Below are 57,671 nucleotides of genomic sequence, written 5' to 3' on the forward strand. Positions count from 1 at the left end.
GCCAAGCCCGCTTTACGTGGAGCTCACGTGGTGTGACGCAGGTCACGGCATGAGTCGGCCATGGCAGGCAACCGCGCGAGTCGGCGGCACGCGTCGGCCGGCGGGGGTGCGCGTCCGGGTTGACGGTCCGTCAGGGTGACCTGAAGGGCGGCGCTCGCGAGTCGTTCGTACGTCCGGAAGTTCGTGAATGGATGCACATGTCCACATCGCACCTCGCGAACCCCCCTTCCGGGTGAGCACGGGATGTCGCCGGGCCCTTTACCACCCCGCGCCGTCCATCTCCAATTTGCCTGAGCGCCCGCTCGGTTGATACTGCGGCAGGGCTTTGACCAGCGGTAACCGAGTCAGATGTCACGTCTCGTGATCACTCGGCCGCTTCGCGTACGAAGATCACCCCTCATCCGGCTTCATGATCCTTCGTCAGGTGGTGGAGATCACAAAGACGTTGTCGCACCCCGTGTCGCAGATCACAGGATCGCAGGCATAGGATGCGGGGCAGTCGGGCTTGTGAACTGCCTCACATGTGCACGATCTTGGTGAGGTGGCGAGCCGGTCGCCCGATGCGGTCCAACGGTCAAGGACGACTGGAAGGAGCGAGGAGCGTGAATGCCTACGCGCCCATCCTCGTGCTCGGCGCCCTCGGGGCAGGGTTTGCGATCTTTTCCGTGGTCATGGCCACGCTTATCGGCCCAAAGCGGTACAACCGAGCAAAGCTCGAAGCGTACGAGTGCGGTATCGAACCCACCCCCACTCCAGCCGGAGGCGGCCGTTTCCCGATCAAGTACTACCTGACGGCGATGCTTTTCATCGTCTTCGACATCGAGATCGTCTTCCTCTATCCCTGGGCGGTCACCTTCGACGCCCTGGGGATCTTCGGGCTCGTCGAGATGCTGCTCTTCGTGCTCACCGTCTTCGTCGCCTACGCGTATGTATGGCGCCGCGGCGGCCTGGAATGGGACTGAGGGGCTGAGGGGCACCATGGGACTCGAAGAGAAACTGCCAAGCGGCTTTGTGCTGACCACGGTGGAAGAGGCCGCCGGCTGGGTACGGAAGTCCTCCGTCTTCCCCGCCACCTTCGGCCTCGCCTGCTGCGCCATCGAGATGATGACGACCGGAGCCGGGCGCTACGACCTGGCCCGGTTCGGTATGGAGGTCTTCCGCGGCTCGCCGCGGCAGGCGGATCTGATGATCGTCGCGGGACGGGTCAGCCAGAAGATGGCGCCCGTCCTGCGGCAGGTCTACGACCAGATGCCCAACCCCAAGTGGGTCATCTCCATGGGGGTTTGCGCATCATCGGGCGGAATGTTCAACAACTACGCCATTGTGCAGGGTGTTGATCATATTGTGCCGGTTGATATCTATTTGCCGGGATGCCCGCCGCGTCCCGAGATGCTGATCGACGCCATCCTCAAACTCCACCAGAAGATCCAGGGCACCAAGCTCGGGGTCAACGCGGAGGAGGCCGCCCGCGAGGCGGAGGAGGCGGCCCTCAAGGCACTCCCCCTCATCGAGATGAAGGGGCTGCTGCGATGAGCGACGAGCTGAACACCAACAGCGGCCAGGTGCCCGCCCCGCGCGACGACTCCGGCGAGGTCATCGGCGTACGCAAGGGGATGTTCGGCGCCGACAACGGCGGCGACACCTCCGGCTACGGCGGCCTCGTCCGTACCGTGACCCTCCCGGGGGCCACGGCCCGCCCGTACGGCGGCTGGTTCGACGAAGTGGCCGACGAGCTCGAAGGGGCCCTGGAGGAACAGGACCTGCTTCCCGCCAACGCCATCGAGAAGACGGTCGTCGACCGGAACGAACTCACCTTCCACATCGCCCGGGAACACCTCGTACAGGTCGCCCGGACCCTGCGCGACGACCCGGCCCTGCGCTTCGAGCTCTGTACGGGCGTCAGCGGCGTCCACTTCCTCGGGGACAAGGGCCGCGAGCTGCACGCCGTCTACCACCTGCGCTCGCTCACCCACGGCCGGCTGATCCGCCTGGAGGTGTCGGCCCCGGACAGCGATCCGCACGTCCCGTCCCTCGTCGCGGTCTACCCGACCAACGACTGGCACGAGCGCGAGACGTACGACTTCTTCGGGCTCGTATTCGACGGGCATCCGGCCCTGACCCGGATCATGATGCCGGACGACTGGCAGGGCTTCCCGCAGCGCAAGGACTACCCCCTCGGCGGCATCCCCGTCGAGTACAAGGGCGCCCAGATCCCGGCTCCGGACCAGCGGAGGTCGTACTCCTGATGACCACTCCCCATGCAACCCCCCGTGCCACGACCGAGGGGACTGTATATACGGTCACCGGCGGCGACTGGGACGAGGTCGTCGAGTCGGCGGCCAAGGCCGACGACGAGCGCATCATCGTCAACATGGGACCCCAGCACCCGTCCACGCACGGCGTGCTGAGGCTCATCCTGGAGATCGACGGCGAGACCGTCACCGAGGCCCGCTGCGGCATCGGCTACCTCCACACCGGCATCGAGAAGAACCTCGAATTCCGGAACTGGACGCAGGGCACCACCTTCGTCACGCGCATGGACTACCTGACGCCGTTCTTCAACGAGGCGGCGTACTGCCTCGGCGTCGAGAAGCTGCTCGGCATCGAGGACCAGATCCCCGACCGGGCCACCGTCCTGCGCGTCCTGCTGATGGAGCTCAACCGGATCTCCTCCCACCTGGTGTGCATCGCCACCGGCGGTATGGAGCTCGGCGCCACCACGATCATGATCTACGGCTTCCGCGATCGTGAACTCGTTCTCGATCTCTTCGAGCTGATCACCGGCCTCCGGATGAACCACGCGTTCATCCGGCCCGGCGGACTCGCCCAGGACCTGCCCCCGGGCGCGGTCGACCAGCTGCGCGAGTTCGTGAAGACCATGAAGAAGAACCTGCCGGAGTACGACAAGCTCGCCACCGGCAACCCCATCTTCAAGGCCCGTATGCAGGACGTCGGCTATCTCGACCTGAGCGGCTGCGTGGCGCTCGGCGCCACCGGACCCGTCCTGCGCTCCGCCGGACTCCCGCACGACCTGCGCAAGACCGACCCGTACTGCGGCTACGAGAACTACGAGTTCGACGTGCCCACCGCGGACACCTGCGACTCCTACGGCCGCTTCCTCATCCGGCTGGAAGAGATGCGCCAGTCGCTGCGGATCGTCGAGCAGTGCCTGGACCGGCTCGCGCCGGGCCCGGTCATGGTCGCCGACAAGAAGATCGCCTGGCCCGCGCAGCTCGCGCTCGGGCCCGACGGGCTCGGCAACTCGCTCGACCACATCAAGAAGATCATGGGCACCTCCATGGAGGCCCTGATCCACCACTTCAAGCTGGTGACCGAGGGCTTCCGGGTCCCGGCCGGACAGACGTACACCGCGATCGAGTCGCCCAAGGGCGAGCTCGGCGTGCATGTCGTCTCGGACGGCGGAACCCGCCCCTACCGGGTCCACTTCCGTGACCCGTCCTTCACCAACCTCCAGGCCATGGCGGCGATGTGCGAGGGCGGCCAGGTCGCCGACGTCATCGTCGCCGTCGCGTCCATCGACCCCGTGATGGGAGGCGTCGACCGGTGACCGGAACCAATCAAGAGGTCAGTCTGGGGATGCCGCAGCTCCCCGCCCCCGGCTACCCGGCCGAGGTGCGCGCCCGGCTCGAGGCGGACGCGAAGGAGGTGATCGCCCGCTACCCCGGCAGCCGCTCCGCGCTGCTGCCGCTGCTCCACCTCGTGCAGTCCGAGGAGGGGTACGTCTCCCGTACGGGCATGGCCTTCTGCGCCGAACTGCTCGACCTCACCACCGCCGAGGTGAACGCGGTCGCGACCTTCTACACGATGTACAGGCGCCGCCCGAGCGGCGACTACCAGGTCGGTGTCTGCACCAACACCCTGTGCGCGGTCATGGGCGGCGACGCCATCTTCGACCGGCTCAAGGACCACCTGGGCGTCGGCAACGACGAGACGACCGAGGACGGCAAGGTCACGCTCGAACACATCGAGTGCAACGCGGCCTGCGACTTCGCTCCCGTCGTGATGGTGAACTGGGAGTTCTTCGACAACCAGACACCCGAGAGCGCGACCCGGCTCGTCGACGACCTCATCGCGGGCCGGACCGTCGAGCCCACCCGCGGCGCCCCCCTGTGCACGTACAAGGACACGGCCCGCATCCTGGCCGGATTCCCCGACGAGCGCCCCGGCGCCGTCGAGGCCACCGGCGGGGCGGGCCCCGCCTCGCTGATCGGGCTGAAGCTCGCCAAGGGCGAGGCCCCGCACGCGCGCGTGGTGGGCCCCCGCGGTGAAGTCCCGCGGGACGAACCGCACAAGGGCGCCGAGCACCTCAGCTCCCACGACGCACCGCAGCAGACCTCGGCATCCGACCCGGACCACCCGGCCGGTCCCGTCGCCGAGGAGGGGGAGTGATGACGTTGGCAGCCGAAATCGACAAGAACGGGACCAGTCCCGAGAAGCTTCTGGCGCCGGTCCTGTCCGCCTTCTGGGACCAGCCGGATTCCTGGACCCTGGACACCTACCGGCGGCACGACGGGTACGAGGGTCTGCGCAAGGCCCTCGCCATGTCACCGGACGACCTGATCGCGTACGTCAAGGACTCCGGTCTGCGCGGACGCGGCGGCGCCGGCTTCCCCACCGGGATGAAGTGGCAGTTCATCCCGCAGGGCGACGGCAAGCCGCACTACCTGGTCGTCAACGCCGACGAGTCGGAGCCCGGGACCTGCAAGGACATCCCGCTCCTCTTCGCCAACCCGCACAGCCTCATCGAGGGCATGGTGATCGCCTGCTACGCGATCCGCTCCTCGCACGCCTTCATCTATCTGCGCGGTGAAGTCGTCCCCGTACTGCGGCGGTTGCACGAGGCCGTCCGTGAGGCGTACGCGGCCGGATACCTCGGGAAGAACATCCTGGGCTCCGGGCTCGACCTGGAACTCACCGTGCACGCGGGCGCCGGCGCGTACATCTGTGGTGAGGAAACCGCACTGCTCGACTCGCTCGAAGGGCGTCGGGGCCAGCCCCGGCTGCGGCCCCCCTTCCCCGCGGTCGCCGGTCTCTACGCCTGCCCCACTGTGGTGAACAACGTCGAGTCCATCGCCTCGGTTCCCGCGATCCTCAACCGCGGCAAGGACTGGTTCAAGTCGATGGGCACCGAGAAGTCCCCGGGCTTCACGCTGTACTCGCTCAGCGGGCACGTCACCAGCCCCGGCCAGTACGAGGCACCGCTCGGCATCACCCTGCGCCAGCTGCTCGACATGAGCGGCGGCATGCGGGCCGGGCACCGCCTGAAGTTCTGGACCCCCGGCGGCTCGTCCACCCCGATGTTCACCGACGAGCACCTCGACGTCCCGCTCGACTACGAGGGCGTCGGCGCCGCCGGTTCCATGCTCGGGACCAAGGCGCTCCAGTGCTTCGACGAGACCACCTGTGTGGTCAGGGCCGTCACCCGCTGGACCGAGTTCTACGCCCACGAGTCCTGCGGCAAGTGCACACCGTGCCGCGAAGGCACCTACTGGCTGGTCCAGTTGCTCCGCGACATCGAAGCGGGCAAGGGACAGATGTCCGATCTGGACAAGCTCAACGACATCGCCGACAACATCAACGGCAAGTCCTTCTGCGCCCTCGGTGACGGCGCCGCCTCGCCGATCTTCTCCTCGCTGAAGTACTTCCGCGCGGAGTACGAGCAGCACATCACGGGCAAGGGCTGCCCCTTCGATCCCGCCAAGTCGACCGTCTGGGCCGACGACAAGAACGCTCACCGGGGGGTGAACGCATGACAGTCACCACGAGTGCGCCCTCCGGGGGCGGCGAGGCGGCGGTTCCGCCCGAGGACCTTGTCACGCTGACCATCGACGGCATCGAGATCAGTGTGCCCAAGGGCACCCTCGTCATCCGGGCCGCCGAGCTCCTCGGCATCGAGATCCCGCGCTTCTGCGACCACCCGCTCCTCGACCCCGCGGGCGCCTGCCGCCAGTGCATCGTCGAGGTCGAGGGCCAGCGCAAGCCGATGGCGTCCTGCACGATCACGTGCACCGACGGCATGGTCGTGAAGTCGCAGCTCACCTCGCCCGTCGCGGACAAGGCCCAGAAGGGTGTGATGGAGCTGCTGCTCATCAACCACCCGCTGGACTGCCCCGTCTGCGACAAGGGCGGCGAGTGCCCGCTGCAGAACCAGGCGATGTCGCACGGCGGCAGCGACTCCCGGTTCGACGGGAAGAAGCGCACGTTCGAGAAGCCCGTCCCGATCTCCACCCAGGTGCTGCTGGACCGCGAGCGGTGCGTGCTCTGCGCACGCTGCACCCGGTTCTCCAACCAGGTGGCGGGCGACCCGATGATCGAGCTGCTCGAGCGCGGCGCGCTCCAGCAGGTCGGTACGGGAGAGGGCGACCCCTTCGAGTCGTACTTCTCCGGCAACACCATCCAGATCTGCCCGGTCGGGGCGCTGACCTCGGCGGCGTACCGATTCCGCTCCCGGCCCTTCGACCTCGTGTCGACGCCCTCGGTGTGCGAGCACTGCGCGGGCGGCTGCGCGACCCGCACCGACCACCGGCGCGGCAAGGTCATGCGGCGCCTGGCCTCCAACGACCCCGAGGTCAACGAGGAGTGGCTCTGCGACAAGGGCCGCTTCGGCTTCCGGTACGCCCAGCAGCGCGACCGGCTCACCACGCCGCTCGTACGCAACGCGGACGGCGTCCTGGAACCGGCGAGCTGGCCCGAGGCACTGGAGACGGCGGCCCGTGGGTTCGCCGCCGCCCGGGGCCGTACCGGAGTCCTCACCGGCGGCAGGCTGACCGTCGAGGACGCGTACGCGTACAGCAAGTTCGCGCGGATCGCCCTCGACACGAACGACATCGACTTCCGGGCCCGTGTCCACAGCAGCGAGGAGGCCGACTTCCTGGCCGCCCGTGTGGCCGGGCGCGGCCGTGACCTTGACGGCAGCGGTGTCACGTACACCTCGCTGGAGAAGGCCCCGGCCGTCCTGCTCGTCGGGTTCGAGTCCGAGGAGGAGGCGCCCGGCGTCTTCCTGCGGCTGCGCAAGGCCAACCGGAAGCACGGCCAGCGGACCTTCGCCCTCGCCACGCATGCCACGCGGGGTCTCACGAAGGCGGGCGGCACGCTGCTTCCCGCCGCCCCCGGCACCGAAACCGAGTGGCTGGACGCGCTCGCGGGCGGCGTCGGACTCGACGGCGACGGAGCCGTCGCGGCCGAGGCGCTGCGCGGCACCGGCTCGGTGATCGTCGTCGGCGAGCGGCTGGCCGGAGTGCCGGGCGCGCTGAGCGCCGTCGTACGGACCGCGGCAGCCACCGGCGCCACGCTCGTGTGGATTCCGAGGCGGGCCGGCGAGCGGGGCGCGGTGGAGGCGGGCGCACTGCCTTCGCTGCTGCCCGGCGGCCGGCCGGCGACCGACCCTCGGGCCAGGGACGAGGTGGCGTCCGTCTGGGGTGTCGCCGAACTCCCCTCCCGCTACGGCCGCGACACCGGCCAGATCGTCGAGGCCGCGGCCACCGGCGAACTGGGCGCGCTGCTCGTCGCCGGTGTCGGGACCGTGGACCTGCCCGACCCTGCCCGCGCCCTGGAGGCGCTGGACCAGGTCGGCTTCCTGGTCTCGCTGGAGCTGCGGCCCAGCGAGGTCACCGAGCGGGCCGATGTGGTCTTCCCGGTCGCGGCGGTCGCCGAGAAGCCCGGCACCTTCCTCAACTGGGAGGGCAGGGCCCGGATGTTCGAAGCGGCGCTGAAGCCCGAGCAGATGACGCGGACGCTCGCCCCGAGCGACGCGCGGGTGCTGCACATGCTGGCCGACGCGCTCGATGTACGTCTGTCGCTGCCGGATCTGAAGTCGGCCCGGCGCGAGCTCGACCGGCTCGGCGGCTGGGCGGGGTCCCGCACCGAGGACCCGAGGGAGTCGGTTCAGCCGTTGCCCCGGCCCGGCGACGGCGAGGCGATCCTCGCGGGTCACCGGATGCTGCTCGACCTGGGCCGGCTCCAGGAGGGCGACGAGGCGCTGGCCGGGACCCGGCACGCGGCCGTCGCCCGGCTGTCGGCGGCCACCGCGGCGGAGACCGGGGTCAAGGACGGCGACCTGCTGGCCGTCACCGGACCCGCCGGCACCGTCGAACTCCCGCTGGCCGTCAGCGTCATGCCGGACCGGGTGGTCTGGGTGCCGCTGAACTCCGTCGGGCGGGGCGTCCCCGCCGACACGGGTGCGCGGCCCGGCGGACCGGTCCGGATCGGCCCCGCCGCCGGAGCTCCCGCAGACTCACCGGAGGTGCGAGCGTGACTGGCCTCGCTGAACTCGCCGCGGCACCGCACGGTGCGGTGCTCGCCGCCGAGGATCTCTCGATGTTCGGCACCGACCCGTGGTGGCTGGTCGTCATCAAGGCGGTCTTCTGCTTCGCGTTCCTGATGGTGACCGTGCTGTTCTCCATCGTGTGGGAGCGCAAGGTCGTCGCCTGGATGCAGCTGCGCATCGGGCCGAACCGGCACGGGCCCTGGGGCATGCTCCAGTCCCTCGCCGACGGCATCAAGCTGATGCTGAAGGAAGACCTCATCGTCAAGCGGGCGGACAAGGTCGTCTACGTCCTGGCGCCGATCATCGCCGCCATCCCCGCGTTCATGGCGATCGCCGTGATCCCGTTCGGCCCGCCCGGCAACGAGGTCTCGATCTTCGGGCACCGTACGGCGATGCAGCTGACCGACCTGCCGATCGCGATGCTGTACATCCTCGCGGTCGCCTCGGTCGGTATCTACGGCATCGTGCTGGCGGGCTGGTCCTCCGGATCGACGTACCCGCTGCTCGGCGGTCTGCGCTCCTGCGCGCAGATGATCTCGTACGAGATCGCGATGGGCGCCGCGTTCGCCTCGGTCTTCCTCTACTCCGGGTCGATGTCGACCTCGAAGATCGTGGAGGCGCAGGAGGACCGCTGGTTCATCATCCTGCTGCCGGTCTCCTTCATCATCTACATCGTCACGATGGTCGGTGAGACCAACCGCGCCCCGTTCGACATGCCGGAGTCCGAGGGCGACCTCGTCGGCGGCTTCAACACCGAGTACTCGTCGATCAAGTTCGCGATGTTCATGCTGGCCGAGTACGTCAACATGGTCACCGTCTCCGCGGTCTCCGTGACCCTGTTCCTGGGCGGCTGGCGGGCTCCGTACCCGGTCAGCACCTTCTGGGAGGGCGCGAACCACGGCTGGTGGCCGATGCTCTGGTTCGTCATCAAGGTGCAGCTGCTGCTGTTCTTCTTCATCTGGCTGCGCGGCACGCTGCCCCGCGTGCGCTACGACCAGCTGATGAAGCTCGGCTGGAAGGTCCTGATCCCGGTCTCGGTGGTCTGGCTGATGCTGGTCGCCACCGTCCGTGCGATGCGCAACGAGGGCTACGACTTCTCGAACATCGTGCTGTACGTCGCCGGGGCCGTGATCGCGATCCTGCTGATCTCCTTCGTCGTCGACATCTTCCGCGACCGCAAGGCCAAGGAGGTGGACGCGGCGGCCGGACCGGAGCCCGCGTTCGACCCGATGGCGGGCGGATTCCCGGTGCCGCCACTGCCCGGACAGACCCTGCCGCCGGTGCCCCGGCGCAGATCGCGACGTGAGCGCGAGCTCGTTGTCAGTGGTGGGTCGGATACTCACAGTGACGAGAATTCGAGTGACGGAAAGGAGGCTGACGGTGTCTGAGTCATCAGAGCCCTCAGGGGAGAAGTTCCAGAATCCTGTGGCCGGCTTCGGCGTGACCTTCAAGGCCATGTTCAAGAAGCGGCTGACGGAGCAGTATCCGGAGACGCAGAAGGTGACGGCGCCGCGCTTCCACGGCCGGCATCAGCTCAACCGTCATCCGGACGGCCTGGAGAAGTGCATCGGCTGCGAGCTGTGCGCCTGGGCGTGTCCGGCCGACGCGATCTATGTGGAGGGCGCGGACAACACCGAGGAGGAGCGCTACTCCCCGGGTGAGCGCTACGGCCGCGTCTACCAGATCAACTACGCGCGCTGCATCCTCTGCGGACTGTGCATCGAAGCGTGCCCCACACGGGCGCTGACGATGACGAACGAGTTCGAGCTCGCCAACACCACCCGCGAGAGCCTCATCTACACCAAGGACGAGCTGCTCGCCGGGCTGGAGGAAGGCATGGTCGACAGTCCGCACGTGATCTTCCCCGGCATGGACGAACAGGACTACTACCGGGGCCTGGTGACCGGAGCCGCGCCGGGTACGGAGCGGCAGACGGCGGTCTCCAAGGGCGAGGGCGAGAAGGCCGCCGCAGACGAGAAGGCCGCCGCGGACGAGGAGGTGGACGCATGACCGGCCTGGCCGCTGCGGCCTCCGCCACCTCGACCGGCGAGGCCGTCCAGTTCTGGATTCTCGGCACGGTCGCCGTGATCGGCGCGCTCGCCACCGTCCTGATGAAGAAGGCCGTGCACAGCGCGCTGTCACTCGCCGGGACCATGATCATCCTGGCGGTCTTCTACCTCGCCAACGGGGCGTACTTCCTCGGTGTCGTCCAGATCGTCGTCTACACCGGCGCGATCATGATGCTGTTCCTCTTCGTGGTCATGCTCGTCGGTGTCACGGCGGCGGACTCGCTGAAGGAGACGCTCAAGGGCCAGCGCTGGCTGGCCGCGGGCTGCGGACTCGGCTTCGGCATCCTGCTGTGCGCGGGCATCGGCAACGCCTCGCTGAACAACTTCAACGGGCTCGGCGCCGCCAACGCCGCGCACGGCGGAAACGTCGAGGGGCTGGCCAACCTCATCTTCACCAAGTACGTCTTCGCCTTCGAGATCACCGGCGCCCTGCTGATCACGGCGACCGTCGGCGCGATGGTGCTCACGCACCGCGAGCGCACCGAACGGGCCAAGACACAGCGGGAGATGTCCGAGGACCGGGTGCGCAGCAGCCACCTTCCGCCGCTGCCCGCGCCGGGTGTCTACGCCCGGCACAACGGGGTGGACATCGCGGGTCTGCTACCGGACGGCACCACGTCCGAACTCACCGTCATGCAGACGCTGCGCAAGCGCGGCCAGATGCGGGACGTGTCGAACGAGGCACTCGCCGACCTCAAGGCGCTGGAGCAGCGCTCGGGGGCGCGGCTGGGCCGTGACAACGACGAAGAGGAGGTCGCCAAGTGAACCCGGTCAACTACCTCTACCTCGCGGCCCTTTTGTTCACCATCGGCGCCTCCGGGGTGCTGATCAGGCGGAACGCGATCGTGGTGTTCATGTGCGTGGAGCTGATGCTCAACGCCTGCAACCTCGCGCTCGTCACGTTCTCCCGGATGCACGGCAACCTCGACGGCCAGATCATCGCCTTCTTCACGATGGTCGTCGCCGCCGCGGAGGTCGTCGTCGGGCTCGCGATCATCGTGTCGCTGTTCCGCTCCCGCCACTCGGCCTCGGTCGACGACGCCAGCCTGATGAAGCTGTAAGGGGTCGGAATCGTGGAGAACCTGATTGCGCTGCTGGTCGCGGCGCCCCTGCTCGGAGCGGCGGTGCTGCTGTGCGGCGGCCGTCGGCTCGACCGGGCCGGCCACTGGATCGGCACCCTGTTCGCCGCCGCCTCGTTCGTCCTCGGTGTCGTGCTCTTCAGCGCCATGCTGGGGTACGAGACCGAGGCGCGGACGATGCGTCAGTATCTGTACAGCTGGATTCCGGTCGAGGGCTTCCAGGCGGACATCGCCTTCCAGCTCGACCAGCTGTCGATGACGTTCGTTCTGCTGATCACCGGTGTGGGCACGCTGATCCACATCTACTCGATCGGCTACATGGAGCACGACGAACGCCGTCGCCGCTTCTTCGGCTATCTGAACCTCTTCCTCGCGGCGATGCTCCTGCTGGTCGTCGCCGACAACTACCTGTTGCTGTACGTCGGGTGGGAGGGCGTCGGTCTGGCGTCGTACCTGCTCATCGGCTTCTGGCAGCACAAGCCCAGCGCGGCCACCGCCGCCAAGAAGGCGTTCCTGGTCAACCGCGTCGGCGACATGGGTCTGTCGATCGCGATCATGCTGATGTTCACGACCTTCGGAACCTTCGCCTTCGGCCCCGTGCTCTCGGCGACCGGGGAGACGAGCGAGGGCAAGCTGACGGCGATCGGCCTGATGCTGCTCCTCGCGGCCTGCGGCAAGTCGGCCCAGGTGCCGCTGCAGTCCTGGCTCGGTGACGCGATGGAGGGCCCGACCCCGGTCTCTGCCCTCATCCACGCCGCCACCATGGTCACCGCGGGTGTCTATCTGATCGTCAGGTCCGGCGCGATCTTCAACGCCGCCCCCGACGCCCAGCTGGCCGTCGTGGTCGTCGGCGCCGTCACGCTCCTGTTCGGTGCGATCGTCGGTTGCGCCAAGGACGACATCAAGAAGGCCCTCGCCGGGTCGACGATGTCGCAGATCGGCTACATGATCCTCGCCGCGGGCCTCGGCCCCATCGGCTATGTCTTCGCGATCATGCACCTGGTGACGCACGGCTTCTTCAAGGCCGGGCTCTTCCTCGGCGCCGGTTCGGTCATGCACGGCATGAACGACGAGGTCGACATGCGGAAGTACGGCGGCCTGCGGAAGTTCATGCCGGTCACCTTCGTCACCTTCGGCCTCGGCTACCTCGCGATCATCGGCTTCCCGGGCCTGTCCGGCTTCTTCTCCAAGGACATGATCATCGAGGCGGCCTTCGCGAAGGGCGGCACCCAGGGCTGGATCCTCGGCTCCGTCACCCTGCTGGGCGCCGCGATCACCGCGTTCTACATGACGCGCGTGATGCTGCTGACGTTCTTCGGCGAGAAGCGCTGGCAGCCGGACGCGGAGGGCCACGAGCCGCACCCGCACGAGTCCCCGAAGTCGATGACGATCCCGATGATCGTGCTGGCCTTCGGGTCGGTGTTCGCGGGAGGCTTCTTCTCCATCGGCGACCGGTTCATGCACTGGCTGGAGCCCGTCACCGGACACGACCACGGGCACGCACCGGTCAGCGCGGCCACCGTCACCGGCGCCACCATGGTGGTGCTCCTCATCGGTGTCGCCATCGCCTGGGCGATGTACGGGCGCAGGCCGGTCCCGGTCGTCGCCCCGCGCGGCTCGCTGCTCACCCGGGCCGCCCGCCGCGATCTCCTCCAGGACGACTTCAACCACGTGGTCCTGGTCCGTGGCGGTGAGCACCTCACCCGCTCGCTGGTCTACGTCGACCACAGTCTGGTCGACGGCGTCGTCAACGGTACGGCCGCTTCGGTCGGCGGGCTCTCCGGCCGGCTGCGCAAGCTGCAGAACGGCTATGCCCGTACCTACGCGGTCTCGATGTTCGGCGGTACGGCGGTTCTCATCGCCGTGACCCTGCTGATGAGGGCGGTCTGATCACATGTCCTTTCCCCTCCTGACAGCGACGGCGGCGCTTCCGGCGATCGGAGCGATCGTCACCGCCGCCGTCCCGGCCGCGCAGCGCACCGCCGCCAAATGGCTGGCCCTGCTGTTCTCGCTCGGCACCCTCGTCCTGGCGGGCATCGTGTTCGCCCGCTTCGAGCCCGGCGGCGACCGCTACCAGCTGACCGAGTCCCACGCCTGGATCGCGGACTTCGGTGTGCGGTACGAGCTGGGTGTAGATGGCATCGGGGTGGCGCTCCTCGCGCTCACCGCGCTGCTGATCCCGTTCGTGATCCTGGCGGGCTGGCACGACGCCGACCCCCTGGAGACCAAGTCCTCGCGGTGGCGCCCCACTCAGGGCTTCTTCGCCCTGATCCTCATGGTCGAAGCGATGGTGATCCTCTCCTTCGAGGCCACCGACGTCTTCCTCTTCTACATCCTGTTCGAAGCCATGCTCATCCCGATGTACTTCCTCATCGGCGGCTTCGGCGACCGTGCGCACTCCGGCAGCGACGAGAACGCCGCGGCACAGCGTTCGTACGCGGCGGTCAAGTTCCTCCTGTACAACCTGGCCGGCGGACTCATCATGCTGGCCGCGGTCATCGGTCTCTACGTGGTCGCGGGGAGCTTCTCGCTCTCCGAGATCGCCGAGGCCCGGGCCAACGGCTCGCTGGAGATGGCGACCAGCACGGAGCGGTGGCTGTTCCTCGGGTTCTTCTTCGCCTTCGCGGTGAAGGCCCCGCTGTGGCCGCTGCACACCTGGCTGCCCAACGCCATGGGTGAGGCGACCGCGCCGGTCGCCGTGCTGATCACCGCGATCGTCGACAAGGTCGGCACCTTCGCGATGCTCCGCTTCTGCCTCCAGCTGTTCCCGGAGGCCAGCAAGTGGGCGACCCCGGTGATCATCGTGCTCGCGCTGATCTCCATCGTGTACGGGGCGCTGCTCGCGGTCGGCCAGCGGGACATCAAGAGGCTGATCGCGTACGCCTCGATCTCGCACTTCGGCTTCATCGTTCTCGGCATCTTCGCGATGACGAGCCAGGGCCAGTCCGGCGCCACGCTCTACATGGTCAACCACGGGATCTCGACGGCCGCGCTGATGCTGGTCGCCGGATTCCTGATCACGCGGCGCGGCTCCCGGCTCATCGCCGACTACGGCGGGGTGCAGAAGGTGGCGCCGGTTCTGGCCGGGACCTTCCTGATCGGTGGTCTGGCCACGCTCTCGCTGCCCGGCCTGGCGCCGTTCGTCAGTGAGTTCCTGGTCCTGGTCGGCACGTTCAGCGCGTATCCGGCGGCGGGCATCATCGCCACCTCCGGCATCGTGCTGGCCGCGCTCTACGTCCTCGTCCTCTACCAGCGGACGATGACCGGGCCGGTCAAGGCCGAGGTCCGGGGCATGCCCGACCTCAAGGTCCGGGAGCTTGCGGTCGCCCTTCCGCTGATCGCGGTGCTGATCTTCCTCGGGGTCTTCCCGAAGCCGCTGACCGAGGTCGTCAACCCCGCGGTCGAGCACACCATGCAGGACGTACAGAAGCAGGACCCCCAGCCCGAGGTGGAGGCCGCCAAGTGAGCGCAACAGCTGTCCACAGCCTGTGGACAACGGTGGGCGGGGTGACATCGGCCGCTCCGGACGAGAAGTTCACGGCGCCGACCATCGAGTACGCCCAACTGGCACCCGTCCTGATCGTCGTCGGCGCCGCCGTCCTCGGCATCCTCGTGGAGGCCTTCGTCCCGCGCAGGGGCCGGTACTACACGCAGGTCTTCCTGACCGTCGTCGCGCTCGCCGCCGCCTTCGCCGCCGTCATCGGCCTGGCGGCCGGCGGGTACGGCACGACGAAGGCGCACATCGCGGCCATGGGCGCCATCGCGGTGGACGGCCCCGCGCTGTTCCTGCAAGGCACCATTCTTCTCGTCTCCATGGTCGCCGTGTTCACCTTCGCGGAACGGCGCCTGGACCCGGCGACGCACGGAAACCGTGTCGACTCCTTCGCCGCGCAGCCCGGCTCCGTGCCGGGCAGCGACGGCGAGAAGGCCGCGGTGCGGGCCGGATTCACCATGACCGAGGTCTTCCCGCTGGTGCTCTTCGCCGTCGCGGGCATGCTGGTCTTCCCGGCGGCCAACGACCTGCTGACACTCTTCATCGCGCTGGAAGTCTTCTCGCTCCCGCTCTACCTCCTGTGCGCCGTCGCCCGCCGCAAGCGGCTGATGTCGCAGGAGGCCGCGGTGAAGTACTTCCTGCTCGGCGCCTTCTCCTCGGCGTTCCTGCTCTTCGGGATCGCTCTGCTCTACGGGTACGCGGGCTCCGTCTCGTACGCCACCATCGCCAACGTGGTGGACGGCTCCGTCACGGCCGTCGACCCGGCGCTCGCCGACACCATGGGCAACGACGCACTGCTGCTCATCGGCGGCGCGATGATCCTGACCGGCCTGCTCTTCAAGGTCGGCGCGGTCCCGTTCCACATGTGGACGCCGGACGTGTACCAGGGCGCCCCGACCCCGGTCACGGGATTCATGGCCGCGGCCACGAAGGTCGCCGCGTTCGGAGCGCTGCTGCGCCTGCTGTACGTGGTGCTGCCGGGCCTCGCCTGGGACTGGCGCCCGGTCATGTGGGCGGTCGCCATCGTCACGATGCTGGGCGGCGCGATCGTCGCGATCACCCAGACCGACATCAAGCGCCTGCTCGCCTACTCCTCCATCGCGCACGCGGGCTTCATCCTCGCGGGTGTCATCGCCACCACCCCGCAGGGCATCTCCTCGGTCCTCTTCTACCTGGTCGCGTACTCCTTCGTGACGGTCGGCGCCTTCGCCGTCGTCACCCTGGTCCGCGACGCGGGCGGCGAGGCGACGCACCTGTCGAAGTGGGCCGGGCTCGGCCGGCGCTCGCCGCTGGTCGCCGCGGTCTTCGCGGTGTTCCTGCTGGCCTTCGCGGGCATTCCGCTCACCTCGGGCTTCTCGGGGAAGTTCGCCGTGTTCAAGGCGGCGGCGGAGGGCGGCGCGGGCGGCCTGGTCGTGGTCGGTGTGATCTCCTCGGCCATCGCCGCGTTCTTCTACATCCGGGTCATCGTCCTGATGTTCTTCAGCGAGCCGAAGGCGGACGGCCCCACGGTCGCCGTCCCGTCCCCGCTGACGATGACGACGATCGCGGTCGGAGTGGCCGTGACGCTGGTGCTGGGCCTGGCCCCGCAGTACTTCCTCGACCTGGCGAGCCAGGCCGGAGTGTTCGTGCGGTAGCCGGAGAAGCACACACTGTCCTCCACGCCGGACGGGCTCGGACTTCGAGCCCGTCCGGCGTTGTCGTAGGCGCCGCCTATCGTGGTGGGGGACGGGACGAAAGCCGGACAGGGCGGACCACGGGGGACAGAGCAGATGAGCGGGACGGGCGTGACCATGAGTGTGGACGGGAGCGAAGCGCGGCAGACGCTTCACCGGGTGTTCGGGTACGAGGCGTTCCGCGGCGAGCAGGGCGCCGTCATCGACCATGTGGTGGCGGGCGGCGACGCGGTCGTGCTCATGCCGACCGGTGGCGGCAAGTCCCTCTGCTACCAGATCCCGGCGCTGGTCAGGCCCGGCACCGGCATCGTGATCTCCCCGCTGATCGCCCTCATGCAGGACCAGGTGGACGCCCTGCGGGCGCTGGGCGTGCGCGCCGGGTTCGTCAACTCCACGCAGGACTTCGACGAGCGCCGCTCCATGGAGTCCCAGTTCCTCGCGGGCGAGCTGGACCTGCTGTATCTGGCCCCCGAGCGGCTGCGCCTCGACTCCACCCTCGCCCTGCTCGCCCGTGGCGAGATCTCCGTCTTCGCCATCGACGAGGCGCACTGCGTGGCGCAGTGGGGCCACGATTTCCGCCCCGACTACCTTGCCCTCTCCGTGCTGGGCGAGCGCTGGCCCGACGTACCCCGCATCGCGCTGACGGCGACCGCGACGGACGCCACGCACAAGGAGATCACCCAGCGTCTGGGGATGCCGGACGCCAAGCACTTCGTCGCGAGCTTCGACCGGCCCAACATCCAGTACCGCATCGTGGGCAAGTCCGACCCGAAGAAGCAGCTGCTGACCTTCCTCAAGGAGGAGCACGCCGGGGACGCGGGCATCGTCTACTGCCTCTCGCGCAACTCCACCGAGAAGACAGCGGAGTACCTCTGCCGCAACGGCATCGAGGCCGTGCCGTACCACGCGGGTCTGGACGCCGGGACGCGCGCGCTCCACCAGTCGCGCTTCCTGCGCGAGGAGGGCCTCGTCGTCGTCGCGACCATCGCCTTCGGCATGGGCATCGACAAGCCCGACGTCCGCTTCGTCGCCCACCTCGACCTGCCCAAGTCCGTCGAGGGGTACTACCAGGAGACCGGCCGCGCCGGCCGTGACGGCGGCCCGTCCACGGCCTGGATGGCGTACGGCCTCCAGGACGTCGTCCAGCAGCGCAAGATGATCCAGGGCGGCGAGGGTGACGAGGCGTTCCGGCGCCGCGCCGCCTCCCACCTCGATTCGATGCTGGCCCTGTGCGAGACGGTCCAGTGCCGCCGGGCCCAGCTCCTGACGTACTTCGGCCAGGAGCCCGGAGCGGCGACCTGCGGGAACTGCGACACGTGCCTCGCCCCGCCCGAGACCTGGGACGGCACGGTCGTCGCACAGAAGCTGCTGTCCACGGTGGTGCGGCTGAAGCGGGAGCGCGGCCAGAAGTTCGGCGCGGGCCAGATCATCGACATCCTGCTCGGCCGGAAGACCGCGAAGATCATCCAGTTCGATCACGACCAGCTCTCGGTCTTCGGCATCGGCGAGGAGCTGGCCGAGGCCGAATGGCGGGGAGTGGTGCGTCAGCTGCTCGCGCAGGGCCTCCTCGCGGTCGAGGGCGAGTACGGCACGCTCGTGCTGACCGACGACAGTGCCTCCGTGCTCGGACGTGAGCGGGAGGTGATGCTCCGCAAGGAGCCGAAGAAGCCCACGTCCCGTTCCTCGTCCTCCTCGAAGGGCGAGCGCAAGGGGAAGGCCGCCGTCGCCGACCTCCCGGAGGCAGCAGTCCCCGTCTTCGAGGCGCTGCGCGCGTGGCGCGGTGCGCAGGCGAAGGAGCTGGGGCTCCCGGCGTACGTCATCTTCCACGACGCCACGCTGCGGGAGATCGCCGCTCTGCGCCCCGGCTCGGCGGCCGAGCTGGGCGGGATCAGCGGCCTGGGCGAGAAGAAGCTCGCCACGTACGGCGAAGGGGTGCTGGAAGTGCTCGCGACGTTCGGAGAGGCGGAGGCGGGCGCGGAGACGGGGGCTGTGGACGCGGGAGCCGTGGGCGCGGGCGCGAAGGAAGCGCCGCGACCTGCCGTACCGGCGACCAGGGAAGCCCCAGGCCGCCCCGTCCACGCCGCCGCAGCAGCCTCCGCGGCCCCGGACCCCGAGTTCGGCTGGGACGAGGAACCGCCCGAGTACGAGTGAGTCAGGCGCCGTTGAGCACCGCCCCCCTGGCCGCGTAGGAGCGTACGTCCGCGTCCGGGTCGGTGAGCACTCCTGCCAGGGCTTCCCGGGCGGCGTCGTGCGCCGTGTGGTGGAGCAGCGCCAGCACCGCCGCCTTGCGTACGTCGGCGTTCGGGTCGCCCAGGGCTCCGGTCAGCGGGGCGATCGCGGAATCCGGGTCCGCCGGGGAGAGCGCCGTCGCCGCCCCCGCGCGGACCTGCCACGCCGGATCGGAGAGGGCCGCGACCGCCGTCGCCGCGTACGCGGGCGGGCACCCCGTCGCCGCGAGCGCGGCCAGGGCGGCGGCGCGGACCAGCGCGTCCCCGTCCTCCAGCAGCGGGGCGAGCGGCTCCGGGGCGGGGGAGTGCGTGGCGGCCAGCCCCTTCGCGAGGGCCACCCGGACCTCGCGTGACGGGTCGGCAGCGGCCCCTGCCAGGAAGCCCACCGCGTCGACCGAGACGAGCGCCCGTACCGAGTGGATGCGGACGTCGATGACCGGGTCGTCGAGCGTGCGGGCGTACAACTTGGCGTCCCCCAGCCGCAGTGCCCGCAGGGTGTCCAGCGCGGTGGCCCGTACGACGGGGTCGTACGAACCCAGAGCGGTCACCAGCGGTTCGCGCAGGGCGGGTTCGGCAGGCAGCACCTCGACCAGTTCCCGCAGGGAGGCGGCAGCCGCCGCCCGCACCGACGGCGCGGGGTCGGCGAGCGTCGCGGCCAGGGCCGGGCCCGCGCCCTCCGGCGTCGACTCGGTGAGGGCGGCCACGGCGGCGCGGCGGACGGCCGGGTCCGCGTCGGCCAGATACGGGGCAAGGGCGGAAAGGCCCGGCTGGTCGTCGGCGAGGGCGAGGAGTTCGAGGATGCGGGGGGACGGTCCTGACGGCTCCGGGACAGCGCCGGCGGGGCCGGGTTCGGAAGCCGTCGCGGTACGGGGGCCGGACGACGGGACGGTGTCGCGTCGCCCCGCCGTGGCGACGTGCTCGGGCTCGACCTCGCCGATCTCGCGCGAGGGCCCGCCCACGGGGGTGAACCCGTCGACCGGGACGAGATACGGGGCGACCGGCCGGGCCGTGAACTCCATCGCGCCCGAAGGCGACTTGCGCAGGTCCAGGTGGTGGAACCAGTCCGTGTCGTCGCGCTCGGGATGGTCCGTACGCTCGTGGTAGAGGCCCCAGCGTGACTCCGTGCGGGCCAGCGAGGAGCGGGCCGCCATCTCCGCGCAGTCCCGGATGAAGCTCACTTCGGCGCACCGCATCAGTTCGTGCGGGGTCTTGGCACCCATCTCCGCGATGTCGGTGCGCATCCGCTCGAACGACTCCAGCGCCAGCGAGAGCCGGGCCCCCGACTTGGGCGGGGCCACGTAGTCGTTCACGAAACGGCGCAGCTTGTACTCGACCTGGGGCTGAGGCGGCCCCTCCGGGTTGCTCAGGGGCCGGTAGATCAGCTCGTGGGCCTCTCGCAGCTGACCGGCGGGCAGCTCGCCCTCGTACGCCGTGAACTGCGAGGCGTCGGCGCCCGCGAGGTCGCCGAAGACGAACGCCCCGATCATGTAGTTGTGCGGGACGCAGGCCAGGTCCCCGGCCGCGTACAGGCGCGGCACCGTCGTACGGGCGTGGTCGTCGACCCGGACGCCGGAGGCCGAATGGCCGCCGCACAGGCCGATCTCGGAGATGTGCATCTCGATGTCGTGGGTGCGGTAGTCATGACCCCGGTTCGCGTGGAACGTGCCCCGCGTCGGCCGTTCCGTGGAGTGCAGGATGCCTTCCAGGGCGCTGACGGACTCCTCGGGAAGGTGGCTCAGCTTCAGATACACGGGGCCCCGGTCCGAGGCGACCTCCGCCGCGAACTCCGCCATCATCTGGCCCGACCAGTAGTCGGAGTCCACGAACCGTTCGCCGTGCCGGTTCACCTGGTAGCCGCCGAACGGATTGGCGACGTAGGCGCAGGCAGGGCCGTTGTAGTCCTTGATCAGCGGGTTGATCTGGAAGCACTCGATGCCGGTCAGTTCGGCGCCCGCGTGGTACGCCATGGCGTACCCGTCACCGGCGTTGGTGGGGTTCTCGTACGTTCCGTAGAGGTAGCCGGAGGCAGGCAGGCCAAGGCGCCCGCACGGTCCGGTGGCGAGGACGACGGCACCGGCGCGGACCGTGACGAACGCTCCGGTACGGGTGTTGAAGGCCGCGGCGCCGATCGCGCGGCCGTCGTCGCCGGTGAGGATGCGGACCGGCATCACCCGGTTCTCGATCCGGATACGTTCCCGCATCTCACGGCGCCTCAGCTGCCGGTAGAGAACCTTCTTGACGTCCTTGCCCTCGGGCATCGGCAGCACGTACGAGCCGGAGCGGTGCACCTGGCGCACGGCGTACTCACCGTGCTCGTCCTTCTCGAACTTCACCCCGTACGACTCCAGACGCTGCACCATCGCGAAGCCCCGCACCGCGGTCCTGCGGACCGTGGACTGGTCGACGATGCCGTCGTTGGCACGGGTGATCTCGGCGACGTAGTCGTCGGGTTCCGCCCTGCCGGGGATGACGGCGTTGTTGACTCCGTCCATGCCCATGGCGAGGGCGCCCGAGTGACGGACGTGCGCCTTCTCCAGCAGCAGGACGGATGCGCCGTGCTCGGCGGCGGTGAGGGCCGCCATGGTGCCGGCCGTGCCGCCCCCGACGACCAGTACGTCGCAGGAGAGTTCCTCGGCGTCGGCGAGGGCGGGGATCTGCACGGTCATGCCTTTCAGTGGGCGGGAGTGAGTGATTCGAGGACCTCGCGGCGCAGCGCGACGGTCTCCGGGTCGGCATGCGCGGCGCGTGAGCGTGGACGCGGCACGTCCAGGACGCGCCCGCCGGGCAGCAGCGCCACCCGGTCGCCCAGGAACAGGGCCTCGTCCACGTCGTGCGTGACGAAGACGACCGTGGCGCCCGTGCCGTCCAGGACGTCGACGAGCAGGTGCTGCATCCCGGCCCTCGTCCGGGCGTCCAGCGCGCCGAAGGGTTCGTCCATCAGGACGGCGCGCGGCTCGGCCGCCAGCGCCCTGGCCAGCTGGACGCGCTGGCGCTGGCCGCCCGATACGCGGTGCGGGAGCTTCGCCCCGTGGCCGTCCAGGCCGACGCGGGCCAGCCAGGCGTCGGCACGCTGTCCGCGTTCGGCGCGCGGGACGCCCCGGATGGCGAGGGGCAGTTCGACATTGGCCCGCAGCGTGCGCCACGGCAGCAGCGCGTCGTCCTGGAAGACGAGGGCGCGTTCGAAGTGGGGTGCGGTGACCGGCTCGCCGTCCTGGGTGACCTCGCCGCCGAGCGCGGGCAGCAGTCCGGCGAGAGTGCGCAGGAGAGTGGACTTGCCGCAGCCGGACGGTCCGACGACGGCGAGGATCTCGCCGGGGACGACATCGAGGCCGATGCCGTCCAGCACCGGGGCCCCGGCCCTGCCGAGCACGGCACCGCGCAGGGTGAGCCGTACGCCTCGGGACGTGGTGGTGGTCATGGGTGCACCCGCTCCTTCGTCAGGGGGGCCGGCTCCGCGGCCGGGAACACGGGCCCGCGGTGCCGTACGCGGGACGGCGGCCGGTTCTCCGTACGCGGCAGCCACCGGGTGAGCCGGCGGCCCAGCAGCTCCACCGCCGTCGAGGTGATCCAGCCGAGCAGGCCGATCGTGGCCATGCCGACGAACACGCCCGGGTAGTCGACGACCGTGTAGTCCTGCCAGGTGCGGTACCCCACTCCGTACTCGCCGGAGATCATCTCGGCGGAGATCACACAGATCCACGAGACTCCGATGCCGACGGAGAGCCCGCCCAGGATGCCGGGGAGCGCGCCGGGCAGGACGACGGAGCCGAGGATCCGCCACCGGCCGCCGCCCATGGTCAGGACCGCCTCTTCCCACACCGGGGTGAGCGCACGCACCGCGTGCCGGGTGGAGACCATGATGGGGAAGAACGCCGCGGTGCAGGTGATGAAGACGATTCCCTGTTCGTTGCTGGGGAAGAGCAGGATCGCCACCGGCACCAGCGCGATGGCCGGTACGGGGCGCACGACTTCGAGGACCGGGCCGAGCAGATCGGCGGCCGTCCGCGAACGGGCGATGGCTGTGCCGGCCGTGATGCCGAGGACAGTGGCCAGGGCGAAGCCGGTGACGATCCGGCTCAGGCTGTCGGTGAGGTCCTGCCAGTACGCGTCGGTGCCGAGCCGGTCGCCGAAGGCACGGGCCACATCGGTCACGGTCGGGAACTGTTCGAAGCGCAGCCACAGATTGATGTCGAAGGCGGTCAGCAGCTGCCAGGTGCCCAGCGCGGTCACCAGGGACATGGCCCGCAGCACGATCGACCACCGGCCGCTCATGAGGCGCGGGCCCGTTCGAGCGCGGTGGCGTACGGGACGGTCCGGGCGCCGGGGTGGGCGGCGATGTCCGCACGGGCGGCGGACTCGGTGACGTACGGCCGCAGTCCGGCGCCCTGGCCGGCGGGGTCCGACACCCAGACCGCCCGGTCCGCGAACCACAGGGTTCCGGTCCTCGCGTCGGGGACGTACGCGGCGCGGACCCGGTCCCGGTGCGCGGCGACGTGGCGCAGGACCTCGGTGGGTGTGGCGAACGCCGACGTGGTGTCCTCGCCCTTCAGCCAGACCTCGCCGCCCCGGGCGGCGGGCGGACCGGCCGCCCGGGCCTTCGCGTAGCCGGAGCCGTGCACCCGCTTGACGTACTGCTCGTCGACGAAGGCGTCCACGTCGACATCGCCGACCAGCTTCGCCGAGCGCAGCACCGGGACGTCCTTCTTGAGCGCCGCCACCAGCGCGGGTTTCACCGTCGTGTCGAACGTCGCGATGCCCTGGGCGCCGTTGTAGAGGTGGACCACCTCGGCTGGCAGCCCGGTGGACTTCGCCACCGACTCCGAGGCCGCGAGCGGGTTCCGGTTCAGATAGTCGGTGGCCCTGCCCTGGGCGCGCAGGAAGTCCTCCAGTACGGCGGGCCGCTTCTTCGCGAAGTCCTCGCGGACGGTGACTCCGTGGAAGGTCGGAAGGTTCAGCTCCGCTCCGTCGTAGACCGCCTTCGCCCGGCCCTGGAACGCCAGCAGTCCGGGCCACGCCACGAACTGCGACAGAGCGTCCGCGCTGCCCGCCTGAAGTGCGGACGCGCCCACCGCGGGCTGCTGGTTGAGCTTGCGGATGTCCTTCTCCGGGTCGATCCCGGCCTGTTGGAGCGCGCGTACGAGCGTTCCGTCGGCGGCCGATCCGACACTGGTGGAGACCTTCTTGCCGCGCAGGTCGTCCAGCGAGTCGAGGGGCGAGCCGGCGGCGGTCACGACGGTGTTGAGGCCGCCGCGCAGGTTGTAGCCGGTGACCGAGACGAGCTTGGTGGGGCGGTCGAGCTGCTCGCCGCGGGCCGCGTTGATCAGCAGCGGGAAGTCGCCCATCGAACCTATGTCGATCTTCCCGGCCGTCATCTGGGCGGTGATCGGTGCGCCGGTCGCGTAGTCCTGCCACTTCACCTCGTACGTGACGCCGTCCCGCTTCCCGCGGGCGCGCAGCTCGTCCTCGAAGTAGCCGAGGGAGCGCAGCAGGGTGCCCGCCGTGACGGTGTTGATGGTCCTGGACTGATAGCCGACGGTCACCGTGACCGTGTTGCCGTCACCGGCGCTCGCCTCGCCCCCGCAGCCCGCTGTGAGCGGGACGAGCAGCGCGGCGGTGAGCAGGGCGCCGGCGCGGATTGCCGTACGTCGCATGGGAGAAGGGGCCTTTCACCGGAGGAGGTAGGGCATGTTGACCGTGACCGCGTCGGTGGGACACCGGGCCGCGCACGGGCCGCAGTACCAGCACTCGTCGACATGCATGTACGCCTTGCCGCTCTCCGGGTTGATGGCCAGGGAGTCGAGCGGGCACATGTCGACGCAGAGGGTGCAGCCGTCGATGCACTTCGACTCGTCGATGGTCACGGGCACGTCGGCCCGCTGGGGCGCCAGAGGCATGGTGGTCTCCAGGAAAGTGGGGAGGGAGGAAGCAGGGGGTCAGGCGGACCTGTGCAGCAGACCGCTCATGCTGATGCGGTCGCCGCGGAACCGGATGAACTCCAGGTCCACGGGCCGCCCGTCACAGAGATGGGTCAGGCGTTCCAGCAGCAGGACGGCGGAGCCGTGCGGGGTCTCCAGGACGGCGGCGGAGTGCGCGTCGGCGTTGACGGCCTCCAGGGTGATCTCGGCGGTGCCGAGCTGTTGGCCGGTCAGGGACTCCAGCAGCCGGAAGACATCGGTGTTCTCCAGGTCGCAGCCGATCAGGCCGGACCCGATGTCCATCGGGATGTAGGTGAGGTCGAGGGACAGCGGCAGGCCGTTCAGCAGCCGGCGCCGTTCGATGTAGAGCACATCGGTGTGCTCCGCGATCCCGAGCCGCCGGGCGACGGTTCCGGGGGCGGGCACGGGCCCGACGGTACGGACTTCATTGGTGACCCGGCCGTGTTCGTGCAGGGTCTCGGCCAGACCCTGGAGCCGGTCCAGGCCGTGCGGGTACTTCTCGGAGACGACGACTGTGCCGACGCCGGGCTGCCGCTCCACCAGGCCCTCGGCGCGCAGCAGGTCCAGGGCCTGGCGGACGGTGTTGCGGGAGACGCCGTAGTCGGTGCCGATGCTGTCCTCGTACGGCAGTACGCCACCAGGAAAGCCGCCGGTGCGCACTTGGTGGCGCAGCAGGTCGGCGAGCAGCCGGGCACGGTCCGCGCGCAGTCGGCGCCGACGGGCGGCGGCGAGGGGCACGGTGTGCTCACGGATGCGTTCGGCTGACATGCGCTGGACCATACCGACGGGGTCCGCGCGGTGGTGTTGCCGCAGTGTTGCGCCACTTGGGCGCTCCGGTGGTACGGCTGTGAGCTGCGGTTTCCCTTGGGCGCGACGAAGATCTGCCACCCGGGCGACCACCCCTCGGACACCGGGGTGGCCTTACGGGCCTACAGCGGGACGGACGGTGCCGGTGGGTTCACCACCCGCACCTGTCCGCTGTCATGGCGCGGGTACGATCCGCCCGGTCACCTCGCCGAGACCGACGCGTGTGCCGTGCGGTCCTGGGGCCCACGCGGTCAGGGTGACCGTGTCGCCGTCCTCCAGGAACGTCCGCTTCCCCTCGGGGAGGTCCAGCGGGTCGCGGCCGTTCCAGGTGAGCTCCAGGAGGGAGCCGCGCTGGGCCGGTTCGGCGCCGCTGACGGTGCCGGAGCCGTACAGATCGCCGGTACGCAGCGAGGCGCCGTTCACCGTCATCTGCGCCAGCTGCTGGGCGGCCGTCCAGTACATCGACGAGAACGGCGGCTCGGACACGAGGTGGCCGTTGATCGCGACCGAGATCCGCAGATCGATGCCGCCGTGCTCCTCCTCGTTCGCGTCGTCGAGGTAGGGGAGCAGCGGGAAGTCGCGGGCGGGCGGCTGCGTGCGGGCCGCGTCCAGTGCCTCCAGCGGTGTCACCCACGCCGAGACGGAGGTGGCGAAGGACTTGCCGAGGAACGGGCCCAGCGGCACGTACTCCCACGCCTGGATGTCGCGCGCCGACCAGTCGTTGAGCAGGCAGAGTCCGAAGACGTGCTCGCGGAAGTCGGCGAGCGGCACCGCGGTGCCCTGCTCCGAGGGGACGCCGACGACGAAGCCGACCTCCGCCTCGATGTCCAGCTTCACGGAGGGCCCGAAGACGGGCGCCGGGTCCGAAGGAGCCTTGCGCTGGCCCGAGGGACGCGCCACATCCGTACCGGAGACGACGACCGTGCCGGCCCGCCCGTGGTAACCGATGGGCAGGTGCTTCCAGTTGGGGGTCAGCGCGTCACCGTCGGGCCGGAAGATTTTGCCGACGTTGGTGGCGTGGTGCTCGCTGGCGTAGAAGTCGACGTAGTCCGCGACCTCGTACGGCAGATGGAGCGTCACCGAGTCGACCGGGTACAGCAGGGGCTCGACATCCGCGCGGTGCGCCGGGACCGTCACCCAGGCCGTCAGCGCGCGCCGTACATCGCGCCAGGCGGTGCGGCCCGCTGCGAGCAGGGGCATCAGGCTGGGCTGTGCGAGCAGTTGCGCATACGGCGAGCCGAGCGCGTGTGCCGCGGCACCGGCGTCCAGCACGTGGTTGCCGATGCGGACGCCGACCCTGCGGTGGTCGGCGTGGTCGGGGGTGGAGAACACACCGTACGGAAGGTTGTGCGGACCGAAGGGGTCGCCCTCGGCCAGATCGAGCGGGCTGCTCTGCTCGGGCATGTGTTGCTGCCTCGCTTTCCAGGTCACTTGAAGGACACGTTACGTCGGTGTTGCTACCCAACGGCAGTGTCTCAACTGTGCCTAATGCCCGGAAAGTTCCGTGGGGTCCCCGGAAAACCGGGAACCCCACGGGCAAACATGTCCGGATCAGCCCGCCGTGCGCGGAATGCGCTTCTCCCAGGTCCGGTGGAAGACGACCTCGTCGCCGTCCTTGCAGATCACTTCGTTGGAGGTGATGAAGTCCTCAGCGTCCGCGGAGATCTCGGAACGGGTCTCGATCCTCACGTCCCAGGCGATCTCCGGGCGGTGCAGCCGGATCGTCCAGTCCGAGCGGGTGCGCGCGGAGAGCGGGTCGTGTTCCTGGATGGTGTACGTCTCCACCGCGTCCTCGGTGAATTCGAGCCCGTCCGGGTAGACGCGCGTGCCGCCGTAGCGCGGGTCGACCTCCATGCGCCACTCGCCCTTGGCGACGTCACGGACCACCAGGCGCTCCGGGCGCTGTTCGTCGAGCGTCGCCGGGTACACGACGCCGAGCGGTTCGGACTGCTCCGGTTCGCCGAACGTGATGCCGTTGTCCTCGGTGTGGCGGCGCACCGGAAGCTCGACGAAGCTGCCCTCCGCGTCCAGCGTGAAGCCCGCCGAACCGGCCTGCGGCCAGATCCACGGCCAGTACGAGGACGAGACCGCGAGCCTGATCCGGTGGCCGCGCGGGAAGGTGTGCCCGATGCCGTTCAGCTCGAAGGTCACGTCCTCGGTCTCCCCGGCGGGCCAGTCCTCGGACCGGTCGCGGCCGTGGCGCGCGGAGAGGTTGAGGACGCCGCGGGTGACGAGGGTGGAGGAGCCGTCGGGGGCCACGTCGCAGAGCCGGGCGATGGCCTGTCCGCGCGGTACGTCCATCCGGATGCGGAGCTTCACCCTCGGGCGGCCCAGGATCTCGATGGGGGCGTCCGCGACGGGGAATTCGAACGAGACGGACTTGGCGTCCTCGTCGCGCTGGTCGGGCGGCAGGTCGCCGTCGTTGCCGAAGGGGAAGAAGCGGCCGGCGTCCACCCCGGTCTGCTGCGGCGAGAGGACGGTCTGCGGGCCGCCCTGGAGGGCGTACACGACGGGGGAGACGAGCTCCGAGGGCCAGCTCGCGTCGCCGACCCAGCGGCCGGGGAGCGTCTCGTAGACCGTGGCGGGCGGGTGCGAGCCGCTGATCCAGGAGCGCAGCAGGGGCTCGTTCATCACCCCGTTCTCCGCGCCCTTGAGGTGGTGGTCCCACCAGCGCAGCGTCTCCTGGAGGAAGCCGATGGCGGGGCCCGGCGGCAGCCCGCGGTCCGGGTACTGGTGCGACCACGGGCCGATCAGCCCGCGTACCTTCCCCGGGTCCAGATGCTCGACCAGCCGCAGCACGGTGTCGCGGTACGGGTCGTGCCAGCCGCCCACCGCGAGCACGGACGCCTTGACGGCGCCGTAGTCCTCGCAGACGCTGCCGTGCTTCCAGTAGTCGTCGCGGGTCTGGTGGGCCAGCCAGGTGTGGATGAACGGATCGACCGCCTCCAGCCGGTTCAGCCACATCTCCTTCCACTTCTCGCCGACCTGCGCCGGGTCCGGCGGCCGGGAGACGAAGGCCAGCATGGTGGCCGCCCAGGCGTGCATGTCGACGGCGAGGACCGAGCCGCCCATGTAGTGGACGTCGTTGTCGTAGCGGTCGTCGGTCGAGCAGACCGTGACGATCGCCTTCAGGGGCGCGGGGGCGAGCGCGGCGAGCTGGAGCGAGTTGAAGCCGCCCCAGGAGATGCCGAACATGCCCACGTTGCCCGAGCACCACTCCTGCTGGGCGAGCCAGTGGATGACCGCGACCCCGTCGGCCAGCTCGGTCGCGTCGTACTCGTCGCCCGGCAGGCCCTCGCTGTTGCCGTGCCCGCGCACATCGACGCGTACGGAGGCGTAACCGTGCCCCGCGTACCAGGGATGCCGCTGCCAGTCCCGCGGAGCCGTCCAGTCGCTCAGCCGGTAGGGCAGGTATTCCAGCAGCGCCGGTACGGGTTCGTCGGTGACCGGCCGCCAGATCCGGGCGTACAGCTTCGTGCCGTCCGGCAGCGGGATGTACAGGTCCTCGCGGGTCGTCTCGTACGGGAACTCAGTGCGGATGTGCATGGCGGTACCTCAGTGGACGGGGTGCATGGTGCGCTTGAGCCACGGTCCGGCGGCCATGACGGCCAGCCCGGCGACCACCGCGATCGCGCCATTGACACCGAAGTAGGCGGGGTTGGAGACCTCGCCGTACAGCTTCACGACCTGGGCCTGGATGCCGTTGGCGAGCGCCAGGGACAGGAACCACAACGCCATCGTCTGGCTGGCGAACGCCTTGGGGGCGAGCTTGGTGGTGGCGGACATGCCGGAGGTCTCCAGCAGGACGTCGCCGAGTCCGAGCAGGAGGTACGAGCCGACGATCCACCAGGCGGCCATCTGATACGTGTCGTCGGCGTGCCCGGAGGTCGGCAGGACCATCAGGAGGAAGGACAGACCGCCGAGGACGACCCCCATGGCGATCTTGTTGGAGGCGTGCGGCTGGCGCGGGCCCATCCGCACCCAGACGGCGGCCACGACGGGCGCGAGCAGCACCTCGAAGGCGCCGAGCGCGGAGGCGTACCAGCTCGCCGGGAAGTGGAAGCCGAAGATCTCGGTACGGGCGTTGGTCGACGCGAGCAGCATCATCGTCGAGTACGCCTGGAAGAGGATGAAGTTGAAGGCGACCGAGGCCAGGAACAGCACGACGTACGGGCGCAGCCGCCCGCGCTCCTCCGCGGTCACCCGGGGGCTGCGGAACATCACCACGAAGTAGACGGCCGGAGCGATCACCGAGATCAGGGTGAGCAGGTCGACGAAGCGGTCCATCGTCAGCCAGCCCGCGAGGGCCAGCGCGGTGGCGAGGAGTGCGAAGACGACGATGCCGACGGCGATGAGAAGCAGGGCGCGCCGCATCGGCTCCGGGGCGAGGGCGAACTCGGCCGCGTGCTTACGCCCGGCCAGGTGACGCCGGCCCGCCACGTACTGGATGAGGCCGAACGTCATGCCGACCGCGGCGGCCGAGAACCCCCAGTGCCAGCTCGCGTGCTCGCCGAGCCAGCCGGTGATCAGCGGTCCGGCGAAGGCGCCGATGTTGATGGCCATGTAGTAGAGGGCGAATCCGGCGTCGCGCCGGTCGTCGTCGGTGCGGTAGAGCTTGCCGACCATCGAGGCGACGTTGGGCTTGAGGAGGCCCGTTCCGGCGCTGATCAGCCCGAGGCCGACCCAGGTCATGGTGTCGGTCGGCACGGCCATCGAGTAGTGGCCGCAGGCGATGAGGATGCCGCCGTACAGGACGGCGCGGTACGAACCGAGGATCCGGTCGGCCAGCCAGCCGCCCGCCACGGAGACGAGATAGACCAGGGTGCCGTAGGCGGCGGAGACCGACGCGGCCGTTCCCGCGTCCATGCCCATGCCGCCGTTGGACACCTTGTCGGCGAAGAAGAGGACGAGGATCGCCTGCATGCCCAGGAACGAGAACCGCTCCCAGACCTCCAGTCCGGACAGGGTCATCAGGCCCCGCGGCTGGCCGAAGAAGGCGCGGTCGTCCTCCGGCGGCGGCTGGGTCTGCTCGGTATCGCTGGCGCTGTGGGACAAAGGGACAACTCCTGATCGTATGAGCTGATCCCGAACATACCGGCGGTCGCGGGAAGGCGCCCACGGTGATCCAAAGGGGACCGGATACGCTGACTTGAGTGAAGACAGCGACACATCGACATTCCGTGTGATCGTCAGCAGACAGGAGATCCCCTCGTGACCGTCGTCGGGCCGTTCGGACTGTGCGTTCGGGACCAGGCTCTTGAGGCCGATGTCCAGACCGGTTTGGCCGCTGTCGAGGCGGGTCTGCTCGAAGCCACCAAGAGTGAGGTGCCCTTCATCACGGAGGCCGCACAGCACCTGGTACGTGCAGGGGGCAAGCGGTTCCGTCCGCTGCTGGTGATGCTGGCTTCCCAGTTCGGTGACCCCGACGCACCGGGTGTCGTGCCCTCGGCCGTGGTCGTCGAACTGACCCACCTGGCGACGCTGTACCACGACGACGTGATGGACGAGGCGGACGTACGCCGCGGGGTGGACAGCGCCAACACCCGCTGGGGCAACTCGGTCGCCGTCCTGACCGGGGACTTCCTCTTCGCCCGCGCCTCGCACATCCTGGCCGATCTCGGCCCCGAGGCCGTACGCATCCAGGCCGAGGCGTTCGAACGCCTGGTCACCGGTCAGATCCTGGAGACCGCGGGCCCGCGCGACGGCCGCGACCCGGTCGGTCACTACCTCGACGTCATCGGGGGCAAGACCGGCTCGCTGATCGCCGTGTCCGGGCGGTTCGGCGCGATGATGTCCGGCGCCGACGAAGCGGTCGTCGACATCCTCACCCAGTACGGGGAGCGGCTCGGCGTCGCCTTCCAGCTCGCCGACGACGTACTCGACATCGCCTCCGACACGCACGAGTCCGGCAAGACGCCCGGCACGGATCTGCGCGAGGGCATCCCGACCCTTCCCGTCCTGCTGCTGCGGGCGCAGGCGGCGGCCGAGGGTAAGCCGGACGACCTGGAGCTCGTGGAGCTCCTGGACGGCGACCTGAGCGACGACGCCCGCCTCGCGGAGGCGCTGCGCAGGCTGCGCGCCCACCCGGCGCTGGAGCAGGCGCGACGGGACACCGTCCGCTACGCACAGGAGGCACGGGCCGCGCTGGCACCGCTGCCGGAGTGCTACGCGAAGGCCGCGCTCGAAGAGCTCTGCGACGCCGTGGTGCACCGCGCGGGCTAGGGTCTGTCCGGCGGATCAGGGTCGGATAGGACGCGGCGTCTGGTGCGGTGCATCGCAAGGCGCCGGAGCGTCCTAATAGCGGAGCTATTCGGGCGTTTTGGCAACGCCGCGAGGTGCCGTGCCAGACGCCGTGGCCCCGGCCATGATCCGCCGGACAGGCCCTAGAGTCCGTCGGGTTTCGGCCCGGGCTTCGCACGGCAACCCTTACTGGAAGGGTGACCCCGGGCGGCTCGGTGTCATACCGGAGCAGTACGTGGAGTTGATCCCGCGGGCTGACGCTTGTCGTCGCCCGATTTGGTCAGATGGAGAACAACCACTCCTGACCACATCGGGTGAGCAGGGCGGCAGGGAGTGGCTCAGCGCGATGGAAGCCGCCGACCACGGAGGTAGGGCACACATGGCACCGAACGACAGCGCGGAGACCACCGGCGAGGCCACGGGCACGGTCGTGCGACGCCGCAGGGCGGCGCGCTACATCGTCCCCGTCGCGGTCGCGGGGGTGGCGGCGGCGACGATCGGTCTCGTCCCGGCGCTGGCGGATTCCGGGGACCCGGAGCTGCCGAAGATCACCGCTCAGGAACTCATCGAGAAGATCGCCGCATCGGACCAGCAGCAGCTGTCCGGCACGATGAAGGTCACCGCCGACCTCGGACTCCCGTCGATCGGCGGGCTCGCGGGCTCCTTCGCCCCGGGCGGCGCGGACAAGGGGGGCGACGGCTCCGCCGCCGACCCGCAGGCCAAGCTGATGGAACTCACCTCCGGCACGCACACGCTGCGGCTGGCGGCCGACGGCCCCGACAAGCAGCGTCTCTCGATCCTCGGGGACGCCGCCGAGTACAGCCTGATCCACAACGCGGGCGAGGTCTGGGCGTACGACAGCAAGTCCGACGAGGTCTACCACGCCGAGGCGGACAAGGCCGGGGCGGGCACCGAGGGCAAGGAGCACAAGGCGCCGGAGGGTGTGCCCACCACGCCCCAGGCGCTGGCCGAGGAAGCGCTCAAGGCCGCGGGTGACACCACGTCGGTCACGGTCGACGGCACGGCGCAGGTGGCGGGGCGCGACGCGTACCAGCTGCTGATCAAGCCGAAGCAGTCCGGCTCGACGATCGGTTCGGTCACGATCGCGGTCGACGCGGAGAACGGCGTACCGCTGAAGTTCACCCTGGCCCCGAGCAGCGGCGGCAAGGCCGTGATCGACGCCGGTTTCACCAAGGTCGACTTCGGGAAGCCGGACGCGTCCTCCTTCACCTTCACCCCGCCCAAGGGTGCGAAGGTGACCGAGGCCGAGGATCTGAAGGCCGAGGCCGAGAAGAACGGCAAGGCGGACAAGGCCCCCGAGGAACTCGGCGCGCTGGAGGGCTTCCAGGGGCTCAATGTGATCGGCGAGGGCTGGACCTCCGTCGCCGAGATCGAGATGCCGGGCGGCGCGGGTCTGCCCACGCAGGGCGCCGAGGGCGTGCCGGCCGAGGCGCAGCAGTTCCTCGACGCGCTGGGCGGCCGGGTCACCGGGACGTTCGGCTCGGGCACGGTCTTCAAGACCCGCCTGGTCAACGCGCTGATGACGGACGACGGCAAGGTCTACGTCGGCGCCGTCACGAAGGACGCACTGGTGCGCGCGGCCGACACCGCCAAGTAGTCACCACCCTGTGAGCCGCCCCGCCGTACGCTCCGTACGGCGGGGCGGCTCCGTACGGTGGGACCGTCCGCGCAGCCGGGACCGTGACTGGGAGTGCGTATGAGAGACGCAGGGGCCGGGGAAGCGGCCGTCATCGAGACGAGAGGTCTCACCAAGCGGTACCGCGGCGGCTCGCTCGCCGTGGACGGGCTCGACCTGCGCGTCCCCGCGGGCAGCGTCTTCGGCTTCCTGGGGCCCAACGGCTCAGGCAAGACCACCACGATCCGGATGCTCATGGGCCTCATCGACCCGACATCCGGCACCGCGCGGGTCCTCGGCAGGCCGATGCCCGCCGGGGCCCGTTCCGTACTCCCGCAGGTCGGCGCGCTGATCGAGGGGCCCGCGCTGTACGGCTTCCTGACCGGCCGGGACAACCTGGTGCGGTTCGACTCCGCCGACCCGACCGCCGACCCCCGTACCCGTCGCGCCCGGGTCGAAGGCGCCCTGGACCGGGTCGGGCTCGCGGCGGCGGCAGGCAAGAAGGCCAAGGCGTACTCGCTCGGGATGAAGCAGCGCCTCGGGCTCGCCGCCGCCCTCCTCAGGCCGCGCCTCCTCCTCGTCCTCGACGAGCCGACCAACGGCCTGGACCCGCAGGGCATGCGCGAGATCCGTTCGCTGATCCGGGAGCTGGCGGCCGAGGGCACCACCGTCTTCCTGTCCTCGCACCTGCTCGACGAGATCGAGCAGGTCTGCACGCACGCCGCCGTGATGGCGCGGGGCCGGCTCATCACCCAGGGCTCCGTCACCGAACTCGCCGCGGGCTCCAGGGGCCGCCTGGCCGTCACCACCCCGGACCCGGTCGAGGCCGCCCGCGTCCTCAAGGAGCTCGGGGTCACCGGCCTGGTGGCCGACGGGCAGCGGGTGACCGCCGACGCCCCGCCGCTCGGCACGGACCCGGCCGAGCTGAACGCGGCGCTGGTACGGGGCGGGGCCCGCGTACGGTCCTTCGGGGTCGAACGGGCCTCGCTGGAGGACGCCTTCGTCGCACTCACCGGAGAGGGATTCGATGTCGCAGGCTGAACTCACCGGCGTCACCACGCCCCGCAACCCCCTGTGGACGTTCGGGATCCTCCGTTCCGAACTGGTCACGACCCTGCGCCGCGGACGCACCTTCGTCCTGCTCGCGGTGCTCGCCGCCGTTCCCGTACTGATCGGCATCGCGGTGAAGATCGAGACAGGCGGCGGCGGGCCTTCGGGCGGGCCCGACGGAGCGGCGGGACCCGCGTTCCTCGCCCAGGTCACCAACAACGGTCTCTTCCTGGTCTTCGCCTCGCTCGCCGCCACCCTTCCGGTGTTCCTGCCGATGGCGGTCGGTGTCGTCGCGGGTGACTCGATCGCCGGCGAGGCCGGCGGCGGCACGCTGCGCTATCTGCTGGTCGCCCCGGCGGGCCGGACCAGGCTGCTGCTCGCCAAGTACGCGTCCGTGCTGGTCTTCTGCCTGGTCGCGACGGTGGTGGTGGCGGCGTCGGCGCTGGCCGTCGGCGTGCTGCTGTTCCCGGTCGGCGATGTCACCACGATCTCGGGGACCCGGATCGGCTTCGGCGAAGGGCTGGTGCGCGCCGGTCTCGTCGCCGTCGCCGTGGCGGCTTCACTGATCGGATTCGCGGCGCTCGGACTGTTCGTGTCGACGCTGACCAACAGCGGGATCGCGGCGATGGCCGCCACCGTCGGGGTGCTGATCACCGTGCAGATCCTGGACACGATTCCGCAGCTCGACGCGGTGCATCCGTATCTCTTCCCGCACCACTGGCTGTCCTTCGCGGACCTCCTGCGCGAGCCGGTCCACTGGGACGGGCTCGTCGACAACCTCGGTCTGCAGGGGCTCTACGCGGCGGTGTTCGGTTCGGCCGCCTGGGCGCGGTTCACGGCGAAGGACATCACGACGTGAGCGGACGAGGGGGGTTCGCCCGTGCCGTCGGCCGGTCGAGCCGTCCCCCGATCGGCTCGTCGCGGCACGACGGCACGAACGGTGCGAACTGCAGGAACGTGACGACACGGTACGTTCCGTTTCCGCGTGGTTATTGTTCGACTTCTGACGACACGCTGTCAACAAGAAATGGCTCGAATCCACCTATGCTCACCGAATGATCACATCGCCGAGTTCCCAGCGCCGGAGCGAGCGATCACGTAAGGCCACGCTCGAGGCCGCTCTCGACCTGTGTGCGGAGAAGGGTTACGCCCGCGTCACCGTCGAGGCCATCGCGGCCCGCGCGGGCGTGAGCAAGAAGACGATCTACCGCTGGTGGCCCTCGAAGGGCGCGGTGATGCTGGAGGCGTTCACCGAGGGCCTCGTGGGCGCCACCCCGTTCGTCGACACCGGCGACATCGCCGCGGACCTTCGTACGCACATCACGTCGGCGGTGAAGCTCCTCTCCACACCGCCGTTCGGTCCCGCCTACGCGGGGATCCTCTCCGAGGTCCATCACGACGACGACCTCGCGGCGGCCGTCAGGGAACAGCTGGTCGAACCACGCTTCGAGCGCGCGGTGGGACGCCTGCGCAGCGCCCAGGAGCAGGGCCAGATCCCGGAGGGCGCGGACCTGCCGCTGGCGGTCGAGATGCTGTACGGGCCCGTCTACTACCGCCATGTGCTGCGCAAACCGATCCAGGACGAGGCGACGATCGCCTCCCTGGTCGATCACGTGCTGCGGTCGCTGGGAGCGCCCGGCTTCTGAGCCCGGTGCGCCACGACCGGGTGGCGGAGCGGGCCGGGTGGCTCGATGCTGGTCTGGAGCATGCCGGAGTGCGGGGTGCGCAGGGCCTTCGACGGTGGGGTGAATCCGTGGCGGACGCAGATGCGGCGGGGCCCGTGTCCCGGGTGTGGGACGGTGCCCCGGAGGAGCTGGGGCGGGCGCTTCTGAACACGCTGTTCGACCAGTCCGCGGTCGGTCTGCACGTGCTCGACGCGGACCTCCGGCTGGTGCGGGTCAATCTCCTGAGAGATCTGGGCCCGGTCGACCGTCTGCTCGGGCGCCGGTTCGACGAGGTCTACGACCTCTGGGCGCCGGGCGAGACGGAGGGGATGCTGCGGGAGGTCTGGCGCAGTGGCGTCCCGGTGCTGGGCAAGCTGATCCGGGGCCGTCTCGTGGACGAGCCGGGACCGCCCCGCATTCTGACGGTCTCCGTCTACCGGCTGGACGACGCGAGCGGGCGTGCCATCGGTCTGCTGGCGTCGGTGGTCGACGTCTCCGAGGGGGAGAAGGCGCGTGCGCGGGAGGAGTGCCTGACCGCGGTACGTGAGGTGGTGGGCAGCTCCCTCGAAGTGGTGGCCACCTGCCAGGCGTTCGTCGATGCCGTGGTGCCGCGCTACGCCGACTTCGCCGTGGTCGAGGTGGTCGACGACGTGCTGCGCGGCGCGGATCCGGTGGTGGGCCCGCTGGCTCCCGACGTACCGCTGCGGCTGGCCGCCCACACGGGATTCCGGGGCGGCGAAGGAGGGGGAGACGACCCGGAAGCGGTCGCTCCCGAGACGCGGCGTCTGAGCCCCAGGACTCCGTACGGCCTGGCGGTGTCGGACCTCGGAACCCGTGTCGTCACGCTCGGCGCCGACACCCCGTGGCTGGACGCCGACCCCGACAGCGCCAGGATGATCGAGGCGACCGGTGCCCGCTCCCTGATCGTGGTCCCGCTGACGCTGCGCGGCACCGTCCTCGGGCTGGTGAGCCTCTACCGGTGCCAGGGGTCCGAGCTCTACGACGAGGAGGACAAGCACGTCGCCAGGGCCGCGGCGGACCGTGCCGCGCTGAGCATCGACAACGCCCGCCGCTACGAACGCGAACATGTCATCGCCTCGATGGTGCAGCGCCGGCTGCTGCCGCAGGACAACGGTCCCCGGATCGCCGTCGAATCGGCCCATGTCCTGCTGGCCGGGCGCAACAGCGGCTCCTGGTTCGACACCATCGCCCTGTCCGGTGCCCGCACCGCCCTGGTCATCGGCACGGTCGAGGGACACGGCCTCCAGACGGCCATCGCCATGGGGCAGCTGCGTACGGCCATTCAGACGCTGGCCGGTCTCGATCTGGAACCCGACGAGGTGCTGGCCCGGCTCAAGGACACCGGCGACCGGCTGGCCGGCGAACGCGCGGCGCTGCCGCCCGGGGACTCCCTGCGGCGTGAGGTGCTGACGGCGACCTGCATGTACGGCATCTACGACCCGTTCTCCCGCACCTGCACCATCGCCCGGGCCGGCCACCCGGGACCGGTCGTCATCGCCCCCGACGGCACGGCGCTCGATATCGACGTCCCCGAAGGCCCCGGCCTCTTCTCGGCCGACAGCGCGCCCTTCGCCCCCGCCACCGTCGAACTCGACGAGGGCAGCCTCCTCGCGTTCTTCACGGCCTCGTTCCTGACCGGAGCCGAGTCCGCCGCCCATATCCGGGAGGCGCTCGCCCAACCGGACCTGAGCCTCCGGACGCTGTGCGACCGCGTCGTCTACACGCTGCCCGCCGAGGCCCATCCCGACGGCGCCGCCCTTCTCCTGACCCGCACCGGCACCGTTCCCGAGAGCCACGTCGCGACCTGGGAACTGAAGCACGACCGGACGACCCCCGCCGTGGCCCGCGCCCTGGTGCGCGGGCAGCTCGAAGCCTGGCAGCTCGACGAGGAGTCGGCCTACGCGACCGAACTCATCGTGAGCGAACTGATCACCAACGCCGTCCGGTACGGCACCCCGCCGCTCCAGCTGCGGCTCCTCCTGGACACCACGCTCACCTGCGAGGTCCACGACAGCAGCTCGGTGGCCCCGCATCTGAGGCACGCCCGCACCGTCGACGAGGGCGGACGCGGGCTGTTCATCGTCTCCCAGCTGGCCAGCCACTGGGGCACCCGGTTCAGCCGCGACGGCAAGGCGCTGTGGACCGAACAGGAGGTCCGCAGGGCCGACGACTGAGTCCGCGGGCCCCTGCGCGCCGCCCCCCCCGCTCAGCCGAACACCCGCTCCAGGACCTCCGCCACCCCGTCCTCCTCGTTGGACGCCGTCATCTCGTCCGCCGCCGCCTTCAGTTCGGGGTGGGCGTTGGCCATCGCCACGCCGTACCCGGAACGGCGGAACATCGGCAGGTCGTTGGGCATGTCGCCGAAGGCGATTGTGCCGGCCGGGTCCAGGCCGAGCGCTTCGGCCGCGAGGGCGAGACCGGTGCCCTTGTCGACGCCGTACGGCGCCAGCTCGACCGTGCCGGGGCCCGCCATGGTGACGGTCGCCAGATCGCCCACGACCGCGCGGGCGGCGGACGCCAGCGCGTCGTCCGAGAGCTCCGGGTGACGCACCAGCACCTTGATGATCGGGCTCGCCCACAGCTCGGCACGGTTCCGGGCCCGTACGGCGGGCAGCGTCGGATGGGGCATCAGATAGCCCGGCTCTATCAGCGTCCGGCCTTCGGTGCCGTCCTGGTCCACGGCGGCGAAGACCCCGCCGACCTCCGCCTCGATCTTGCCCAGCGCCGTCTCGGCCAGCTCCCGGTCGAGCGTCACGGAACGGAGCAGGCGGCCGGTCCCCGCGTCGTACAGCTGGGTGCCCTGCCCGCAGACGACCGGACCGTCGGAGCCCAGCGCGGCGAGCAGCGACCGTATGCCCGGCACCGGGCGGCCCGTGACGACGAGATGCCGCGCGCCGGCCGCCGAGGCGAGGGCGAGCGCGGCGAGCGAGCGGGGGCTGACGAGGTCGCCGGGGCGCAGCAGCGTGCCGTCCAGATCCGTGGCGACCAGAGTGAATGAAGGTGCGGGTGGGGTGGGCATGGGGGCCAGCCTAGGGAGTGCGCGGAGCCCCGGTACGACCGCTGCCGCGGTTCGTACCGGGGCTCGCGGTCCCGGCCCTTCGGGCAGGTCAGTTGAAGATCACGGAGCGGACCTTGAGCCGCTCGGATGCGTGTCCGCCGTGCGGGCGGAGGGTGAACTGAGCGCCTTGGCAGTCGGCATCGGCGAAGACCGTGGCGAACGAGTCCGTGTGGTTCCTCGGGGTGTGGGCCGGCGGCGTCCACGCGGGGGCGACCTCGGGAAGCGTGACGCACACGCCGCTCGGCGGATCGGTCAGTGCGCCGAGCTGCGGTTCGGCTCCCGGGACCTCGTACAGATAGGTGAAGTCTCCCTCCGCGGCGGAGGCGGAACCGGGGGCGGCGAAGAGTACGGCGAGGCCACAGGCGGCGGCAGCGGTGAGGGTGCGCAGGCGCATGGAGAGGAGTTCCCGTCATTCGTCAGGGTGGGTACGACGCCCCAGCCCTTCCCGGGATGATCACGGCTACGCGGCTACGACCTGCGGAAACGATCACTCGCCGCCCGTTCGGAGTACCGGGCGCTACTGCACGCAGAACTCGTTGCCCTCCGGATCTCCCAACACTCCGTTCTAGCGGTTCTGGGGTGTGGCCATGGTGGCATCGGTGCTGGTCAAGGGCGAGACGAGCGGGAACGCGCTGGTCCCTACAGCGGACATGACGACTACCCGCAACCCCCTAGCCGGGACGGTGTTCCAGACCGAGACCCTTCGGGGTGTGCGGTGCGTCCGGCTCTCCGTACTCACTGACGAGACCACCAGCCCCGACCGGCAGCGCGAAGCAGACGACAAGATTGCTGCCGAACTCGGGGTTAGCTTCGGCGAGGGTGACGGGCTCCGCGAAGCCGTAGACCTTGACGTGTCCGCGAGCAAGATTGCCCCGTTCGACCGTCCCGCGCTCGGCTCATGGCTCGCCCGACCGGACGAGTACGACGCACTTGTCTGGTGGCGCTTTGACCGTGCCATTCGGTCCATGAGCGACATGCACGACCTCGCCAAGTGGGCAAAGGCTCACCGGAAGATGCTCGTTTTCGCCGAGGGAATCGGCGGGGGCAAGCTCGTCTTCGACTTCCGGAACCCGATGGACCCCACGTCCGAACTCATGATGATGATGCTTGCCTTTGCGGCGCAGGTGGAGTCGCAGAGCATCACGGACCGCGTGACCGGAGCCATGGCAGCCATGCGCCGGATGCCGCTCCGGTGGCGTGGTGGTGGTCGTCCCCCGTATGGCTACATGCCCGCCCCCATGCCCAAAGAGCACGGCGGTATTGGTTGGACCCTGGTGCCCGACCCGGACGCCGTGGCGGTCATTGAGCGCATCGTTCGTGAGCTGTTGGAAGGCAAGACCGTTTCGGCAATCGCCGCGGGGCTCAATGTGGACCATGTGCCGAGCCCGCGCGATCACTGGGCAGTGAAGAACGGGCGCAAGACCGGCGGCAAGACTGGTGGAGTCAAGGGCAACACCAAAGAGACGTTCCTTTGGACTCCTGCGGTCATTACGCGGATGCTCCGCAACGAAACGTTGCTCGGCTGGAAGATGCACCGGGGTAAGCCCGTCCGGGATGCCGAGGGCAACCCCGTCATGCAGACGGAACAGCCGATCATGACCCGCGAAGAGTTCGACCGCATCGGTAGGGTTCTCGACTCGCGGACCATCGATAACCGGGACCGTAAGGACACGGACGCACTGCTGTTGCGCGTGATCCACTGCGACGCTTGCGGGGGCCGTATGTACCTGAACAAGCAAGAGAACAAGCAACGCCCGGTGTACAAGTGCAACCCCTACTCACGCGGGTTCAAGTGCGACCAGTCCGCGCACATCCGGGGCGATTGGGCGGACGAGCACGTGACCGCCGAGTTCCTGCGGCTGGTCGGCTCCGTCCAGACGACACACGTAGTCGAGATTCCCGGCTACGACCCCGAGCCCGAACTACGCGCCACCCTTGCCGAGTTCAACGAGCACCAGGAACAGAAGGGGCGGCAGAAGTCGAACCACGCGCGCCAAGCCTGGCAAGATCGGGCGGACGCGTTGGACGCTCGCATAGCCGATCTGGAGACCCGCGAAAAGCGCGATGCCCAACGCATCGTGACCCCCACGGGCCGGACGTTCGCGGACGAGTGGGCAGCCGCAGACACAGCGAGCCGGCGAGCCATGCTCATTGAAGCCGGGGTTCGGTTGAACGTACGGCGCGGCACCCGGGGCGGGTGGCGGAAGCTGGACACGTCCCGCGTGGACTTCCACATGCGGGGAGAGCTGGACCCCGCCGCGGAAGCCGCTACTGACACCGCCGGGGACCGGGAAGCCGAGTTGCGCAATGATGCACCCCCAGCACCGGGCAGCGTCGCCCGGCTCGTCTCTGGGTCCGCCCCCGAGACCGCCCCGGGTGCCGAGACAGTCCCCGAGCTGGTGCCGCTCGCTGCGTGATCCTCGGTAGGCTCGCCCTACTCCCGGCCAGAATGGAGCGTCGGGAGTAGGGGCGGTGCCTTACAGGGGTAACCCTGGGATGTAGTACGACCGCCCCGACCAAGCCCCGGTAGTCCACGGACCGCCGGGGCTTTCCCATGCCCGCACACGGACGCTCCGGGGCTCGCCGAGCGGCAGCCGGACCAGCGCGCGGAGCCATGGCGATATGACGGTTAGAGGGGTTCTTTTGATTACGTCTAAAAAATAGAGAGAAAACCAAACAGCCCGTCCAACCGTCATCCCGCCATTGTCGGCCCCCTCGGGAATCTGCCGGTCCCCACACCACAGTGAGGGACCGAACGGATTCCCCGAGCACCGCACGACGGGGCCGGGAATCTGCTGGTCCCTACAACGCAGTGAGAGCGGGACTACCGCGCACCCCACCCGCCCGGAAACGGCGGTCTGAGTGCCCGACTCTCACGAACAGCTCTGCCCGTGCAGCACGCACCCTCACGGGGTGGCCGCAGTGGTCGTGAGGCAGAGCGCGGGGAGACCACACCGCCCACTAGTAACCACCCCTTGACCGGGGGTGCCGAACGGGGTTGCAAGCACGTGTGGTCTCCCCACCGTGTCTGGACCGGCCGAGCCGGCGAGGACAACCCAAGCCCACATGACCCAACTGGTAGAGGTGCGCGGTACCGGCCCCCTCGGGGAGACCCGTACACAATCCGCAGAGTTCCCGGTTCGACTCCGGGTGTGGGCACTGTGCGTTTGACCAGCACCTATGCCGTTCGCTCCGAGCGTGACAACGAGCACCAGGACGACGAGCTAGAGGGGGTGCGGAACCGTGCACTGTATCGACTGCACCGAGCCGGCGACGCACCGCGGACGCTGCGAGCAACACCACCAGGACTACGGCAAGCGGGCTTCGGTCCGTGCTAGGCGTGCTCGGCGTGCGGTGCTGGTCCGGGTGTTCTCGGGGGCTGCTCGGCTCCGTTCCCTGGTCGGTGCCCGTGGTGGTGCCCGCTGCGCACGGTGCGGCTCGCTCGTCCTCGCGGACGTGGTGGACGTGGACCATGTGCAGCCGCTTGCACTTGGGGGCGAGGACACGGACGGGAACGTTCAACCGCTGTGCCGTGACTGCCACTTGACCAAGACTGCCGAGGACTTCCCCACGGGAACTCTCACCGGGACGTGAGCCACGCTGCCAGTCCGCTTCCTGTGGCCGTGGCAAGGGCTGCCACCAGCCATCCGGGAACGCGCTGGACCGTCAAGTGCAGCCCCCCGCAACGAAGTTCAAAAGCCGGCGAGGCTGGTTTGGCGCTCGAATGAGTCATGGGAGCCAGGGTGTACCCCGAATGGCGCAACCCACAAACCCGCGCGCCACGACTTACGCCGAATGGTGGGCCTTACTGCCCGGAAGCCCCGGCCCCCTTGGAGGTGATCCCCCACGCCCCCGTAAGCCCCGCCCCCCTTGCTCTGTCCCCGGCTGCCCCGAACTCACCACAGGCGGACGCTGTGCGGCCCGGACAGCGTTCCGCCCCGGTACGCGTTGGATCGCTCGTACCGGGGCGGGGTGAAGCGTTTTCGCTGTTTTCGATTGAGGCTAGTTTGCGAACGTTACCGAGGCGTGGCCGTTCAACGTTCTGGCGCCATCGAGTTCCCCGGCTTCAATAAGCTTTCCCTCGCCTGAACAGTTGTCATCCCATTCGTAGACCCATGCCTTCTGGTCGGTGTTGTTTACTGCCTCAAAAATGTCATCGATGCTCCCTGCGGGAAGCTTGTAGCATGCCTGGCCCGGGTTCTTCAGAGTCGTGACCGTGACGTACGATCCGGTGCTCGGGTCCCTCTTTTTCCACTCAAAGGTTCCAGTGGAAGCTTCGGCTGTGCCCATGGGAACCACGAGCCCCATGAGTGCCGCCATCGCTACGGTGGCCATCAAATGACGAGCGCGCATTTTCTTCCTATTCTGTGCGGGAACTTTTGACGGTATTTCAGGCTGCTCATGAGTAGCCATAATCGAGCCCTCATGGCACCCGGTCGGTCCAACGCGAAACGTTCCTTCCTGCTCCGTTGGAGGTACCCCATGCCCCGTAAGCCCCGCCCCCCTTGCTCTGTCCCCGGCTGCCCCGAACTCACCGCAGGCGGACGCTGCCCGACACATGCGAGGGAAGCCGAGCAACAACGAGGGACGACCACGGCCAAGGGGTACGGCGTCCGATGGGAACGCATGCGTAAGCGCTACCTGTATGCGCATCCGTGGTGCGTGCTCTGCTCTGTCGTTGCGACGGTTGCCGACCACTTCCCCGAGTCACGGCGTGCGCTGGTTGCTCGGGGTGTGAGTGATCCGGACGCGTGGTCTCGTCTCCGTCCGCTGTGCACGACGTGTCATAACCGCGAGACCGCGAAGCACCAGCCCGGCGGATGGGCATCCGAACGCGTCAAGCCTCGCCGTTCGTGAGCCGTGGACCAGGGGGTGACCCTCGACCCCTCCCGCAAAAGAACGGCAGGGAGGCAAAAAACTCGCGTGGCTCATTTGAGCGTTTCTGTGAAAGGAGAGCGGCCGTGGCAGTGCCCGGACAGAAGCCGAAACCCCATATCCAAGCGGTCCGCGAGGGCACGTTCCGCCAAGACCGCAATTCCGAGGGAGCCCGATTCAGCCCCGCCGAACCCATCGAACCCGACTGGTCCGAGTTGCTTCCGGGCGACTCGTCCGAGGACGTGCGCGGTAAGGCTGCCGATGTTTGGGCGAGGACGATTCCCGCCCTGGTGGTGGCAGCCGGCCTAACTGACTCGCAGCGGGAAACGGCCATTGAGTATTGCGTGACAGTCGCTCGTCTGTGGCAGGCAGAGCGGGAGCTATCTCGGACCGGGTTGGTTGTCGAGACAGAGCGCGGGAACGTCAAGAGTCCGTGGGTGACGATTGCCCACCAGTACCGGAGTCACTTCCGCTCGCTGGTGGGTGAGTTGGGGCTTAGCCCCGCTTCGGCAACCCGGATCACCCCGCCGGACTTTGGTGGGGATGATGACGGAGACGTTTTCGACTGATGATCTGCCCGTTCCGCTGGAAGCACTGCGGGAACTCGGGCTCTCCAATGACGAGATAGCCGAAGGGGTTGAATCCCGCCCGTTGGTGGTCTCTGCGCAAGCCAAGAACGCTCCGGGCGCATACTTTGATGTTCGGTCCGCTCGGCGTGCTCTGGACGCTATCCAGAGCTTCAAACACACCAAGGGCCGTTGGGGTAACGCGCGGCTACGGCTAGCACCCTGGCAAGTGGTGTGGGTGATCGCGCCCATATTCGGATGGCTCGCCCATGACCCCGAGTTGGGGCGAGCAGTCCGGGTTATCCGTTCGGCGTGGATTGAAGTACCGCGTAAGAACGGGAAATCCACCCTGTCCAGCGGTATCGGTCTCGTTCTGTTGCTGGCAGACCGAGAGATCGGGGCGGAGGTATACGCGGCTGCCGGATCGCTTCCACAAGCCGAACGCGTCTTTGACGACGCTAAGCGTATGGCTCTGACTTCCAGGGCCGTACGGGGCCGCGTGGAGGTTCTGCGGGGGCTTATCCGAGTCCCGCGGACCGGCGGTGTGTTCCGCGCGCTGTCCAAGATTGCCGAGACCGCCCACGGGCTCAATGTATCCGGGGCGATTGTGGATGAGGTTCACGTTCACAAGCGGCGTGACCTTATCGACGCTATCGAGACCGGTACCGGTGCGCGTGATCAGCCTTTGGTTATCTACATCACCACGGCGGATGAGGGTACCGAGGGCAGCATTTACGACGAGAAACACACGTACACCCGTCGATGCGCGGACGGCATCGTAAACGACCCCGGACACTACGGAGTCATTTGGGCTGCCGAGGAGAAAGACGACCCGTTCGCAGAGAGCACGTGGCGGAAGGCGAATCCGGGGCTCGGCGCGTCACCCTCGCTCGCTTACATGCGACGTGAAGCCAACAAGGCACGTAGCACACCGAGTTACTTTCCCACCTTTTGCCGCTTGTCACTCAACCGCCGTATGCGAGCCGCTAGCCGATGGCTGCCGCTCTCGCTGTGGGACGAGAACAACGGACCGGTCAACGAAAAATCATTCCGGTACCGGCGGGCATGGGGTGGGGTAGACCTCTCCGCGGTCTCTGACCTATCCGCTTGGGTCCTCGCGGTTGAATCCCGTGTGCCCGGTGTCGAGTTGGAACTAATCTCGCGGTTCTGGTTGCCCGAGGAACGGGCTGACGAGCTAGAGCAACAGCTACAGGTTCCGATCCGGCAATGGGCTGCCGATGGTCTGCTGACCCTCACCGAGGGCGACGCAATCGATTATGGCGCCATCGAGAAACAGATAGTGGCGGACTGTCGCCGGCTGGACGTGCAACGAATCAGCTATGACCGCATGTTTGCCGGGCAACTCGTCCAGCGCATCGAATCCAAAACCCGCGGCGTGGACGTGGTGCCGATCGCGCAGACCTATCTAGGCATGTCCCCCGGCTGCAAAGAGCTGGAACGGCTCTTGCGTGAGGGTCGGATTCGGCATGGCGGTAATCCGGTGCTCCGCTGGAATGCGTCCGTGGTGGAGGTGTACCGGGACGGGAACGACAACATGAGACCCGTCAAGCCGGACCGCGGAAAGTCGTCTGCCCGTATCGACGGGATAGCCGCTGCGGTCATGGCGCTTGACGGTTACGTCCGCCGCCCGCTGAAACGTCCTCGCGCCGCAAGCGCATAAGTCGTCCCGTTCGGATTCCTACCGACCGGGGCTTTTTCATGCCCGTAAGGGGGATGCATGGCGGAAACACCGCTACAGATGACGGTCCGGCTCCGCGCGAGGATCGAACGGCGCAAGAACGAAGCCCGAAAGTGGTCGGACGCATACGAGGGAAACCGTCCCTTGCTGTTCGCGTCGCCAGAGTTCAACGCGCAAGCCGGCGAGCTGTTCAAGGACTTTTCCGATAACTGGTGCGCGACGGTCCCGGACGCCACGGTTGAACGGCTTGTGCCGCTCGGATTTCGCCTGGAAGACGGGACCATTGATCAGGCAGCCGGGAAGGCGTGGCGCACGTCCGAATGTGACGTGGAAGTTGGGCTAGCCCTACTGGAAGCCCTGATTACGGGACGCTCTTACGCGCTGGTGTGGAAGCCCGATGGGGTCCGCACCGAAATCACGTTTGAGCACGCAGCTAACGCCATAGTCGAGTACGTCCCCGGTCGTCGCCGACTTCGCTCGGCGGGGCTCAAAGCGTGGCGTGACGGGCAGTGGGAGTTCGCAACGCTGTTCACCCCGGACATGGTGTACCGGTGGCAGCGTCGGGGCCGTAGCCATGAGTGGACCGGCCGCACGGTGGGGCTGTCCCGCGGCGAGCCCTCGCATATCAAGAACCCGCTTGGGGCTGTTCCGCTGGTGGAACTCCCGAACCGGTCCCGGCTGCACGGCAAGCCCCGTTCCGAGCTCGTGACCGTTCTCCCGCTACAGGATGCGGTGAACACCCTTTGGGCTCACCTCATGACCGCGAGCGATTACCTAGCGCTCCCGGCTCGGGCAGTGCTCGGCATGGACCGGCCCGTTCGTGAAATCGTGGACCCCGAATCCGGGGAAGTGATCGGAGAGGAGGACGAACCGCTAGACCGCTTCCGCTCGGACCGTCTGCTGTGGCTCGAAAAGGACACAGCGCGAATAGCCGAGTTCTCCGCCGCTGATCTCGGGAACTATCTCCGGGTCATTGACGCTGCCGTTGAACACATCGCTTCCCAAACCCGCACCCCCGCAACGTACTTGACGGGGCAGCTCACCAATGTAAGCGCGGATGCCCTTGCCGCCTCGGAAGCCGGGCTAGTGGCCAAAGTGACCGAGCGGCAAAGGCACTTCGGTGCGGCACTCCGCGAAGTGATGCGACTGGAAGCGTTGGCAGCCGGTGACACCAAGCGCGCGGATTCCCTCGCCCTCGGAACAGTCGTGTGGCGAGACCCGCAATTCCGTTCCGACTCGCAGTATTCGGATGCCCTGGTCAAGCTCAAGTCCATTGGTGTCCCGGACGAAGCTCTGTGGGAGCGGATTCCCGGTGTCACTCCGGACGAAATCGCTCGTTGGAAGCGGATGCGCGACGACCAAGCCGCCGCAATTCTCGGCGGGAACATGGCCGGACTGTTCGGCCCGAAGCCCGAGGACGACCAGGACGACGAGCCCACGGACGAGCTGCCGGACGCCGAGTAATGAGCCGCACGGGAGAGCTAGCGGCAGCTCGGTACACCGAAACACAGAGCATCACGCGGGGCGTGGTGGCAGCCGTTCAAGCCCTTTGGCGGGACGTAACTCCGGACCGGATTCTGTCCGCCATGCAAGGGGAGACAGGGCGGCAAGTCCTCGCCGCTGTGATGGCGGGGCAACTCTCCGCCGCACAGGGGGCACAGGCTTTCGTCACAGCGTCCATGCTCGCCCAAGGTGCGGCAGCCGGCCCGGTGGCAAGACTGAATCCCGGCGCCCTGGTGGGCCTTGCGTCGGACACTCGTCCGCTCGCAACTCTGCTGTACCTTCCGGCGATTCGCACGGCGCAAGCCCTCGCGGCGGGACAGTCCACGGAAGCGGCATCCCTCGCCGGGCTTAACCAAATGGCAACCATGGTGAGCACGCAGATAGCCGACACCGCGAGGGCGGCAACGTTCGTGTCCATGGCTGTCGAGCCCCGGTGTATCTCGTATGTGCGGGTGGTCAAGCTGCCCGCGTGTGCCCGCTGCATTCTGCTGAGTGGTCGTCAGTACAGCTACTCGACCGGGTTCAAGCGGCATCCCCGCTGTGATTGCGGCATGGAGCCCATGACGGATGCCGAGTGGAAGCAGACGAGCACCCCGGAAGACTTGGTTCGGCAGATGAACCCCGAGGAACAGCGGAAGCGACTCGGACCCAAGAGGGTCAAGGCTCTTGAAGCCGGGGCCGACTTGGGGCAGATAGTCAACGCTCGCCGAGGAATGGCAACGGCTGTCACCGGACGGGGGCCGCTAAAGGTCACCACGGAAGGCACGACGAAACGCGGAATCGGGGGCAAGGCTCTCAACTCCGGTTTCGAGAAACAGCCCGGCAAGCGCAACGAGCGAGCCAAGGAAGCCCGGCTAATGCCGGAAACCATATTCAAACTCGCTGGTGATAACCGCGAGCACCAAATAGCCATGTTGAAGAAACACGGATACATCACATAGGGGGGCACATGCCAGAGAACCCGAATCCGAACCCGAACGGTCCGGAGCCGAAGCCCGGCGAGGGTGGCGACCAGGGCGAGCCGAAGCCGAACGACCAGGGCACCAAGCCCGGTGACCAGGGCGAGCCGAAGCCGAAGCCGGGCGACCAGGGCGGGGACGAGCTGTCCGCCGCAGTGAAGCGAGCCGAGACCGCCGAAGCAGAAACCGCACGGCTCCGCCGGTCGAACGCTGCACAGAAGCCGGGCGACCTTGACGCGCTCCGCGAGGAAATCCGCTCCGAGTTCACGGGGCAGCTCGTCCGCGCGGAGATTCGAGCGGCTGCCGCTGGTCGGCTCCGTGACCCCGCGGACGCTCTCGCCCTGGTGGACGTTGCCGGGCTGGTGGGCGAGGGCGGGGACGTGGATGCCGCCAAGGTGTCCGCCGCGCTGGACCAGCTCGTCAAGGACAAGCCCTATCTTGCGCTCGCGGCGGACACCGCATCGACGAGCCCGGCCCCGTGGGGTGACGTGGGCTCCGGGCAGCGCGAGAGCGGCGAGCCGGACACCGAGCCCTCCACCCCGTTTGACCGGCTCCGGGACGCGTACGGTACGGCCGGCTAAGCATCGTCCGTAGGGTCCTGCGGCCACCTGTAGTCACGGTAGGTAGGTCGCTGCGGTCGCCGCATTTCCTTACCCGAATGGATCTTGGCCAACAAACCAAGAACATCCGCGGTCTCATCATCACGCAGCCCCATTGCCTGGCACTTCGCGCGGAGCGCATCGGGTGCAACACGGGACGCATACCACCTATGGCGGACCTTACACATGTCCGATCTGATCTTGTCCCGCTCTTCCCACGCAAGGCAGCCAGACGCCTCAACATTGCGGCCGACGTCGTCCATGAACGCGTCAACGTCCGTAGGTAGATCCGTACCACTCATGCACACCATTGTGGCTCGAACGTCGAGAGCCTGCACGCCGCGCGTGGCGCTGCCTTAAGGCACGACCACACGCCTAACCCAAGGGTCACACAAACCGTGTGCCCCTTTTTTCATGCCCAAATGGAGGGTCATTCATGGCGCTTTCTCTCGCCGAGTCCGCCAAGCTCAGCACCACCAATCTTCAGCGGGGCGTCATTGAGACGTTCGTTCAGGAGTCCAGCATTCTGGACCGTATTCCGCTGATGCCCATTGAGGGCAACTCGTACAGCTACAACGAGGAAGCAACGCTGCCGGGCGTGGCTTTCCGTAGCGTCAATGAGGCGTACACGGAGAGCACCGGCACGGTAAACCAGAAGTCTGAATCCCTGGTGATTCTCGGCGGTGACGCGGACGTGGACCGTTTCATTGTCCAGACCCGCGGCAACCTGAATGATCAGCGTGCGATTCAGACCCGCATGAAGGTCAAGGCCGCTGCGTACAAGTTCCAGGACACGTTTTTCAACGGTGACGTGGCGACGGACGCCAAGTCCTTTGATGGTCTGCGTAAGCGGCTTACCGGCTCGCAGGTAGTTTCCGCGGGCACGAACGGCGCTCCCATCGTGGGTACCGGTGCCGCGGATTCGCACGTGTTCTTTGACCTGCTGGACGGTCTCGTTGCCGCCGTGCCGGGTCTGAACAGCGCGAACGGCGCGATCTATGCCAACCGGCAGGTGATTGCCAAGGTGCGTTCCGCCGCCCGTCGAATCGGCGGATTCGAGATGGTCAAGGAGGCTCTTACCGGAAAGCTGGTCGCCACCTACAACGGTATTCCGCTGCTCGACCCCGGTGCGACTGCCGCGGGTGCGGACATTCTTCCGCAGACTGAGACCGTCGGTACCGCAACGGATGCGTCCAGCATTTACGCGGTTCGCTTCGGCCAGACCGAGGACGACCAGGCCGTTACCGGTCTCACCAACGGTGGTGTCATGGTGGATGACCTTGGACAGCTCGAAATCAAGCCCGCCTACCGCACCCGCATTGAGTTCTACTGCGGTCTCGCGGTGTTCGGCGGTAAGGCTGCCGCGCGTCTTAACGGCGTCCTCGCCAAGTAACCGGAGGGGGAACGGAATTGCCGCCGCGCAAGCGAGCCGCAGCGTCCGCCCCGAAGATTCCGCACACGGATTCGTGCCCGACCCCGACCCGCATCGAGAGCTTTCCGGTTCTCGATTCGGGCGGGGCGGCACGGACCGTCACGCGGTGTCTGGCGTGCGCCGCTCAGACAGTCAAGTAAGAGGGGGACGGAATGGAATTGCCCGCCCTCGCCACCGTGGACCAGCTCGGCGCGTGGATGCAGACCGAGCCGAACGAGTTGCCCGAGTCGGCTGCCCTGGTGCTCGATGTGGCATCCCGCATCGTGCGTGCCGAAGCACGGCAGAGCTTCACCAGGGGGACCAGCTCGGCACTGTTGTACCCGCATGAGGGATGGGCGGTGCTGCCGCAACGTCCCGTGGTCTCCGTGCAGAGCGTCCACCAGGGCGGGCAGCTCGTCCCCGCCGAACGGTGGCAGCTCGTCAGGGACCGGCTTCGGCTTCCCGACGACCAGCCGGCGACCGTCACCTACACGCACGGGTATGCAGCCGTGCCCGGTGACGTGCTCGCCGTGGTGCTCACCCTCGCCGGCCGAGTGCTCTCGAACCCCGGAGACCTACGGCAAGAGTCCGTGGGTTCGGTGTCCGTGACGTACTCCGCCGAGACCATCGGGGCATCCCTCGCCCCGGCGGACCGGGACCTACTCGGCCGATACCGCAAGCGCGTAAGCGTGTTGGGGCTCCGGTGAGCGCCCATTACACACAGACCGTCGTGACGCTCCGAGCCCCGTTCCTGGTGGACCGGTACGGCAACACCACGTCCGTACGCGATTGGGAGAACGCCACCAGGACGACGTACCGGCGCGTTGCTGTCCAGCCGGACACGTCCAGCGAGGACACCGGAGACCGCCCCGTTGTGGTCTCGGGGTGGCGACTGATCACCCGCCGCGGAGCCGATATTGACCTAGCCCCCGGTGACCGTGTGGTTGCCCTCGGGCGGGTGCTGGACGTGGACGGGGACGTTGCCCGCTGGGCCCTCGCCGATCGTCACCACCACACCGAAGCCCGGCTAAAGGAGGTGACCGGATGAGGTTCCGACCGAACCGCAACGGCATCAACAGCCTTATGAAGACGTCGGAAGCGGGGGCCGAAGTGCAGCGCGTTGCCGAGCGGATTGCCGCCGCAGCGAGCACGGACGGCGGGGAGTTCCGAACGGACTCCGCGCTAGGTCCCCGCCGTTGGCGTGCTGCCGTGATCGGTAATTACAAGAAACAGCGGGATGCGGAAGGCACTCGGCGGGCTCTGCTCCGCGGGATGGACGGTGCCGATTGAGTCGCCCCGTCATCCTCATGCCGGACGCCGTGGCCGTGGTGACGGGCTATCTCCGGGAAGCCCTCGCGGCAGCCGGCGAGCCCGTCCCCGCGGTGTCTCGCATCCCCTCGCCTCGACCTACGCGGTTCGTCCGCGTGGAACGGGTTGGGGGCACGCGTCAGACCGTCGTCAGTGACCGGGCCCGGCTGGACGTGCACGCATGGGCGGACACCGAAGCCGCCGCATACGACTTGTGCGCCCTGGTCCGCGGACTGCTCTGGGTGATTCCCGGAGTTCGCGGCGGGGTGACGGTCTACACCGTTACGGAAGTCGGGGGCCCGCAGTGGCTTCCCGATTCCGAATCCGGCCAGGCGCGCTACGCGTACGCCGTTGAAATCCACATGCGCGGGCGGGTGCTGTAGCTACCCGGGGCTCTTGTCCGACCCATCATTGTCAAGCGCTATTGGTGCCACGTCTAGGAAATCGCGTATTCCGAGTTCAGTCGTAATACCTTGCAGGGACTGAAAGAATCCGGGTATGGCGTCGCGTTCGTATCCGTCTGCCCCTGTGTAGCAAAGTGCAATCTCATGGAACCGCTTTGCCGTTACCCGCACTGCGGAGTTCTGTTCTTCGGCAGCGTGCGCAACTTCTTTCGGACCTGCTAGCGCGACGTCCAGGAAGGCCGCTTGGAGGCCCTTCCAGGATTCTTCTAGGCGCTCTGCTGTCTGAATTGTAAATATCTCGGGAGTCGGGTACTGCTCGAAATAAAATGAGTCAACGATTTCAGCAAAGCTCCAATGGGCTTCGATGAACTTTCGATATGACGCTTGCCGGAACTCGCGGCGCTGCCGGGTGTGTTCCGCCCGAGCCCCGAACTTAGCGGTTTTCCACTGAGATACCCCGGTAACTAGTCCCGCCCCTACAGCTCCGGTAGCGCCCGCCAATGCGCCGAGTACGGCGGCCAATCCTGCATCCATAGCCAGGGATTCTACAGCCGGGCAAACCTGATTATTCAACGCATATCAACCAAGGAGTGCTTTATGCCTCTAAACGCTAACGCCGTGCGCGTCGCAATTACCGGGGCCGCTTACGTAGCTCCGCTCGATTCCGTAAAGCCGGTAGATGCAACTACGCCGTGGCCGGAGACCGCTACCGATATCGGATGGATCTCCGATGACGGTATTACCGAGTCCAACTCGGCGGACACCACGGAAATCAAGGGATGGCAGGGCGGGCAGACAGTCCGAAAGGTCATCAGCTCGTCCGAGGTGGCTTACAAGTTCACCGCAATCGAGACCAGCAAGACCGTTCTTGAGCTCTACCACAAGGGTTCCAAGGTGGTTACGACCAGCGGTAAGAGCGTGCTTGCCGTTAAGGCTCCCGGCCCAGACCGTCGACAGTTCGGATTCGACGTAATCGACGGGGAGTCTCACGTTCGCATCGTGATCCCGGACGGTGAGGTAACCGAGACCGGCGATATCACGTACAAGGGTGACGAGGCCATTGCCTACGAACTCACCGTGACCGCCTACCCCGGTGCAGACGGAACGGTTGCAATCAAGTACAGCGACGACCCGGCATGGGGAACCACGCCTGCCGCGTGATCTAGCAAAAGCTTTCGTCTCAAACCGTTAGGTAGGCACTATGAGTACGACTTTTGACCTTGACGTTTGGGTTGCCGAAGCTCGGCAGACCCCTTTCCGGTTCTCCGTGGCCGGTCTCCTTTTCGAGATGCCCGCGGCGGGTGAGCTGGATAAGTCCGTTCTCTCGTCCGTCAATATTGAAGCCCCGTCTGCCCGCGATATCGAGACCCTTCTAAGGGCTGGACTCGGCGACCAGTGGGACCGATTCGATTCCGTCCCGGTCCCGCTTGCTGCGCTGGGAGAGCTTTTTCGGCAGTGGCAGAAGCACGAGGGTACTCCGCTGGGGGAATCCTCCGCCTCTACCGACTCGTAAGCGAGCACGGGGAGGCTATAGAAGCCGATTTCCAGCGCTTCTATGGGACGGACATACGAGATGTGTTCCGCCCCGGCTCCGGGCTCACATGGCGACGCGTACGGGCTCTGATTTCAGGGCTGCCCGCAGACTCCGCCCTAGTCCGAGAAATGTCCGGGGAAGATGCCGGGTGGGATCTCGTCACACAGCTACTCGCGGCAGTGCATGACCGGCTTGCCGAAGCGAATTGGCAGCGAGGAAACGCGGGGGCTAAGACCCCGAGCCGGCGACCGGCCCCGATTCCTCGCCCGGGTATCCGTCCCGACCGAATCGGTAACACCGAGCGTGATCCGCAACAGGTAGCCGCGTATCTCGCCCAATTCCAGCCGACACCGGGGGGTGATGGCTAATGGCCGTGGAAGTCGGCATGGGCTATGTGTCCGTCGTTCCCGAAGTCCAAGGGTTCGCGGCAGAGCTGGAAAGGCAAGTTGCAGGACCGGCCGATACAGTCGGGCAGCAAGGGGGGCAGGCAGCCGGCGAGGGCTTCACCGGGAAAATGGGTGGAGCCCTTAAAGGCGGCTTGGCAGCCGTAGGTATTGCCGCCGCTGCGGTGCTCGCAAAAGGGTTCATGGATGCGCTGGACCAGACCGCCATTAACGGCCGGATCGAAGCCACGCTAGGGGCGACACCAGCCGAAGCGAAGCGGTACGGAGAGTCCGCCGGACAGCTCTACGCACACGGGATCACCGGTTCCGTGGAAGAGGCTGCCGCGGCAGTTTCGGGCATCATGCGTTCTGGCATCCTGCCACCCGAAGCGACGAATGCGCAGATTGAAGAGATCACCGGCAAGGTTGCCAACCTGTCGGATGTTTTCGAGCTCGACCTAGCGCAGACGAGTAATGCTGTTGGGCAGATCCTCAAGAACGGTTTGGCCAAGGATGGCACGGAAGCTCTCGACATTCTCACCGCTGGAATGCAGCGGATGGGTCCGAGGGCCGATGACATGGCCGATACGTTCAACGAGTATTCGACCAAGTTTCGTGATCTTGGGCTTTCCGCTGCGGACGCAATGGGGCTCATGTCCCAGGGTCTACAGGCAGGCGCAAGGGACACGGATACTGTTGCCGACGCGCTGAAAGAATTTCAGATCAGGGCGACGGACGGCAGTAAGGCGAGTGCGGACGCCTATAAGGCAATCGGGCTTAATGCCGCGGACATGACCAGCAAGATTGCTGGTGGTGGGGCTGGTGCCCGCGAGGGCTTGCAGCAAGTTCTAGACGGCATCAAGGCCATTAAGGACCCTGCCGAAAAGAACGCTGCGGCAGTCGGCCTATTTGGCACGAAAGCCGAGGATCTTGGGCAAGCACTCTTTGCCCTTGACCCGTCCACGGCCGTGAAGGCAATGGGCGACACCGCCGGGGCAGCGGACAAAATGGGCGACGCGCTGCACAACAATGCGTCCGCCCGTATTGAACAGTTCAAGCGCACTGCCGAAGTGGCGATTAGCAATTTCATCGGCAACAAGGTGTTGCCCCCGCTTAAGTCCGGAGCCGGCGGGCAGTCAATAGCGGGATTCGGGCAAACCCTGCTCGGGCTCGCAACGACCATCCGTGACACGCTCGCTCCGAGCGTCGGCGCACTCGTCCAGCAATTCCAGACCAGCGTGTTGCCCGCTATGCAAGGCGTTTGGAACGTCGTTTCCACGCAGGTAATTCCTGCGCTCATGTCCCTTTACACAGCGGTCTATAGCGCTCTGGCACCTATCCTCACGAATCTCGCACTTATCTTCACCGAGAACATCTATCCGGCTGCCATGCGGATTTACACCGCCATTCTCCAGAATGTGCAGCCGATCTTTTCCGCACTCTCCGAGTTCATCACTTCGCGGGTAGTCCCTGCGGTGCAGATGATCGGCGGAAAGCTCTCCGAGCTGGTGCAGAAAGCCCAACCCGTGATCTCTGTTGTAACCACGATTCTTTCGTGGCTCGGAGAGCTCGCGGCGGAAATTCTCGGTGCCGTGATTCCGGTGATCATTCGACTAGCAGGGCCGATCTTTTCCGGGCTGTTCTCAGTGCTTGGAACTGCAATCGACTGGATAGGCGACGTGATCGGCTTTATCGGCCGGTTGGGGACCGCTTTCGTTGACGCCGTGCGTTGGGTCGGAGATTTCGGAAAGAAAGCCCGCGAAAAAGTGGGCGATTTCGTGGACTACATGCGCGGGCTGCCGAAGCGCATCCGCGATAGTCTCGGGGATTTCCGTGATCTCTTGGTCAGCAAGGGGAAGGACTTGGTGTACGGCCTTTGGGACGGCATCAAGGCAATGGGAACTTGGCTGAAAGAAACCCTCACGGGGTGGGCCAAGAGCATGATTCCTGGTCCCATTGCGGACGCGCTCGGAATCAATTCTCCGTCCACGCTTATGCGCGACGAGATCGGCCGTTGGATTCCCGGTGGTGTCATTGAGGGAATCGACGAAGAACAGCGCACATTGGATGCACGGCTACAGGCAATGGTGAAGATTCCGACCGTGGATGCTGCAAAGGCAGCCGGGCGACTTTCCCGAGTGCGGGAGTCGTACGAACCATGGGCGGAGCTTCGGCGAATGCTGCTGGACCGGCTCGGCGAGGACACGCGGGAAATCGTGCTTCGCATCGGCGAGCAAGAGATAGCGCGAGCCGTAGCAGCTGGAAACAGACAGATAGCTAGGAGGTGATACCCGGTGTGGATTGGTAGCCCCGGTGCACTCCGGGAAATCCGGGACGGGGCAAGCTCATTCGACCGGAGCCCCGACCTAGGGGTAACAGAGTTCCGCTCACTTGCCGGGGGTGTCACCACATGGACACCCCCGGTCCGCCCTCGCCGGCTCAAGGTCGCATGGGCAGCCATGCAGCGGGACGACGTGAACCACCTTGACCGGCTTGCCCGGCGGGTGGACACTCCGGGACCCGTCGCCCTGGTGGACCCGCTGTCCCGCAACCTACTCGCCCCGGACCAGGCAGCCGGGCTAGGTGCGGCGGACGGTAAGTGGGCAGTGACCGGCTCACAAATCATCCTGTACGGCGGGTCATTCGGGGCCTACACACCTAACACGGTCTCCGTAGAGATCATCGGAACATCCGGGCACTCGGATTTGGTGTGGCGGCATCCGTACTTTCACGGAATCCCAGTTGTTCCGGGAATGAAATACACGTGGTGGACGCCGGGGCTAGTTGCCGCTGGGGCAGCGATGGTCAATTCGCAAGTAGCTTGGTACAACGCTGCGAAGAATTTCATGACTACGGCCACGGCCAGCCAACCGGGGACGCCCTTGGTAGCTACGGCACCAGCCGGGGCCGTTTATGTCCGCCCCTATGTGGCTTTTACAGCAACGGGGCTATGGGACTTGGGGGCGTCAATATTTTCCCTCGGGGATGTCTCCGCTGCCCTGCTGGCCGGCGAGCGTCCCGCGGGTGACGGCTGCCCGCCGTACAGCATTACGGGCTATACGCACGCCATGAGTGCGGGCAACGGTGCCTATCGAGATATTGGCCTAGAGCTGGTGGAGGTGAAATCCAGTGCAACCGGGTAACTCCGCTCTGACAAATGCTCTCGGCGAGGGCGAACGGTCGCCTTCC

Annotated in this window: 47 protein-coding genes and 1 tRNA gene; 35 read left to right on the forward strand and 13 right to left on the reverse strand. The window is 68.0% G+C overall.

From position 1 onward, the window contains the following. Nucleotides 1-602: 602 nt before the first annotated feature. From ACWGO0_RS09165 to recQ, 15 genes are all read left to right on the forward strand, one after another. Entirely contained in the window at nucleotides 603-962 is a 360-nt protein-coding gene (locus tag ACWGO0_RS09165) for an NADH-quinone oxidoreductase subunit A (RefSeq protein WP_003992243.1), read from the forward strand. A 16-nt stretch (nucleotides 963-978) separates the two neighbouring features. Next, complete coding sequence (locus tag ACWGO0_RS09170) at nucleotides 979-1,533, forward strand: NuoB/complex I 20 kDa subunit family protein (RefSeq protein ID WP_185299164.1); 555 nt, start codon at nucleotides 979-981, stop codon at nucleotides 1,531-1,533. Continuing rightward, nucleotides 1,530-2,246 carry an NADH-quinone oxidoreductase subunit C gene (locus ACWGO0_RS09175; RefSeq protein ID WP_453530383.1) on the forward strand — a complete coding sequence of 239 codons (717 nt, stop codon included), beginning with the start codon at nucleotides 1,530-1,532 and terminating at the stop codon, nucleotides 2,244-2,246. Before ACWGO0_RS09170 ends, ACWGO0_RS09175 begins: the two co-directional genes overlap by 4 nt. Beyond that, nucleotides 2,246-3,568 carry an NADH-quinone oxidoreductase subunit D gene (locus tag ACWGO0_RS09180; protein WP_453530386.1) on the forward strand — a complete coding sequence of 441 codons (1,323 nt, stop codon included), beginning with the start codon at nucleotides 2,246-2,248 and terminating at the stop codon, nucleotides 3,566-3,568. The genes ACWGO0_RS09175 and ACWGO0_RS09180 overlap by 1 nt, the downstream gene beginning before the upstream one ends. A 29-nt stretch (nucleotides 3,569-3,597) precedes the next feature. Continuing rightward, nucleotides 3,598-4,410 carry an NADH-quinone oxidoreductase subunit NuoE gene (gene nuoE / locus ACWGO0_RS09185; RefSeq protein WP_453530712.1) on the forward strand — a complete coding sequence of 271 codons (813 nt, stop codon included), beginning with the start codon at nucleotides 3,598-3,600 and terminating at the stop codon, nucleotides 4,408-4,410. After that, the gene (nuoF, locus tag ACWGO0_RS09190; RefSeq protein ID WP_453530389.1) at nucleotides 4,407-5,774 is read left to right on the forward strand and encodes an NADH-quinone oxidoreductase subunit NuoF; all 1,368 of its coding nucleotides are present in this window, start codon (nucleotides 4,407-4,409) and stop codon (nucleotides 5,772-5,774) included. The genes nuoE and nuoF overlap by 4 nt, the downstream gene beginning before the upstream one ends. Next, a complete protein-coding gene (locus ACWGO0_RS09195) occupies nucleotides 5,771-8,275 on the forward strand; it encodes an NADH-quinone oxidoreductase subunit G (RefSeq protein ID WP_453530392.1) in 2,505 nt (834 codons plus the stop codon). The genes nuoF and ACWGO0_RS09195 overlap by 4 nt, the downstream gene beginning before the upstream one ends. Further along, the gene (nuoH, locus tag ACWGO0_RS09200) at nucleotides 8,272-9,675 is read left to right on the forward strand and encodes an NADH-quinone oxidoreductase subunit NuoH (protein ID WP_453530395.1); all 1,404 of its coding nucleotides are present in this window, start codon (nucleotides 8,272-8,274) and stop codon (nucleotides 9,673-9,675) included. The genes ACWGO0_RS09195 and nuoH overlap by 4 nt, the downstream gene beginning before the upstream one ends. After that, nucleotides 9,668-10,297, forward strand: a complete 630-nt coding sequence (gene nuoI, locus ACWGO0_RS09205) for an NADH-quinone oxidoreductase subunit NuoI (protein WP_453530398.1) — start codon at nucleotides 9,668-9,670, stop codon at nucleotides 10,295-10,297. Before nuoH ends, nuoI begins: the two co-directional genes overlap by 8 nt. Further along, nucleotides 10,294-11,121: an NADH-quinone oxidoreductase subunit J gene (locus ACWGO0_RS09210; protein ID WP_453530401.1), complete on the forward strand. Its 828-nt coding sequence runs from the start codon at nucleotides 10,294-10,296 to the stop codon at nucleotides 11,119-11,121. The genes nuoI and ACWGO0_RS09210 overlap by 4 nt, the downstream gene beginning before the upstream one ends. Then, entirely contained in the window at nucleotides 11,118-11,417 is a 300-nt protein-coding gene (gene nuoK / locus ACWGO0_RS09215; RefSeq protein ID WP_185299156.1) for an NADH-quinone oxidoreductase subunit NuoK, read from the forward strand. Before ACWGO0_RS09210 ends, nuoK begins: the two co-directional genes overlap by 4 nt. A 12-nt stretch (nucleotides 11,418-11,429) precedes the next feature. Then, a complete protein-coding gene (nuoL, locus tag ACWGO0_RS09220; RefSeq protein WP_453530404.1) occupies nucleotides 11,430-13,325 on the forward strand; it encodes an NADH-quinone oxidoreductase subunit L in 1,896 nt (631 codons plus the stop codon). A 4-nt stretch (nucleotides 13,326-13,329) separates the two neighbouring features. Further along, nucleotides 13,330-14,901, forward strand: coding sequence for an NADH-quinone oxidoreductase subunit M (locus ACWGO0_RS09225; protein ID WP_453530407.1), 1,572 nt, complete (start codon nucleotides 13,330-13,332; stop codon nucleotides 14,899-14,901). Beyond that, nucleotides 14,898-16,562, forward strand: coding sequence for an NADH-quinone oxidoreductase subunit NuoN (gene nuoN, locus ACWGO0_RS09230; RefSeq protein ID WP_453530410.1), 1,665 nt, complete (start codon nucleotides 14,898-14,900; stop codon nucleotides 16,560-16,562). The genes ACWGO0_RS09225 and nuoN overlap by 4 nt, the downstream gene beginning before the upstream one ends. A 156-nt stretch (nucleotides 16,563-16,718) precedes the next feature. Continuing rightward, complete coding sequence (gene recQ / locus ACWGO0_RS09235) at nucleotides 16,719-18,752, forward strand: DNA helicase RecQ (RefSeq protein WP_453530413.1); 2,034 nt, start codon at nucleotides 16,719-16,721, stop codon at nucleotides 18,750-18,752. 1 nt (nucleotide 18,753) lies between these two features. Here the strand turns inward: recQ and ACWGO0_RS09240 are convergent, their stop codons facing one another. The 9 genes from ACWGO0_RS09240 to ACWGO0_RS09280 all read right to left on the reverse strand — a co-directional run bounded on the left by ACWGO0_RS09240 (nucleotide 18,754) and on the right by ACWGO0_RS09280 (nucleotide 30,627). Continuing rightward, on the reverse strand, nucleotides 18,754-21,495 hold the full coding sequence (locus ACWGO0_RS09240) for a fumarate reductase/succinate dehydrogenase flavoprotein subunit (protein ID WP_453530416.1): 2,742 nt from the start codon (nucleotides 21,493-21,495) through the stop codon (nucleotides 18,754-18,756). A gap of 5 nt (nucleotides 21,496-21,500) precedes the next feature. Then, nucleotides 21,501-22,247: an ABC transporter ATP-binding protein gene (locus tag ACWGO0_RS09245; RefSeq protein WP_453530419.1), complete on the reverse strand. Its 747-nt coding sequence runs from the start codon at nucleotides 22,245-22,247 to the stop codon at nucleotides 21,501-21,503. After that, nucleotides 22,244-23,101 carry an ABC transporter permease gene (locus ACWGO0_RS09250; protein WP_453530422.1) on the reverse strand — a complete coding sequence of 286 codons (858 nt, stop codon included), beginning with the start codon at nucleotides 23,099-23,101 and terminating at the stop codon, nucleotides 22,244-22,246. Before ACWGO0_RS09250 ends, ACWGO0_RS09245 begins: the two co-directional genes overlap by 4 nt. Continuing rightward, a complete protein-coding gene (locus ACWGO0_RS09255) occupies nucleotides 23,098-24,480 on the reverse strand; it encodes an ABC transporter substrate-binding protein (protein WP_453530425.1) in 1,383 nt (460 codons plus the stop codon). Before ACWGO0_RS09255 ends, ACWGO0_RS09250 begins: the two co-directional genes overlap by 4 nt. 15 nt (nucleotides 24,481-24,495) lie before the next feature. After that, the gene (locus tag ACWGO0_RS09260; protein ID WP_250968247.1) at nucleotides 24,496-24,723 is read right to left on the reverse strand and encodes a 4Fe-4S dicluster domain-containing protein; all 228 of its coding nucleotides are present in this window, start codon (nucleotides 24,721-24,723) and stop codon (nucleotides 24,496-24,498) included. A gap of 39 nt (nucleotides 24,724-24,762) precedes the next feature. Further along, nucleotides 24,763-25,533: a GntR family transcriptional regulator gene (locus ACWGO0_RS09265; protein ID WP_453530429.1), complete on the reverse strand. Its 771-nt coding sequence runs from the start codon at nucleotides 25,531-25,533 to the stop codon at nucleotides 24,763-24,765. Nucleotides 25,534-25,746: 213 nt separating this feature from the next. After that, nucleotides 25,747-26,976, reverse strand: a complete 1,230-nt coding sequence (gene fahA / locus ACWGO0_RS09270; protein WP_453530432.1) for a fumarylacetoacetase — start codon at nucleotides 26,974-26,976, stop codon at nucleotides 25,747-25,749. A gap of 147 nt (nucleotides 26,977-27,123) precedes the next feature. Next, nucleotides 27,124-29,118 (reverse strand): CocE/NonD family hydrolase, encoded by a 1,995-nt coding sequence (locus tag ACWGO0_RS09275; RefSeq protein WP_453530434.1) that lies wholly within the window; start codon nucleotides 29,116-29,118, stop codon nucleotides 27,124-27,126. A 9-nt stretch (nucleotides 29,119-29,127) separates the two neighbouring features. After that, nucleotides 29,128-30,627, reverse strand: coding sequence for a peptide MFS transporter (locus tag ACWGO0_RS09280; RefSeq protein WP_453530437.1), 1,500 nt, complete (start codon nucleotides 30,625-30,627; stop codon nucleotides 29,128-29,130). A 156-nt stretch (nucleotides 30,628-30,783) separates the two neighbouring features. Between ACWGO0_RS09280 and ACWGO0_RS09285 the strand changes: the two genes are divergently transcribed. The 6 genes from ACWGO0_RS09285 (at nucleotide 30,784) to ACWGO0_RS09310 (ending at nucleotide 38,357) form a co-directional block, all read left to right on the forward strand. Next, nucleotides 30,784-31,794 carry a polyprenyl synthetase family protein gene (locus tag ACWGO0_RS09285; RefSeq protein WP_453530440.1) on the forward strand — a complete coding sequence of 337 codons (1,011 nt, stop codon included), beginning with the start codon at nucleotides 30,784-30,786 and terminating at the stop codon, nucleotides 31,792-31,794. Nucleotides 31,795-32,191: 397 nt separating this feature from the next. Continuing rightward, nucleotides 32,192-33,430 (forward strand): LolA family protein, encoded by a 1,239-nt coding sequence (locus tag ACWGO0_RS09290; RefSeq protein WP_453530443.1) that lies wholly within the window; start codon nucleotides 32,192-32,194, stop codon nucleotides 33,428-33,430. 99 nt (nucleotides 33,431-33,529) lie between these two features. Continuing rightward, nucleotides 33,530-34,489 (forward strand): ATP-binding cassette domain-containing protein, encoded by a 960-nt coding sequence (locus tag ACWGO0_RS09295; RefSeq protein WP_453530446.1) that lies wholly within the window; start codon nucleotides 33,530-33,532, stop codon nucleotides 34,487-34,489. Further along, nucleotides 34,476-35,357, forward strand: a complete 882-nt coding sequence (locus ACWGO0_RS09300) for an ABC transporter permease (protein ID WP_453530449.1) — start codon at nucleotides 34,476-34,478, stop codon at nucleotides 35,355-35,357. The genes ACWGO0_RS09295 and ACWGO0_RS09300 overlap by 14 nt, the downstream gene beginning before the upstream one ends. Before the next feature lie 196 nt (nucleotides 35,358-35,553). Then, nucleotides 35,554-36,144 (forward strand): TetR/AcrR family transcriptional regulator, encoded by a 591-nt coding sequence (locus tag ACWGO0_RS09305; RefSeq protein WP_453530452.1) that lies wholly within the window; start codon nucleotides 35,554-35,556, stop codon nucleotides 36,142-36,144. Nucleotides 36,145-36,251: 107 nt separating this feature from the next. Then, on the forward strand, nucleotides 36,252-38,357 hold the full coding sequence (locus ACWGO0_RS09310; protein WP_453530454.1) for a SpoIIE family protein phosphatase: 2,106 nt from the start codon (nucleotides 36,252-36,254) through the stop codon (nucleotides 38,355-38,357). Nucleotides 38,358-38,389: 32 nt separating this feature from the next. Here ACWGO0_RS09310 and ACWGO0_RS09315 read toward each other — a convergent pair whose 3' ends face one another. Both ACWGO0_RS09315 and ACWGO0_RS09320 read right to left on the reverse strand, forming a co-directional pair. Further along, complete coding sequence (locus ACWGO0_RS09315; RefSeq protein ID WP_453530457.1) at nucleotides 38,390-39,202, reverse strand: Cof-type HAD-IIB family hydrolase; 813 nt, start codon at nucleotides 39,200-39,202, stop codon at nucleotides 38,390-38,392. Nucleotides 39,203-39,290: 88 nt separating this feature from the next. After that, nucleotides 39,291-39,635 (reverse strand): hypothetical protein, encoded by a 345-nt coding sequence (locus ACWGO0_RS09320; RefSeq protein ID WP_453530460.1) that lies wholly within the window; start codon nucleotides 39,633-39,635, stop codon nucleotides 39,291-39,293. A gap of 256 nt (nucleotides 39,636-39,891) precedes the next feature. Between ACWGO0_RS09320 and ACWGO0_RS09325 the strand changes: the two genes are divergently transcribed. The 3 genes from ACWGO0_RS09325 (at nucleotide 39,892) to ACWGO0_RS09335 (ending at nucleotide 42,835) form a co-directional block, all read left to right on the forward strand. Next, nucleotides 39,892-41,658, forward strand: coding sequence for a recombinase family protein (locus tag ACWGO0_RS09325; RefSeq protein ID WP_453530715.1), 1,767 nt, complete (start codon nucleotides 39,892-39,894; stop codon nucleotides 41,656-41,658). 643 nt (nucleotides 41,659-42,301) lie between these two features. After that, nucleotides 42,302-42,400: transfer RNA gene (locus ACWGO0_RS09330), tRNA-OTHER, on the forward strand. 207 nt (nucleotides 42,401-42,607) lie between these two features. Beyond that, nucleotides 42,608-42,835 (forward strand): HNH endonuclease, encoded by a 228-nt coding sequence (locus ACWGO0_RS09335; RefSeq protein WP_453530718.1) that lies wholly within the window; start codon nucleotides 42,608-42,610, stop codon nucleotides 42,833-42,835. Nucleotides 42,836-43,243: 408 nt separating this feature from the next. Here the strand turns inward: ACWGO0_RS09335 and ACWGO0_RS09340 are convergent, their stop codons facing one another. Further along, on the reverse strand, nucleotides 43,244-43,654 hold the full coding sequence (locus ACWGO0_RS09340; RefSeq protein ID WP_453530463.1) for a hypothetical protein: 411 nt from the start codon (nucleotides 43,652-43,654) through the stop codon (nucleotides 43,244-43,246). 548 nt (nucleotides 43,655-44,202) lie between these two features. Between ACWGO0_RS09340 and ACWGO0_RS09345 the strand changes: the two genes are divergently transcribed. The 9 genes from ACWGO0_RS09345 to ACWGO0_RS09385 all read left to right on the forward strand — a co-directional run bounded on the left by ACWGO0_RS09345 (nucleotide 44,203) and on the right by ACWGO0_RS09385 (nucleotide 52,544). Beyond that, nucleotides 44,203-44,685: a P27 family phage terminase small subunit gene (locus ACWGO0_RS09345; protein WP_328695766.1), complete on the forward strand. Its 483-nt coding sequence runs from the start codon at nucleotides 44,203-44,205 to the stop codon at nucleotides 44,683-44,685. After that, the gene (locus tag ACWGO0_RS09350; protein ID WP_453530466.1) at nucleotides 44,660-46,363 is read left to right on the forward strand and encodes a terminase large subunit; all 1,704 of its coding nucleotides are present in this window, start codon (nucleotides 44,660-44,662) and stop codon (nucleotides 46,361-46,363) included. Before ACWGO0_RS09345 ends, ACWGO0_RS09350 begins: the two co-directional genes overlap by 26 nt. Before the next feature lie 57 nt (nucleotides 46,364-46,420). Beyond that, entirely contained in the window at nucleotides 46,421-47,845 is a 1,425-nt protein-coding gene (locus ACWGO0_RS09355; RefSeq protein ID WP_453530468.1) for a phage portal protein, read from the forward strand. Between the two features lie 215 nt (nucleotides 47,846-48,060). Continuing rightward, complete coding sequence (locus ACWGO0_RS09360; protein ID WP_453530721.1) at nucleotides 48,061-48,825, forward strand: VG15 protein; 765 nt, start codon at nucleotides 48,061-48,063, stop codon at nucleotides 48,823-48,825. Between the two features lie 8 nt (nucleotides 48,826-48,833). Then, a complete protein-coding gene (locus ACWGO0_RS09365) occupies nucleotides 48,834-49,424 on the forward strand; it encodes a hypothetical protein (RefSeq protein ID WP_453530471.1) in 591 nt (196 codons plus the stop codon). Nucleotides 49,425-49,878: 454 nt separating this feature from the next. Beyond that, entirely contained in the window at nucleotides 49,879-50,835 is a 957-nt protein-coding gene (locus tag ACWGO0_RS09370) for a major capsid protein (RefSeq protein WP_453530474.1), read from the forward strand. Nucleotides 50,836-51,026: 191 nt separating this feature from the next. Further along, nucleotides 51,027-51,560 carry a hypothetical protein gene (locus ACWGO0_RS09375; RefSeq protein WP_453530477.1) on the forward strand — a complete coding sequence of 178 codons (534 nt, stop codon included), beginning with the start codon at nucleotides 51,027-51,029 and terminating at the stop codon, nucleotides 51,558-51,560. Nucleotides 51,561-51,583: 23 nt separating this feature from the next. After that, nucleotides 51,584-51,901: a hypothetical protein gene (locus tag ACWGO0_RS09380; protein ID WP_453530480.1), complete on the forward strand. Its 318-nt coding sequence runs from the start codon at nucleotides 51,584-51,586 to the stop codon at nucleotides 51,899-51,901. A 259-nt stretch (nucleotides 51,902-52,160) separates the two neighbouring features. After that, nucleotides 52,161-52,544 carry a hypothetical protein gene (locus tag ACWGO0_RS09385; protein WP_453530483.1) on the forward strand — a complete coding sequence of 128 codons (384 nt, stop codon included), beginning with the start codon at nucleotides 52,161-52,163 and terminating at the stop codon, nucleotides 52,542-52,544. Here the strand turns inward: ACWGO0_RS09385 and ACWGO0_RS09390 are convergent, their stop codons facing one another. After that, nucleotides 52,545-53,099: a hypothetical protein gene (locus tag ACWGO0_RS09390; protein ID WP_453530486.1), complete on the reverse strand. Its 555-nt coding sequence runs from the start codon at nucleotides 53,097-53,099 to the stop codon at nucleotides 52,545-52,547. A gap of 63 nt (nucleotides 53,100-53,162) precedes the next feature. Here ACWGO0_RS09390 and ACWGO0_RS09395 point away from each other — a divergent pair, with 63 nt between their 5' ends. Together ACWGO0_RS09395 and ACWGO0_RS09400 are read left to right on the forward strand one after the other, a co-directional pair. Further along, nucleotides 53,163-53,726, forward strand: coding sequence for a phage tail tube protein (locus ACWGO0_RS09395; RefSeq protein ID WP_453530489.1), 564 nt, complete (start codon nucleotides 53,163-53,165; stop codon nucleotides 53,724-53,726). 740 nt (nucleotides 53,727-54,466) lie between these two features. Continuing rightward, complete coding sequence (locus tag ACWGO0_RS09400) at nucleotides 54,467-56,770, forward strand: phage tail tape measure protein (RefSeq protein WP_453530492.1); 2,304 nt, start codon at nucleotides 54,467-54,469, stop codon at nucleotides 56,768-56,770. The last annotated feature ends 901 nt before the right edge of the window (nucleotides 56,771-57,671 follow it).

Source organism: Streptomyces sp. NPDC055749, from assembly GCF_053617235.1.

Coding starts and splice junctions, on each gene's coding strand:
- ACWGO0_RS09170 (WP_185299164.1), top strand. CDS start 979: ATGGGACTCGAAGAGAAACTGCCAAGCGGCTTTGTGCTGACCACGGTG.
- ACWGO0_RS09175 (WP_453530383.1), top strand. CDS start 1,530: ATGAGCGACGAGCTGAACACCAACAGCGGCCAGGTGCCCGCCCCGCGC.
- ACWGO0_RS09180 (WP_453530386.1), top strand. CDS start 2,246: ATGACCACTCCCCATGCAACCCCCCGTGCCACGACCGAGGGGACTGTA.
- nuoE (WP_453530712.1), top strand. CDS start 3,598: ATGCCGCAGCTCCCCGCCCCCGGCTACCCGGCCGAGGTGCGCGCCCGG.
- ACWGO0_RS09195 (WP_453530392.1), top strand. CDS start 5,771: ATGACAGTCACCACGAGTGCGCCCTCCGGGGGCGGCGAGGCGGCGGTT.
- ACWGO0_RS09210 (WP_453530401.1), top strand. CDS start 10,294: ATGACCGGCCTGGCCGCTGCGGCCTCCGCCACCTCGACCGGCGAGGCC.
- ACWGO0_RS09225 (WP_453530407.1), top strand. CDS start 13,330: ATGTCCTTTCCCCTCCTGACAGCGACGGCGGCGCTTCCGGCGATCGGA.
- recQ (WP_453530413.1), top strand. CDS start 16,719: ATGAGTGTGGACGGGAGCGAAGCGCGGCAGACGCTTCACCGGGTGTTC.
- ACWGO0_RS09240 (WP_453530416.1), bottom strand. CDS start 21,495: ATGACCGTGCAGATCCCCGCCCTCGCCGACGCCGAGGAACTCTCCTGC.
- ACWGO0_RS09245 (WP_453530419.1), bottom strand. CDS start 22,247: ATGACCACCACCACGTCCCGAGGCGTACGGCTCACCCTGCGCGGTGCC.
- ACWGO0_RS09250 (WP_453530422.1), bottom strand. CDS start 23,101: ATGAGCGGCCGGTGGTCGATCGTGCTGCGGGCCATGTCCCTGGTGACC.
- ACWGO0_RS09255 (WP_453530425.1), bottom strand. CDS start 24,480: ATGCGACGTACGGCAATCCGCGCCGGCGCCCTGCTCACCGCCGCGCTG.
- ACWGO0_RS09260 (WP_250968247.1), bottom strand. CDS start 24,723: ATGCCTCTGGCGCCCCAGCGGGCCGACGTGCCCGTGACCATCGACGAG.
- ACWGO0_RS09265 (WP_453530429.1), bottom strand. CDS start 25,533: ATGTCAGCCGAACGCATCCGTGAGCACACCGTGCCCCTCGCCGCCGCC.
- fahA (WP_453530432.1), bottom strand. CDS start 26,976: ATGCCCGAGCAGAGCAGCCCGCTCGATCTGGCCGAGGGCGACCCCTTC.
- ACWGO0_RS09275 (WP_453530434.1), bottom strand. CDS start 29,118: ATGCACATCCGCACTGAGTTCCCGTACGAGACGACCCGCGAGGACCTG.
- ACWGO0_RS09290 (WP_453530443.1), top strand. CDS start 32,192: ATGGCACCGAACGACAGCGCGGAGACCACCGGCGAGGCCACGGGCACG.
- ACWGO0_RS09295 (WP_453530446.1), top strand. CDS start 33,530: ATGAGAGACGCAGGGGCCGGGGAAGCGGCCGTCATCGAGACGAGAGGT.
- ACWGO0_RS09300 (WP_453530449.1), top strand. CDS start 34,476: ATGTCGCAGGCTGAACTCACCGGCGTCACCACGCCCCGCAACCCCCTG.
- ACWGO0_RS09305 (WP_453530452.1), top strand. CDS start 35,554: ATGATCACATCGCCGAGTTCCCAGCGCCGGAGCGAGCGATCACGTAAG.
- ACWGO0_RS09315 (WP_453530457.1), bottom strand. CDS start 39,202: ATGCCCACCCCACCCGCACCTTCATTCACTCTGGTCGCCACGGATCTG.
- ACWGO0_RS09320 (WP_453530460.1), bottom strand. CDS start 39,635: ATGCGCCTGCGCACCCTCACCGCTGCCGCCGCCTGTGGCCTCGCCGTA.
- ACWGO0_RS09325 (WP_453530715.1), top strand. CDS start 39,892: ATGACGACTACCCGCAACCCCCTAGCCGGGACGGTGTTCCAGACCGAG.
- ACWGO0_RS09340 (WP_453530463.1), bottom strand. CDS start 43,654: ATGGCTACTCATGAGCAGCCTGAAATACCGTCAAAAGTTCCCGCACAG.
- ACWGO0_RS09350 (WP_453530466.1), top strand. CDS start 44,660: ATGATGACGGAGACGTTTTCGACTGATGATCTGCCCGTTCCGCTGGAA.
- ACWGO0_RS09355 (WP_453530468.1), top strand. CDS start 46,421: ATGGCGGAAACACCGCTACAGATGACGGTCCGGCTCCGCGCGAGGATC.
- ACWGO0_RS09360 (WP_453530721.1), top strand. CDS start 48,061: ATGCTCGCCCAAGGTGCGGCAGCCGGCCCGGTGGCAAGACTGAATCCC.
- ACWGO0_RS09365 (WP_453530471.1), top strand. CDS start 48,834: ATGCCAGAGAACCCGAATCCGAACCCGAACGGTCCGGAGCCGAAGCCC.
- ACWGO0_RS09370 (WP_453530474.1), top strand. CDS start 49,879: ATGGCGCTTTCTCTCGCCGAGTCCGCCAAGCTCAGCACCACCAATCTT.
- ACWGO0_RS09375 (WP_453530477.1), top strand. CDS start 51,027: ATGGAATTGCCCGCCCTCGCCACCGTGGACCAGCTCGGCGCGTGGATG.
- ACWGO0_RS09385 (WP_453530483.1), top strand. CDS start 52,161: ATGCCGGACGCCGTGGCCGTGGTGACGGGCTATCTCCGGGAAGCCCTC.
- ACWGO0_RS09390 (WP_453530486.1), bottom strand. CDS start 53,099: ATGGATGCAGGATTGGCCGCCGTACTCGGCGCATTGGCGGGCGCTACC.
- ACWGO0_RS09395 (WP_453530489.1), top strand. CDS start 53,163: ATGCCTCTAAACGCTAACGCCGTGCGCGTCGCAATTACCGGGGCCGCT.
- ACWGO0_RS09400 (WP_453530492.1), top strand. CDS start 54,467: ATGGCCGTGGAAGTCGGCATGGGCTATGTGTCCGTCGTTCCCGAAGTC.